This is a genomic window from Halomonas sp. CSM-2 (assembly GCF_002119345.1).
Classification (GTDB): domain Bacteria; phylum Pseudomonadota; class Gammaproteobacteria; order Pseudomonadales; family Halomonadaceae; genus Vreelandella; species Vreelandella janggokensis.
Genome location: NZ_NBYR01000002.1, coordinates 1 through 57494, shown reverse-complemented (window position 1 = coordinate 57494; position 57494 = coordinate 1). Strand labels below are relative to the sequence as shown.

The window sequence follows — 57494 nt, the reverse complement described above, 5'->3', positions numbered from 1 at the left end:
ACCGTCGTGGTACCACCACAGGCGGCCGAGCGAGTGCCCGTCAGAAAATCATCGGCCATGCGAGAGCCGTCCGATGTCGGCTGATCCAAATGACAATGGCCATCGATGCCACCGGGCAAGACCCACCGGCCGGCGGCATCGATCTCCTCCCGACCGGCCGCCAACCCCTTGCCCAACGCCACGATAATGCCGTCACGAATACCGATGTCGGCTTCAAAGACATCCGCCGCCGTGGCGCAGCGAGCATGACGAATCACCTTATCAAAATCATTCATTGGTCCAGTTCTCCTTGCATCAGTCGGCCCCAGCCAGACACGGGAACGCTGCCCTGCCCCGTCATTTGCAGCATTTTCCACACCACGGTGGCGGTGGTATCGAGCACCGGCACCCCAAATTCAGCCTCCCACTGAGGGACCAGATGCGCGGAATACAAATTGGTACACGCGACCACAATGGCTGGCGCGCCAGCCTCGGCCACTCGCCTGACCTGTGCCGTGAGGGTCTCCGGCGAGACCTCGGCATAAGCAAAGTTCTCACTGATGCCGAGATGGTCCTCGGCGACCACCTCGAAACCAGCATCGCGGTAATTGGAGCGAATTCGGGTCTGTACGTCGCCGGTATAGGGCGTCACCAGCCCGAAGCGCTGCAGTTCATAGGTCTCGAGAATCTCGTTGAGGGCCAGCATCGACGTGGTTGCCGGAATGCCGGTTTCTTCCTTGATGCGTCGACAGAGCGTGACGTCATGGTCAAACCCCAGCCAGCCGGCAGAGGTTCCACTCCAGCCGACCACGTTGACGCGTGCGTCGGCGAGCATGCTCGCCGCCACGAGCACGTTTTGGTTATCAAACTGACCAAGCGCCTGCTCACTCAGGGCGATTTGGGTGACGGTAAACCGGGAAAAGTGGGCACTTACGTCGGGCAGCTGGCTCAACATGGCAGAAGTAAGCGGCTCCAACGCAGTATTCGACGAAGGCGTCAGCACCCCGAAGCGGATACGGGTCATGGTGTGGTTTCCTGATGGACAGAGGATTCGAGAAGCGTCACCGTCAACGGCTGCGCCCCTTCCCAGAGGCAGCGACGACCGAGTTCCGGCAAATGTTCGATGCCCTTGATGATCGTCATGACATGGTTGCCAGCAATCGGTCCAAGCTTGCTGGCAAACGCACAAGGGCCATAAGCCAGTAGAATCTCGGTCTCGCTGTAGCCACCGGGGTAAAACAGCACATCGCCGACGGCCGGATAGCGGGTGGGCGTTTCCCAGGGGAGTTGAAAGTCATTATCGCCAAGCGGCACCCAAACCCCTTCCCCACTCCACCGCACATGCACCATCTGCGTTTGCCAGGGCAATAGGCGTAACAGGGCATCGACACTGCATGGCGCGTCAGGGTGCGTCTCGGCGATAAAGCTCAGTTCTCGGCTGCTCATGCGAAGTTGATAAATGGAATGGCTCATGACATCGACTCGCGCCCCACCAGCGCCGCCAAAGCGCTCGAGAGGCCCTGACAAGGCTTGGTCGGCGGTGCCGCATAGCTGCCTGCCTCTGCGGGGCGCGGATTCAGCCGCGTGAGTAATTCGGCCTGGCGAACCGCGCAGCTCACCCCATCAACGATCGGCACAGGAATATGGCTTTCTACCTGGCGCGCCAGACCGGCCAGCGGCGCGCCGGCAATGATCAGCACATCTGCGCCATCTTCATGCACGGCTGCCTGGCATAGCGCCACCAGCTGCTCACTTTTCTCCTGTTGCACGGCGCCAATGTCATGCAGGGGCTCGTCCAGGCAACGGATACCCGCCAGTCGTGACGCCATGCCGTAACGATCGACGGTTTCGCTGTACCAGGTGCGAATACGGCGGGAGATGGCCACAATCCCGATGCGGCCACCGAGCATCGCGGCACTCATGAGAGCACTCTCCGTCAGCCCGACGACCGGGATCGGCAGCATTTCCCGGGCAGCCTCCAGGCCGGGATCCCCAAATGCCGCGACCAGGGCAGCATCGTGACCCTGATAATGCTCGGCCAGCTCGTTCATGACGGCGTAGGCACCGATCGCCGATTCCGCCCGCGTCTCGATATAAGCCACGCCGAACGTCGCGGTGCGCAATGTCAGCTCGGTGTCAGGCGATGCGCTGCGCCTGGCTTCATTACCAATCAGTTCGGTAACACTGTGGGAAGTATTGGGATTGACAATCAAAAGCTTCATCAGGCTCTCCTTTACACCTGCGCCCGGGCGCGTTGCCAAAGCGCCTCAGCGGCGCCCTGGGCATCAGAAAGCAAGACTGATGTATTGGCACGGCTCAGCTCACCGCCTTCAACGACAACCTCGCCATTGCAAACCACATACTCGACATCTCGCCCCTGGGCCGTGTGAACCAGGTTGCCCATCGCATTGATTAGCGGCACAAGGTGTGGCCGACGGAAGTCAAACACCACCAGGTCGGCGCGCTTGCCAGGCGTGAGTGACCCGAGCTCAGCGTCGAGCCCGAGTGCCTTGGCACCTCCCAGGGTTGCCATCTCGACGACATGATGCGGCTGCCACGTCTCATTGACTTCGCCCTCCTGTACGCGCCCCATGATCAGCGCCCAGCGCATCACCTCCACCATATCGGCGTGCATGTTGTCAGTGGCCAGCGCCAGGTTCGCACCGGCCTGACGCAGACGCGTCGTCGGGGCAATACGACCACCGGTCGCATTGCCTCGCGGTACATGGGCAATATTGGTCGCCGTGGCGCCAATTCTTGCGATATCGCTATCGCTGACATACATGCAGTGCGCCGCGGTGAACCGAGAGCCCAGCAAACCGACGTCATCGAGCAGCTCGGTCGGGCTCATGCCGTCGCGCTCCTGAACACGACGATTCTCTTTGAGGCTTTGGGAGAGGTGGCCATTGACCTGGACGCCCAATGCCTCGCTTGTCTTTGCCACTTTCGTCAGCAGTTCCTTGGAGCAGGTATCCGGCGCATGCGCAGCCAGCTCAACCCCCAGCCGACCGTCCATGCCGCCCTGCCAGCGATCATGCAACGCGACGGCGTCGGCCAATGTCGTCTCGCCGATCTCGGCTCGGTGCTCCCAGATACCTTCATGCACCCGGCTGAAGTCCACATCGTGTATCCGACCGCATGTAATCACCCGCATACCGAGCTCGCCCATTGCATGCAGGGTCTTGTTGGCGTGGACATAGCTATCGTTGATCAGTGTGGAGCCGAACAACAGGGCTTCTGCCGCGCCCAATCGGGCCAGAGCCACCGCTTCTTCTTCACTGACCTCATGGCCATGGGGTACCCCCGGGGTATACGCCGGGGCAAATCCCATATCCTCGGCGACGCCGCGCACCATGCTGAGAATGGTATGGGTGTGCACATTGACGAACCCCGGGGTGACAACCCGACCTTGCATGTCAAGCGTTCGACGGGCGGGAGGTAGCGGCTTGGCAGGATCGTCGGGGCCGATTTCGACCAACCGACCCGCATGGATGACGATACGACCACGCTCGATTTCCCCGAGAACCGGATCGACCGTGATGACGCGGGCACCATGGATCACCAGGTCGGCGGGATAGGTCGCATTAAATAAAGGCGGTGTTTCCATTTATTACTCCTGGAGCCATCAGTAGCCAAGTAAACGAGGAAGACCGGTAACGATCGGGGGAAAGGCGATGCACAGACCAAGGATCGCAAACTGAAACGCAACGAAAGGCAGCGACTCCTTGACGAGTGTCATCATCGGCACTTTGGTAATGCCGCTCATCACGAAATACAGCACCCCAACAGGCGGCGTCATCATGCCGACCACTAGGTTGTACATGAACAAAAAGCCGAAATAGAGAGGATCGATACCGTAGACAAGCGCCACGGGCGCAAACAGGGGCACCAGCATGATGTAGGCCGCGTTGGATTCGACCAGCATGCCGATCCCCACCAGCAACACCATGGTCAGCAGAATGAACGTCAAGGGATCGCTAGTTAATGACTGGATGAATGACGACAGCATCACCGGCACCATCTCGATGGTGAAAACGAAGGTGAGTACGGAGGCGAACGCTATCAACGCCCCCACCATGGCTGACGTCACCGCGGCCCGGTAAAGACACCCGGGAAGATCGGCAAAATGAAGACGGCGAGTCACGACAAAGCCGATGAATGCCGAATAAACAACCGCAATGGCCGCCCCTTCAGTCGCCGTGAAGACTCCGCCGACAATGCCACCTACCACGATGACCGGCATCATGATAATGACTAGGGCACGCCGGGCTTGATGGGCCACATTACACAGATTGAAAGACTCACCCGTGAGTTCGTAGCCACGTCTCCAGGAAATCCAGCTCGCGATGGCCATGAAGCCCACGGCCAGCATGAGGCCAGGGACGATGCCGGCCATGAAGAGACCACCCACTGACACGGATGAGCCGGCCATCAGGGCATAAACAATCATGGCATTACTGGGTGGGATGACAGGCCCCAGGTTAGCCGCCGACGCGATAACCGCACCCGAATACGCATCAGGATAATATTTGCGCAGTGACGGGACCAATGTGCTGCCCATCGCACTGGCGCTGGCAACGGCTGCCCCGCTTACCGAAGCAAAAATGGTGCCTGATGTGATGGTCACGTGGGCGAGCCCTCCATGCATGCGGCCCACCAGGCTATTGGCAAAAGCAATAAGACGATCCATGATGCCCGCTTTTACCATCAGCTCACCGGCCAGCATGAACAGGGGTATCGCCATCAAGGGAAAACTGTTGACGGCATGCATCATGCGCTGTGGCATCACGACCAATTCAAAATCAAGCAGGAAAAGTGATGCCAAAGCCCCTACCCCAATGGCAAAGGCCAGCGGCATACCCAATACCGCCAATCCGAGAAACAGGCTGATAGCTAACCAAGTCATGGTCTATTGACCTCCCAGGTGGCCGAACCGCCCCAAGCGAGCAATGTCAGATGGAGGAAAGCGTGGGCGCCGCAAACCATAACGGCGATAAAGTAAACAGAAGAAGTGACGGGCAACGTCGGCATCAACTGATTCCAGCCATCAACAGTTGCCGTGTAACTGCCTACCATCACCATCAACATCAGCAATGCTGACAGGCCTGCGGTAAGTCGAAACAACTGCTCTCGCCGTCTTTCCGGCATCATCATGACAAACAGATCAATGCCGACATGAACGCCGTGTTTCACCCCGTGGGGAATGGCCAAAAAAATTGCCCAAACAAAGAACAGCCTTGATAGTTCATTGGCTGAATCTATTGATGAACCCAAGACATAGCGCCAAAAAACTTGCAAAGAGATGAAGACAGTCATCAACGCCATTACCACCACAACAGCCCAGTAAGTGGCGACATCCAATTGCTCGATCAGCTTTTTAAAGTAACTAAAGCGTTTAGATACCGGCGGGGGCATTGGCCCCCACCCGCGTTTTTCATCATGGCGATTTTCAGAGGAAGAAGGCGTCATAGCTCGTCTCACTTAGCGCTTTCAGCTTCTTGCATCACCAGCTCGAGGAACTCAGGATCGACCCGCTCGGCAAGCGTATCCGCCACCCCTGAGGTCGCCTCGCGAAGTTCGGCGCGCAACTCATCAGGGATCGATGTAAACTCCATGCCCTCGTCGATAAGCATCTGACGCCACTCTTCTTCTTCCGCCGCAGCCGCTTCACGCTGCCACTCCATTGCCGCTTGCATACCCTCGTCCACTAGCATGCGATGTTCATCAGAGAGGGCGTCATAGCTATTCTTGTTCGCCACCGCGTTGATAAAGTCATAAAAGTGACCACTGTCCGAGAGATAATCCTGGACCTCGTGGAAGCGACGACTTGCAATAATGTTGTAGGGGTTCTCCTGTGCATCAAGCACATCCTGCTGAAGGGCCGAGTAGAGTTCTGACACATCCATCGATTGCGGATTAGCCCCCAGAGCTCGGAACGTCTGAAGGTGGACCTCATTGGGCTGCAGACGAATACGCATGCCCTCGAAGTCTTCAACCGACGTAATCGGGCGCAAATTATTCGTCACGTGGCGGAACCCGAGCTCGCCGTAACCCAGGTTGACAAAGCCGAGCTCTGCCATCTCCTGGTCCAGATGCTCACCGACGGGACCGTCCATAACTTCAAAGGCCTGCTCACGACTGTCGAACAGGAAAGGCAAACTGACGGCTTCGTAGTCCGGCACGGTCCTACTGAAGTAAGCAATCGACGTAAAGACCGCAAAAATACTACCGGAGCGCACCTGATCAACGTTTTCGGTTGCACCGCCCAACTGCATAGCGGGAAAAAGATCGACCTCGATCTCGCCCTCGGACTCCGTTTCGACATACTCTTTAAATATTTCCATGGCGCGAGAGACCGAATGATCCGTCGGAAAGTTACCTGCCACTCGCAGTTGTTCCGCCGCCAGGAGCGAGGGTGACAGCAGCATACCCGCCGCCAAAAAAGGAACCGCCTTCAAAAATTTGCTATGGGACATGATGAAATCTCCAGCCGTTTTAGTAAGGACAGCCTGGGCACTCAGAGCTCGGCCACCTGAGATTAAGTCAGCAACTAGCATGCCAAGCCCATTTTCATCACACCGACATCAGCCATTTATTGTCGTAAATAAATGAATATAAAGGATAATAATATTGTTCTTTATATTATTTAAAATAGTTAATACAATATTGCATACAATATTTTTGAAAATATATCGCACTCATTTTGTGCGATAAAAATGCAAACGCCCATTAACAGTGCAGTCGTACCAGACGCACTTTTGATTGAAAGCCGACCCCATTCATACGTATCTTACGGCTAGTGAAAATACAGGAACCTTTATGGACACATCCCTTGCAAAACTTGCCATTGATGAGATAGCCGAGCGGATAACGGATGCGGTAATGGAGCACCGGCTACCCCCAGGCATCAAATTAGTGGAAGAAAAACTAGCCAGTGCTTTCGGCGTGAGCAGAACGAAGATTCGTCAGGCACTGACATTGCTGGCACAAGACGGGCTTGTGACCCTGCACCCCAACAAGGGGGCCTACGTGACGCGCCCCACGGCCGACGAGGCGAGAGACCTTTTTGTCACCCGTCGATTGGTAGAGCCGGAGATCGTACGTAATGTCATCAAGCGCGCCTGCGCCGACGACCTGGCACAGTTGCGGGCTCATTTAGAAGAGGAAACCGAGGCACGCCGGCTTGGAGATCGGCGGCGCATCATTCGGCTGTCAGGCCAGTTTCATATGTTGATGGCTCGCCTTAGCGGTAACAGCTTCATTGAAAAACTGATGGCGGAACTCTGTCCTCTGACCTGCTTGATTATTGCTCTTTTCGACGAGCCTCAGACGCCCGCTTGTCCAGAAGATGAGCATGCCATGATTGTGGACGCGATAGCTGAACGTGATGAAGAACGAGCCATCGACTTGATGCTGCATCACTTACATCACATTGAGAAGGCACTTCATTTGGATCAGCAAGTTGAAAGTGGCATTCACTGGGAAGCACTTTATGGATAGAGAAGCAGCGCTGTATGCCCTCATAGATCATACACCCTTCCATCTATCCCAAAAGGCACCGTACGGAAGCAATTAAGGCGTCCGTCATGACACTTCGCCAAGCTGTTTTCGAGACAGATTGGTCGGACCGGATACATCATCGTCTCCCTCATGCATCGGGATAGGCCGTGCCGCGCTTGACGCGCACCAGTAGCTCCTCCCCGCCGATCTGGCCGCCCTTGAGTACTACCTCCAGCCCGTCGACCGGCGAGTCGGTGGCTACCAGCCGGCACAGATGGCCTCCCTGAGCCTCATCGAAGGCCACCAGTTCCAGGGCATCTGCCCCGAGTTGCCGCATGGCATGGCTCGAGGTATCACCACCCGCAAAAACAACACGATGAAGATCGCCTGCCTCTCTCAGCTCGCGGGTCAGTCGAGCGAAAACCTCGCCAACGACCGTCGCCAGTCGCTCGGTTGAAAGGTCAGCAATGACATCCGTGTCGCTGCGCGTGGTCGCCACAGCGACATCACGACCCTCTCGGAACATAGCCATCACCTGGCGGGACAGCCGTCGGGCCACGCCAGGCGCATCGCGCATCGCCTCTTCGGGCTGCAGTGGTAGAACGCAACCGCCCTGCGACTCGAAATGCGCCAACTGCATGCGGGTCTGGGGGGAACAACTGCCGGATAGCACCAGCAACCGCGCCACGCCTTGATAGGTGGTCGGCAACGGGTGGCGCTCCACCGTATCGCGGGTCAAGGAACGGCCCACGGCATCTGCCAGCCCCTGGGCAGCAACCGCGAGCGTAGGACGGTGCTCGGCCAGGCGCAGGATCAACTCGGCAGCGTGTTGCAGCTCGGACTGATTGGTGGCATCAAGGACCACGAAACGCTCTGACTCAACGGCCGACCACAATGTCTCCCAGCCGCCGCCCGCCTGACGATAGTCGAGCAGTGTGACCGCCGCCGACGCAATTGTCGTCTGCGAAGCCAGATGACGACGCAAGTCCGCCTCGTTCATCGGGGTCGAGGGGTGATGAGCCATGCCTGGATGCTGATCCAACCGACAGATCTCGCCGTGGTAGCGGGTGAACAGGTGGGAAAATGCGGTGTATCGCCCGAAGTCCGGGGTAGCGGGCATCACCGGCAGAGCACAGCCCGGCCAGCGCCGACGGGCCAGCTCCATTACATGCCCGATGCTGCCCACCGTCGGTGATGAATCGAATGTCGAGCAGATCTTGAACTGCATTAGCCTGGGGGCGATCGACTCGATGACTGCAAGGGCCGGCTCGACCTCGGCGGTGATTGCCGACGGCGTCAACCCACGAGCCGTCCCCGCCAGCCCTACCACATCCAGTTCCGTTGCCATGTCAAAGATCGTCTCGGGCGCTGCAGTGGAGAAAAACAGTCGCCCACGAAATCCATGGCGGCAGAACTGCGCCAAATTTTCCGTCGAACCGGTGAAATCGTCGCCATAAAAGGCAACCAGTGGTCTTGTCATTGTTAGCCCCCCTTTCCTGGTTGCTCAGGTGCTCTCTCGCACCTTAAGCTCGTAGCCTATATCAACTCTCGATGAAGCGGGCGATCCGCCCTCCAACTTCGCCAATAGCATTTTCGCGGCCTCTACGCCCATCTCGTAGCGGGGCACGGTCACGGTTGTCAGGCGTGGCGTCAGGTGCTCACCCAACGACAACCCCAGATATCCACCGATGGCGATATCCTGGGGCACCCGTACGCCAATCCGATTGGCTTCCAGAATGGCCCCGGCCGCCAGATTATCGTTGGCGAAATGTAACGCCTGCAGTTCAGGACGTGCGTCCAACGCCTCGAGAAACAGTTTCCGCCCTACCTCATACGACGAAGGCTGGTCATCCTGAAATAGCACGTCACTTTCTATCCCAGCTGCCTTCAATGCCTGACGATGCCCTTCATACCGCAGGCGGGCACGATAATCGTGCGCCATGCCAGTTCCCAGAAAGGCAATACGTTGATAGCCCTGCTCGACCAGATGCCTGGCCATGCAGGCCCCCGCCTCGGTGTTTTCAACCCCAATGTTCATATCGATGCAGGTCTCGCCCAACTCCATGATCTCGACCACAGGTCGTCCCCAGGCCTTCAGCCGACGTTCAGCGCTCTCGCGATGCCGGAGACCGGTCATGATCATCCCTGAAGGCGAATAGCCGAGCACCGTATCGACCAGGGAGGCCTCGCGTTCCAGGTCAAAATCGGTGGAGCCCAACAGCACCTGATAACCAGCGGGTTCAAGGGTCTGCTGGATGCCATGGATTACCTCGATATAGGTCAATATCGACAGTGACGGCACCACCACCGGAATCACTCGGGTGCCTGCCGAGGCCAGACCGCCGGCGATCAGATTGGGAACATAGCCCAGTGCGGACACGGCATTGTCGATACGCTCACGCAAACCGGCAGAGACATTCTCGGGCGTATTCAGGGCGCGCGACACAGTGATCGGCGCGACCCCTGCCTCCCTCGCTACGTCCTTGAGCGTGACACGGTTATCACCTTGATGACGTCGACGTTCTCGCACGCCCGTCTTGTTGGTTGACATACCCTTCTCCTATCTATCCCAGTTTGCGTTCCTGGAAGTTTATCCTATGATGAAAAAAATGGTAGCGCTACCAAATCACCAGTGCTAGCTTTCTGAATAGCCATTCGAACCAGTTGGTGAGGAGTACGCAAATGGCGAGCCAGCCATCTTCAGTTGACATGCCGCGCATCAGCGCCAGCTACCGCATCGAAACGCCGCTTGATCCAGAGCGGGCGGCCCTGGCGATGGCTGGCGAGCAGTCCTCCGGCACGTTTCTCAAGCTGGCCGGAGAAACCGATGCCCTGCGCGAACGCCATGCCGCCAGGGTAGACGCGGTCACCGCGCTGACGGCATGTGATACGCCCTCACTGCCTGGCTGTTTATCCGGTGACACTTACCAGCAGGCGGATGTCACCTTGTCATGGCCGCTCGAGAATATCGGGGCCAGCCTTTCCAACCTGATGGCGACGATTCTTGGCAACCTCACTGAGCTACGGGAACTTTCCGGCTTCCGGTTGACGGATATCGCACTGCCCGATGCGTTCATCAAGGCAATGCCCGGCCCCCAGTTTTCGGTTTCCGGCACGCGGCATTTGGCAGGCGTCGACCGGGGCCCGCTGGTGGGTACCATCATCAAGCCCAGTGTAGGCCTATCCCCCGAGGAAACCGCCGCACTGGTCAAGCAACTGGTGGAAGCCGGCATCGACTTTATCAAGGATGACGAGCTGATTGCAGATCCCCCCTATTCGCCGTTAGCCGAGCGGGTCCCTGCGGTGATGCGAGTGATCGAGGAACACGCTCAACGTACCGGGCGCAAGCCCATGTATGCCTTCAACATCACTGGCGACCTCGATGAAATGCGCCAGCGCCATGACCTGGTCCGCGACCATGGGGGTACCTGTGTCATGGCCAGCGTCAACTGGATCGGCATGGGGTCGCTGACGGCACTGAGGCGTCATGCCCAGCTACCGATTCATGGTCACCGCAATGGGTGGGGCCTTTTCTACCGCCATCCGCAGTTGGGCATCGATTACCGCGCCTACCAGACATTACTGCGCCTGGCCGGTGCCGATCACTTGCACGTCAACGGTCTCGGCAGCAAGTTTGCCGAGGCCGATGCCTCGGTGATCGACTCCGCCCGCGCCTGCCTGACCCCATTGCTCGAAGCGCCGGACCGCGACGATCGTGCAATGCCGGTTTTTTCGTCGGCACAAACGATCCACCAGGTACCCGCTACGTTCGCGGCACTCAAGTCGACGGATCTCATTTACACCTGCGGCGGCGGCATCATGGGCCACCCCGATGGAGTCGCCTCTGGCTGCCGCGGAATTCGTGCCGCCTGGGACGCCACCTCCCGCGGAATATCGCTGGAGGAATACGCTAAACAGGAACCCGACCTTGCGGTCGCGTTGCGGGCCTTTAGCCGCCCGTTTTCAGGATGAAGCAACACCGATACGCCATAACAACATCAATACGCCACTACGACATCAAAGAGGTAAGTACCATGAAGACAATAACAGCAAGCAGCATCTTCCTCGTTGGCCTCGCGGCCTTTGGCACGACAACAACGGCCTCAGCCGAGGAGTTGGCCATTGCCATCCACGTCGAACCGTCGCATCCCATGTTCAAGGTGGGCGAACGGCTCAAGGAGAGCATCGAAGAAAAGACCGACGGCGAATTCTCGATCACCCTGCTGGGGACCGAAGTGGGCGGCGAACGTGACCACCTCGAGGGCGCCAGTTACGGCGAGTACGCTATCGCCCTGGGTGGCTCAATGCCCATGACCCTATATGCCGAGGAATTTGCCGCCGCCGACCTGCCCTTCGTCTACGGCTCCAGCGAAGAGGCCCGTGAGGTCTACAACGGCGAGACCGGCGAACTGCTCAACGAACAGCTTATCGCCAACGGCAACATGCGTCTGGTCGGACTTTCCGCACGCAATCCGCGCAACCTGACGTCCAACTTCCCAGTCGAAACGCCAGAAGACGTTCAAGGGGTGCGCATGCGGGTACCCGAGATCGCGCCCTGGATCCAGATTTGGGAAGAAATCGGCGCCCTGCCCAGCCCTATCGCCTGGCCCGAAGTTTACACGTCGCTGCAGACCGGGGTGATCGATATGCAGGAAAACCCGGTTGATCTGATCCATGCCGGCAAACTCTACGAGGTACAGAGCCATATCAACCGCACCGAGCATGTCTATTCGTTCTTTCACTGGCTGATGAACGAGGACTTCTACCAAGGGCTTTCCGATGAAAATCGCGACATCATCCTCGGTGCGATCGATGAAGCGACCAGCTGGGGTAACGACATGGTCGCGAATGGCCAGGCCGACCTCTACGCGGAGCTTGAGGAACTCGGCATGACCATCGTCGAGCCGGATGTCGCCGCCTTCCGCAGCGCAGCCGAACCCGCGATTCGCGACATTGCCGAGAGCTATCATCCTGCGGTGCGTGACTACGTCCTGTCACTCGTCGAGTAACCGCAAAGGGCGAACCGTCACTTTCGGCGGTTCGCTCGCTCGTCCATTCCGATGCACATCACCCGGAGGCGCCCGTGAAAATCTCGGAACGCGTTACCCGTGCACTTGATCTGTTCTGGAAGTTGCTGACCGGGGTTGTGATGACAGCTTTCGCGCTGATGCTGATCATCATGGCTGTTCAAGTCATCTCACGCTATGCCTTGGGCATTGCCGTGTCCTGGACCGATGAAGCCTCGCGCTATCTCTTCCTGGCCGAAATTTTCCTGGGGTCAGTGCTCGCGCTGCGCTACCAGGAACATATTCGCATCACCATCGTGACCGACATCTTGAGCCCTTCCGTGCGCAACATCATCGCCAGCGTAGCGGATGTGATCTGCGTGCTGGTGCTGCTGATGCTCGTCGCTGGAGCCTGGAACATGATGGACAGAACGGCCGGCATCATGGCCAGCACCTTTCAGATGAGCTTTTCCTACATCTACCTCATACAGATGATTTCCGCGTTGCTCATGATCGCGCTCCTGCTCGGTGAACTTTACCAGCGTCTCATGGGCACCCCCCAACCCACCATCGAAGATGGCAGGAGTGACTGACCATGGAAGTTTTCGTCATCATGTTCGTTGGCTTGATCGTTCTGCTGATGCTCGGGGTTCCCGTGGCATTCGCCATGATCGCCTCTTCGGCCCTTGTACTGGGCTATACCCGTGGCTTTGACGCCATCCCCATGGAAATGATCTCACAGCGGACACTATACGGGGTCAACAGCTTTACCCTTCTGGCTATCCCCGCCTTTCTGCTCATTGGCCGCCTGATGAACAGCGCCGGCATCTCGGACCGTGTCTTCGATGTCGCCCGCACCATGGTAGGCCACTTCAAGGGTGGGCTGGGTCATGTCAATGTCGTCGCCAGCATGCTGTTCGCAGGCATGTCCGGCTCGGCGGTTGCCGATGCCGGCGGACTCGGGGCGCTGGAAATCAAGGCGATGGAGGACGACGGCTACCCGACTGGCTTCAGTGCCGCCGTTACCGCCAGTTCGGCCACTATTGGACCGATCATCCCACCCAGCATCCCCGCTGTCATCTACGGCGCCCTGGCCAATGCCTCGATTGCCGCCATCTTTCTGGCTTCCATCATTCCCGGGCTATTCATGGGCATAGGATTGATGGTGATGGTCGCCATTATCTCTCATCGGCGCGGTTTCCCGACGCGGGCAAGGGCTCGTTTCAGCGAGTTTACTCTCGCCCTCACGCGGGGCGCACTGCCAATGTTGACCCCCCTGATTATCATCGTGGGGATTCTCTCGGGCGTGTTTACCCCTACCGAGGCGTCGGTGGTAGCGCTGATCTACTGCCTGATCATCTCGTTTCTGGTCTATCGTTCGATCAACATACGCGAGTTCCTGAATATTCTGCGTGCCACCGCCATTGATACCGCCGCGCTGCTCTTTATCATCGCCGGCAGTGCGCTTTATAGCTGGGTGTTGGCACGTTATCAGGTGACCGCGCTGGTGGCGGATTTTCTGCTGGCAACGGTGACCGACCCACTCGGCCTGCTGCTCTTGCTGGCCCTGTTCATCCTCCTGATCGGGCTCTTTATTGATTCAGTTCCGGCGCTGTTCCTGCTGACCCCGCTACTGGTACCGGTGGTGATGCAATACGGTATCGATCCCGTGCATTTTGGCGTGGTCATGATTTTCACCCTGATGATCGGCTTGATCACACCGCCTGTCGGCACTGTGCTGTTCACGATACAGAAGATCACAGGCATGCCGTTCTCGGGTCTGGTGAGGGAAATACTCCCGTTCTACATACCGCTTTTCGCGGTATTGCTGATCATCATCCTGTTCCCAGCAGTCGTCATGTTTCTACCCAACCTGGTACTCAATTAGGGCAGCAACGCCTGTCCACGACAACGAGGAGATTCACATCATGTCTGTTCTCATTACGGGGGGGCTCGGCCACGTCGGCTCCTGGGTGGCCTACCAACTGGCCAAGCAAGGCAAGCAAGTCATCATCTGCGACATGGCGGCCGGCCATTTCGATCGGCTGGGTCTCGACTATCTGGAGGAGGTACGCGACAAGTTAGTGCTGGAAGCCGTCGATGTCCTCGACTATCACAGCATGTTCGAGCTTTTCCTTCGTCATCAGGACGAACTGGAAGGTGTCATCCATGGGGTCTCGGTCATCGCCGGCCCCACGTTCCAGCAACGCCCCTTCAAGAATATCTCGATCAACGCGATGGGTACCCTGAATGTACTCGAAATCTGTCGAATTCTGGGGATTAACAAGGTCGTGAACATGAGTTCCGGTGCCGTTTACGGCGATGCCCCGGGACCCCAAAGCGAAGCGACGCCTTACAAAGCGACCGATCTTTATGGGGCCACCAAGATTGCCGGTGAGCTCTATGGCCTGCAATACAGTGACACCTACGGAATGGACGTACGCAACGCACGGCTGTTCTTCGTCTACGGTCCTGGCAAGCGCCCATCGCACATGCATATGGTCTACCAGGGATTGTTTGGCCCGCTGGAAGGGCTTGACGATATCCAGGCACCCAACGGCGCCGAGCAGGCCCTGGACTGGACTCATGTACACGACACAGCGGCCGGCATCGTCAAATTGTTCCAGAAGGACAGTGTTGTCCAGCGCAATTTCAACATCTCCAGCGGGGTCAGCGTCGACCACCTGCAGATCGTCGAACACGTCGCCGAGATCACGGGCAAGCGGGCCAACGTCAAACTGGGTCCCGGCCCCTTCGTGGTCAGAGGCGCACCGCTGGATATCTCGCTGGCCCAGCAGGAGCTTGGCTTCACGCCCAGATTCACGGACATTCGCGAAGGCATCCGCGACTACTGGCAGTGGCTGAAATCCAACGCCAATTGAAGGGAGCAATGGGAGGCAACTGAACGTATTCGCCGCACGTCCTGCGAAAGAATGCGTCTTATCCGGTGAAAAATGGCTGGCTCCCCCAAGGGGTGACGCTGGCCATCGCTTACGACCCTCATACAGCCACTTTCCTACCTGCCACCAGAACGGATCACCTCGCCTGAACAACGATTAAACATTGGTAACACCGGGAACATAAGTCCGTCTTTCAAGCATCCCCAGCAAGCTCGCCACGGTGGATGTCAGCACCAGGTAAATCACCCCCGCCCAGAGAAAGACCATGAAAAAGTCCAGCGTGCGTGAGCCGATATCTGAAGCAATCGCGGTGATCTCCACCACACCGATCGTATAAGCAATGGAGGTAAACTTGAGCTCGATGATCGCCTCGTTGGACCATTGAGGAATCACTCGGCGCAATGCCTGTGGCAGCATGATATGGCGAATGGCCTGCCACTGACTCATCCCGCAGGCGCGCGCAGCGACCAGCTGCCCTTGCGGCACCGACAGCACCGATCCACGAAAATATTCAGCCTGGTAGGCCGCACTGTTTAGCGTTATGGCGATAACGGCCGCCGTGAATGCATCGAAAACAATCCCGACATGCGGCAGCCCCAAATAGATAAAAAACATCTGCACTAACATCGGCGTCCCGCGGAACAACTCCACATACACGGTGCTGATCCAATAAAAGAGGCGATTGCCATACACCCTGGCCCAACACAGTATGAGACCGAGAAAGAAACCCAACGTGATCGCAATGATCCAGAGCGACAGCGTGATTGGAACCCCCGCAAGAAGCGAGGGCAGCCACTCGATCCCAAATTCAATGAATTCCTGCATGGATCACCCGTGCTCGGCAATAACGTTGAGAAAAGCGCGTGTCCGCTCGTGGGTAGATTGATTGAACATGAAGTCAGGCGCCCCCTGTTCAACGATATACCCATGTTCCATAAAGATAATCTCGTCAGCTGCTTGACGGGCAAAGCTCATTTCATGAGTCACCACCACCATTGTCATGCCTTCCTTGGCGAGCTGTTGCATCACTTTTGTCACTTCCCCCGTTAGCTCAGGGTCAAGCGCCGATGTTGGCTCATCAAACAGCAGAACGTCGGGGTCCATCGCCAAGGCACGCGCAATCGAAACACGTTGCTGCTGGCCACCGGAAAGCTCAGCGGGATACGCCTCCGCTCTATCGGCCAAGCCGACCCGCTCAAGCTCCTGGTGTGCCCGTTCAGTGGCAGAAGCCTTATCTTTACCCTTCACCTTGATCTGGCAAATCCGCACATTGTCGAGCACGGTTAAATGCGAAAACAGGTTGAAATCCTGGAAAACAAAGCCCATTCGCGCCCGCATCGCATCAATATTCGTGTCCAGGACTTCTTCACCGTTTAACTTGATACAACCGGCATCCGGAGTGGTGAGATAGTTGATACACCTCAACAACGTGCTTTTACCCGACCCTGAAGGGCCAATCAGCACCTTGGTTTCACCCTTTTTCAAACTAAAGCCGATGCCTTTTATAACGTCCACACCATCGTAGGCCTTTTTAAGGTCTTGCACGTCCAGAATCAGATCGTTGGCCATTGTCGGTTGAACCCCTTAGGTTATTTTTCGAATCCTGGCACGGCCAACTTACGCTCAAAGGCGTACAGCAAACTGTTACCCGCGCGGTTAAGAATGAAGTACAAGAGCGCGACCACGGCAAACACGGTCAACACATTCCCCTGGGTACTGGTAATGATGTAATGCGCCTGACGTGTCAGCTCAACGACACCAATGACATAGGCCAGAGACGTCTCTTTGATCTCGGAAGAAAACTCGTTCGTCCAGGGGCCAATCGCATGGCGTGCTGCCTGCGGGAACATGATGTGCCGAATGGCACTTAATTTGGACATTCCCATGGCCCGGGCGGCCATCATTTGCCCGGCAGGCACCGACTGGAAGGCACTACGGAAAATCTGTGACTGGTAAGCCGCTGAGCGAAGCCCCATGGCAAGAATAGCGGCACCAAATGCTGAAATATCCCAAACGCCCGAGATGCCGTAATAAAAGATGAACAGCATGATGATGATCGGAATGCCGCGAAAAATACGTTCATAAACTTTCAGCGGCCACTGCACCAGACGTGATTTGGGACCATAGAGCTGGATAAGGCAAATCGCCATCCCCAGAACGAAACCGATCAATAGAAGCGCCGCCAACAGAACGATGGCGACGCCCAACCCTTTAAGCAAGAAAGGGAAATCACGTATCAATACGTCGTAGATATTCATGAAAGCTTCCCTACAACACAGGGAACGACCTGATTGAGATCAGGCCGCACCTGGAAAACGAACGGTTATTCGTTACCTAATTCGGGAAGACCAGCAACAGGCTTCTGATAAGTGTCAACAAAGCCGGGCATATGGCCAGGAATCGCAGGAGGCGTCACGCCGGGAATGTATTCCTCGATAATCTCACCCCAGGTGCCCGCCTCATAAATTGACAGAATACCCTGGTTCAAACTCCCCAGAATTTCCTGCGGGTCACCTTTAGAAACCGCAAGCGCCAGCGGGGCACGTATGTAGATCTTACCTGCCATTTTTACCGGCCTGCCCGCATTAATATATTCCTGAGCGGATGTATCGTCGACAATGACGGAGGAAATACGGCCAATCGCCATATCATCAACGGCAGTGACATAGTTATCGTACTTGGCCAGTTCTACGTCTATATCACTGGAATTGACAATATTCTCCTCCATCCAGGCTTGCTGAGAAGAGCCCCCCTGCACACCCACGCGTGCACCACAGCACACCGCCGTAAAGACGTTTAGATCAGAGTCCTCGGGTACCAGCACCACGTCGTTCGTTTCCCACCAGGGAATCGTAAAGTCGATATTCTGGCTCCGCTCTTCAGTCACCGTCAGCCCAGTGGCGAGAATATCAATTTTTTCTGCGGCTAATGCGGGGATCAATGATGGAAAGGGCATATCCTGAAATTCAATTTCAAAACCTGCCTCATCCGCAATGGCGTCCATGGCATCAATGGCGATCCCTTTGAATTCACCACCTTCAACGTATGCCCAGGGCGGGAAAGACGCTTCCACGCCGACGGTATAAGATTCCTGAGCCTGCGCAGACGTTATAAAAAAGCTTCCGCTAATCGCCGAGCAAAGCACTGCGGTGGATAAAAAAGATAGTTTTTTCATGAAGTTTCCCTTTGATTTGTGCGGTTTTTGTAATTTCGGGTTTATTTTTAGCAGATTTGAAGTTTGGTCAGCCCCGAGCACGCCTGTCAAGTTGATAAGCGATCACAAGCGCACAGATCGCCAATTTTCCGCCAGCAGGACACTTCCGTGAGCACGGGGGATTGCTGCGCAAAAGAGGGCCTCTCGGCCTTTGCGCCAGATTGGGCAACTCCCATCAGTTCGCGCTATCGCGACCATGAGATATCGTGTTGGCCATTCGCTATCACTTACGAGAGAACCGCCAAAAGCCGCAAGACGCTTAGCCTCAAACGCCATCTAAAAGGCCTGAGCCCCTTACATACAGTAAAGGATCCAGCCTTGCCATCCTCAGCGAATTGCCCGCCCACCCTGCTTTGGCAGATACATGACAAGGGTGATCCGGCCTACTGAACACCAGCTCAGTGTCGATATACCCTGTCAAAAGGCCTCGCCAGTCTTAACCGCATACCCTCGCAAGATGGGCGCGTGTTTCCGCGGTTCGCCAGAGCAGCGTGTACAAATCACCATCGGCGAAGTCGTAAAGCAAATTAGCAATTTTCTTTTCTTGCAACACCGAGTCCCCAGCTATCGTTTAGAACTCGATATTGTGGGTATAACGTATATTCATCAATCGACAGCGCTAAGCGTGCTACTTTGAATTACCACGAAAGTTGTATTTCATAAAAAAATAGAGGTATGTCGCTGCTATGAAACATCTCATCATGACACTCCTGACTACCCTGGGACTGGGCCTTTCTGCCACCACCATGACGGCACACGCACAAGATGACCCTATCGTGGTCGGCGGTCTCAACTACACGGAGCATTTGATTCTCACCTCCGCCACCTTCCAGTTGCTGCAAGCCAAAGGCTATGACGTCGACAAGCGCGAGGGGTTGGGCACCTCCGTTTTGCGTCAGGCGCAGGAAAACGGCCAAGTCGACCTCTATTGGGAATACACCGGCAACTCAGTCATCCTCTTCAATGACCAGCCACAACCCGATAATGCCGCCGAGACCTACGCCACTGCCAAGCGTCTGGACGCTGAGAAAGGCCTGGTCTGGCTGAATCCTTCGGACACCAACAACACCTATGCGCTCGCCATGCGCGAGGCCGAGGCCGAAAAACTCGACATCCATACCCTTTCTGATCTAGCCGCGGCGATGAACGATGGTGCCGATCTGACGCTAGCCTCTAATGCCGAGTTCTATGCCCGCGAAGATGGGCTGCGGCCACTCCAAGAAGCTTATGGATTCGAGTTTCCCCGCTCGAGCGTCAAGCGCATGGACTCAGGGCTTACTTACAATGCGCTGCGTGAAGGCGAAGTCGACGTGGCGCTGGTATTCGCTACCGATGGCCGCAATGGCGCCTTCAACTTCGAGGTGCTCGACGACGACCAGCAGTTCTTCCCGGTCTACCAGCTGGCACCGGTGGTTCGCGAAGAAACGCTCGACGCCCACCCTGAACTTCGCACCCTGCTCAACGATATGTCCGCTGCGTTGAACGATCCGACGCTAATCGACCTGAACCGCCGAGTCGACGTCGATGATCAGAGCATTGAAAAGGTCGCGAAGGACTTCCTGACCGAAAACGACCTGCTCTAACCCCTTGCTCCGATCCCATCTTCTTTTCCGGGGGCGATGCTTGCATCGCCCCAAGTGACAGGACACCCCATGTTTCCAAGTGGAAGCCAACCCGATTCCCGGGAAGTGCGTGACTTCCCGCATCCGGTCGTAGAGGAACCAGCACTTTTCATCCCGCTGCCCGATGGTAGCCACCTCGCAGCAAGGATGTGGAGGCCGACAGACGCCGAGTCCCATCCCATGCCCGCGATCATCGAGTGCATCCCCTACCGCAAACGAGACGCCACCAGTGCCGACGACGAACGCATGCATCCCTACTTCGCTGGACACGGCTATGCAGCGCTGCGTATCGACTTGCGCGGCAGCGGCGACTCCGACGGCGTGCTGGAAGATGAATACCTGGTGAGCGAGCAGGACGATATCGTCGCCGCAATCGCCTGGATAGCCGAACAGCCATGGTGCAGTGGCCGCGTCGGCATGATGGGCATTTCCTGGGGCGGCTTCAACTCATTGCAGGTGGCATCGCGCCAGCCGCCAGCGCTCGGCGCCATCATCGCCGTTGGTGCCACCGTCGACCGCTATCACGATGACGTGCACTACAAGGGCGGCTGCGTGCTCAACGAGAACTTCGGCTGGGCGGCCTCGTCGCTATCCTTCATGTCGCGGCCGCCAGACCCCGCCTTACGCGACGACTGGCGTGAACTCTGGCAGCACCGGCTCGCCCATCAACCCTTCGTGGCCGAGAACTGGTTCGATCACCAGACGCGCGATGCCTACTGGCGCCACGGCTCGGTGTGCGAGGATTATGCGCAATTGACGACACCGACCTTGGCCGTCACCGGCTGGGCCGACGCCTATGTCAACTTCGTCGCCGAAATTCTCGAGCATGCGCCCTGCCCAAGGCGTGGGATCGTCGGCCCCTGGCCCCATGCTTATCCGCACCTGGCGATGCCTGGGCCGACCATCGGCTTTCTCCAGGAAGCGCTGCGCTGGTGGGATCACTGGCTGAAGGGGCGTGACACCGGCATCATGGAAGAACCGCTATATCGCGTATTCTGTCCGTCCTTTTCCGAGGCCGATCCGCAACGGCTCGAAGTGCCCGGCGAATGGCTCGCCGAAACACAATGGCCAAGCCCGCACGTCACTTCGCAAGCCCTGGCGCTCGGCAATGGCGCGCTACACACGAACAGCGGGGCTATCCGCCCCAAGATGGCCAAACTGCGTGCGCCCGCCGACAACGGCCTGCAATGCGGTGAGTACATTCCCCACAGCAGCGGCCCCGAGATCGCTGGCGATCAACGTGCCGAAGACGCCCATTCGCTGACCTACGACACCGATCCGCTGGATACCGACATGGTAATTCTGGGGCGCCCCACGCTATCGCTGCGGGTCAGCGTCGACCAGCCGCGCGCCAATTTGATCGTGCGCGTTTGCGACGTCTCGCCCGAAGGCGTGTCGCAACGCGTCTCCTACGGTGTACTCAACCTCTGCCACCGCGATAGCCACGTCACACCCTCCGACGTACCATGCGATACGCCGTTCGACGTGACGGTTCCACTGAATCAAACCTGCTACCGCTTCACCGCCGGGCACCGGCTTCGCGTCTCGGTGACCACTGCCTACTGGCCGTTGGTCTGGCCAAGCCCTTACCCGGTGACACTGACCCTGCATGAGGCCGACTCTCAACTCACGCTACCTCAGCGCGCCTCGCACGACACGCCACCGGTACAGTTCGAACCGGCAGTCTTTTCCGGCCCCCTGCAACATCAGGTTGTACGCGCGGGCGAACAGTCCAGAGACGTCACCCACTCCTTGACCGACGGCTGGACCCGGCACGCCATCATCGACGACTTCGGAGAGATCGCCTACGACCACGGCCTGACCAACATTGCCTCGGCGGACGAGCGCTACACGATCCACCCCGATGCACCCGACACCGCGACCATGAGCAAGAGCTGGCGTCAGGACTTCAGACGCGACGGCTGGCACGTCCACACCGAAACCTGGGCGGAACTGAGCTGCGATGCCGACTGGTTCTACCTGGAAGCACGTCTGCAGGCCTTTGATGAGACCGAACGCTTCATCGACCGACGCTGGAAAACGCGCCGCCGCCGACGCTGGGTGTAAGTCACGCCCTCAACCGTGACGCTCCCCTTCCAGCCGCTGTGCCATCAGCGAAGCCACCAACGGCGTGTCAGCGTCCCGGTGGGTCGGCATTGCGAAACGGGCGGCGTCGATCGCGCCGGTGTCGATGTCGGCGCTGACGAGGGTCTCGCCGTCTTCGGCCCGCACCAGCACCTTGCCATCAACGTCGACGATGCAACTACCGCCCCAGAACCAGGCATCGCCCTCTGCCCCGTAGCGATGGGCCATGACCATGGGCGTAGCGTACATCATGGCGTAGAACTTCAGGCAGATCAGCCAATTGCCTTCGTCATCGAAATCGCCATCGACCATTCCCGTGGCCGCGTTGACCGGGGCCAGCATGACGTCGGGACGCTCCATCATGGCCGCGTGGGCCAAGCCGGGATTCCAGAGATCGGCACAGATCATCACACCGCAGGCGAGACCGTCGGCATCGGCGACGGTAAGCGACTGTCCCTTGCTGAAATGCTTGCCTTCCTCGTGTCCTCCGTAGGTACAGAGATTGACCTTGCGATGCACGGCAACGACCTGCCCAGAACACAGACAGGCCATGGAATTGGCATATTCACCGCGACCGCAGCGCTCGACGAAACCCACTACTGTCAGCATGTTGCCGACGGATTCCGCCAACTGGACAAGACGCGGATCATCGCGATGCATGGCAACCTCGGGAACACGGGTGCCCAGGTCATACCCCGTCAGGGAAAGCTCCGGGAACACCAATACATCGATCTCCCGCTGACGGGCTTCCTCGATGACACGACGGTGGGTCTCGATATTGTGCGCGACATCAGCCAGCGAGCATTGAATCTGGGCGGCGGCGAGCCGGTAATTCGTCCTGCAAATGCTCAAAATGTTGCCTCCCGCAAGAAACAAGAAAACACTGGATAAGCTTCGACGAGGATACGGTGAAACCCATGCATTTCCTATCCAATGCCTATTGGCATCGCAAATAAATGGCATGACATATCCGAATATCATAATCAGAGATATCTCTGTAGAGCGTGTTAAGCTCTTTACCTACACACTTATAAAAAGTGTCTTATACAGAACTTTTTAAGCGCGTTAGTAAAACACTTGTTCACGAATGCGACGTCCATGCCAATGAATTTACTTAAAACTTTTTATAAGTAGTCACGAGTTTTTAGGGTCCTTATCTTCGAACACATTATGTTAAGTACATCTTCATCCTATGTGTATTGGCACATTGATAGGGAATGGGCTTTTTCATCTATCAAGCGATTCTGGGTCAAAAACCAGCACCAAAGGACACTAACATGCACGACCACCCTTCCCTTTCCTGGATGCACGGAGTCGATCTAACGGCTCTGGACGCCGCCCACCTTCATCAGGTCAAGCGGTGCCTGCTTGACCTGCTGGGGGTGGCCGCCGGGGCCACCCGCACGTCCCTCGCCGAAAAAGCCAGACGCTTTGTGACTACCCAGCACGGCGGCGACCGTCCGCTATTATTTGCCAACGGCCAAGCCTCGCCAACCGGCGTCGCCCTACACGGGGCCTGGCTCATCGACGCGCTCGACGCACACGACGGCCAAGTACTCACCAAAGGACACGCCGGCGTCGCCTTGTTACCCGGACTACTGGCGCTGCCCGAGGTCAACAGACTTTCCGGACACGATTTCCTCGCCTTGCTTGCCTACGGCTACGAGATTGCTACCCGCGCGGGGATCGCCCTGCACGCCACCAGTCCGGATTACCACACCTCCGGCGCCTGGAACGCCCTAGGTGTCGCTGCCGTTGCCGCTCGCCTGCGCGGGGTTGATGTCGAGACCATGCATCATGCCCTGGGTATCGCAGAGTTCTATGGCCCGCGCAGCCAGATGATGCGCTGCATCGACCACCCCACGATGCTCAAGGACGGCTCTGGCTGGGGGGCAATGACCGGGATCTCAGCGGCGCTGCTGGCCGAAGACGGCTTCACCGGAGCCCCGGCGCTGACAGTGACCGCGCCGGACGTGACCATGGTCTGGCAAGACCTGGGCGAGCGCTGGTATCTCCACGAGCAGTACTTCAAAGCCTACCCGGTCTGCCGCTGGGCCCAGCCCGCCGTGGAAGCCGTGTTGTCACTGCCTGCAGCGAAACGCGATCCCGCCGCCATCACGCGTATCGAGATTATTACCTTTCACGAAGGCAAACGCCTGCACGTGATGCACCCGACGACCACCGAGCAAGCCCAGTACAGTCTGCCCTGGTCTGTCGCCTGCGCACTGGGGCGGGGTACCGTGGATGTTGCGGGTGTCTGCGACGAGCTCGACGCCCCCGACCTCAAGGCGCTTGCCAGCCAAGTAGAGATTCATGAGGATGACAACTTCAACGCCCGCTTTCCTGCCGAGCGCTGGGCATGTGCCCGATTGCATCTAAGCAACGGTGAGGTCATCGAAAGCGCGAACTTCGAGGCGCGTGGCAATCCGGATCAGCCGCTGTCGGACGCGGAGTTGATTGAGAAATATCAAACGTTGGCCAAGCCTGTCCTGGGCGACCGAGCCACACGAATTCACGAGGTAGTGATGAGTCTCGATACGCGACCCGCGGGCGACCTTCTAGCCCTGCTTGGCGAGCCTTGAAACGAGGACGGGCAAGCGCTGAATGGCCTCATATCGGTTTCTGGTCATCTGACATCTCGCTTATGGTGTTGATACTACCACCTGGGTTGGTGTCCAGAAGCAGTGAACTTCTACCCCTTACCAAAAAGGGGTCAGCCCCCGGGATGTCGCAAGCTATTCACCACGACGTTACTCACCTGACGCTAAGTGGCTGAAGGTGAGCGCTTCTTCACTGTCATAGATCTTCGTGGCACATAACGGCACGCCCGCAAAATCGTGGTCGATCAGGGCATCAGCGCTGATGAAATGGTCCCGCTTCGGCTGTTGGGTGCGCAACTCACCCTCAATGTTCTCCTGGAAAACCATGGGCACCGTCGTGATACCGTCGGTTCGAGATACACGATTCACACGCCTTGCGACATCGAGATAGGCAGTGGGGTCCGTCAATACCAGCGTGCGCCCCAGCCTTTTGACCGGGATATCGATGGGCCGTCCATCCCAGAGCGCTTCGTCAAGGGACGCATCATGCAAACCGATGGGCTGCACTCGCACGATGCCTTGATCCGGAATGCCGACCTGCTCCTCCGTCGCCAGCAGCGCCACTCTCAGGTTCTTGCCCACCCCACCCTGCTTCGGCAGATACATGACAAGGGGATGATCCTGCCGCCTGAACACCAGCTCGGTGTCGGTATACCCTGTATAAAGGCTTCGCCAGTCTTCGCCGCATACCCTCGAAAGGTAGGCACGCGTTTCCGCTGTTCGCCAGAGCAGCGCACGCTCGGCGCTCTCGGTGTAGTCGCCAACAGGCGTTGTGTGGGCCAGCGACACCGCATAGCCCATCCCCGTGAGGTAGTCGTCAAGAAGCGCAAAAGCCGTCACTTCCTGATGAGGCGTGAGCGGCTTGGGCAGGCCCTCAATGAAAGCGTCGACGGGTGTGTCTTTCCAATCAAGCGACAGCACCCATCCAAGCAGTGTTTCGTAAAGGTTGGAATCCTCCAGCGCGATCATCGCGTCGCTTTCCTTCAGCACCGGGGTGGTATCGGGATCGGCGCTTTCTCGCACATCAACCGTGATGCCCAAACGCATCATGTTCGTTGTGGCCGCTTGCAGGGCGTGGCGTTGTTGAAGGGTTAAAAACGGCGCCGCTATAGCGATATCAAGCTCGACCGGCACTCCATCTTCCGTGAGCAGCCGCGCACCGTTCCCCAGCGTGTAACCGGCCTCGGTGAGTCGCTGAAAACTTTGCCGCAACACCGCTCGCCCGTTTCCGACACCGACCAAGGCCTCAGGGTCAAGGCTGCTCAGAACCGGTATGCCGTTTCCGGGGGTCATGCCAGAGGCATCCGCCAAGGCTGCAATCGAGGCGTCAGGACCGTCGAAATCGGCGAGCGCCTTACGGTACTCAGTAATCGGCCCCGTGAAGGCCGGTGCAGAGAGTTCGAGGTTCGATGACCCAGCGGTGCGCGGAAAAATCGCCTCGTCCGCGATACCCAACAACATGACGGCTGCGACGACATCCCGAATCGCCGGGTCGGCAACCGCCTCAGACCCCGGATTGAAGCGAAGGACAAGTTCGGCTTCACTCTCCTCGAAGAAAGGGATGTCCAGGTTGGCCTGAATGGCGGGAGGCGGCAGGCTAAAACCGATGCCGAAAAAGAAGGCGGCAGCGGGGATTGGGGCCATGGCCAGGCCGATGGCAAGGAGAAGTGGCAGCGACCGAGCAGCGAGCATGGCAGACCTCCCCGTCTAGCGCCGGCTTGTGCAGCGCAAGGTATTGTCGTCGATCCGGCAATTTTCCCATGTTTCCACCAGTTGCCAGGTCTGCCCGTCTTGACGAAACGAGGCCCAGGTCCACTGATTGAAAGCGCTTGCCGCATTCACGAGCGACGCGACCTGACCCATCATGCCTGACCCTGTCATCGACATATCGGCGCGATACCGACAATAGGCCGATACGTCAGGGTCCTTCATACGCAGGCAGTGATCCAGACTGACAGATGTGATGCGCATATTACCGGTGCTTGAGTTCATCGCACCGCCTCCGGAGAACAGGCACATCATTGCTGCCACAGGATTGTTGTCCCGGCGATAGGTGTTGCATTGGTCGCCCATCGCATCCAGCCGCTGGAAAGCGACATCGACCCTTGTCTGAATCGCGTTCTGGATGTCCTGTGCATTCGGTGTGAAACGACTTGCCAGCGACGGCACGCCAGGATCGACCACCGATGCAGGCCGTTCAGGCGTAAGCGCGGGCTCGGGCGTAGGCGCACCATCGGGGTTTCGAGCCAGCGCGATATCGATCGGTTGCGACAGCTGCAGGTCGAACTGCCGCCCTCCGAAATCGACCACGACATCACGGCGCCCATCGGTGTAATCGTACCAAGGAAGGTCTTCGCGAATATTCTGCCGGAGCCTATCGAACACCTCTCCCGAGCAGCCGTGATGGGTGAACACATCGATAAAGCCTTCCTGCTGCCTCTGACGCAGTTCATCGAACCGCTGAGATAAAACGCTGAACGAGAAATCGTTTCGCAGCTCGCTGTCATATATTTCTCTACTGACGTCCTCATAGGTAGAGGCCGTGAGGACAAACGGCGCAAAATCGTCATCAAGGAGGCTCACCGTCTGAACCTCGGCAAGAGGAGTCGTCGTATAGGAAGACATCGGCTCGTCAGTGGCCGTGGCACAGCCCTCCCAGTAAGCAAGGTGGAACGCCATATAGTTGAGCATCCGAGCCCGCAGCGACGACTCCGAAGAGGCCCGCCGACCCTCATAAATCCGCTGGAAGGTTCGCGCCTGGCTCTGGTCCAGGAATGACAAATCAAGCTCGGCGGGCGCCTCCGCCGATCCTGGGTCATTCTCAGCAATCACGGTCGCGTCGAGATCGATGCGTTCCAGTGGATTCGGCTTACCAGCGCGGCAATACGCCAAGAGTGGCTCCACATCCGCGCGAAACGTGCTGAAATCAAGGCCGCCGGTCATGGGCAAGAACGCGCCATTTCTTTTCAGCTGATAGGAAAAATTGGTGGTGCCCTTCAAGTGAGTAAAGAAGGGGGCATCAGCGCGTGCCGACCCCGTCACGCGAACCACATGGCGATGACTGGGAAAGCGCTCCCCCAGCGCTACCGGCATCGTCAATTCGTGGTCTTGACCGTAAGGACGAATGTGGAGTGAATACTCGTCGTCAGCGCTCAGTTCCAGAGGGTCGTCCATCAACTGTGAAACGATGCTGGTCATATCGATGATGCCATCGCCGCGGCAACGCATCACAAATTCCGGCTCTCCCTCAGGCACATCGTAGTTAGCGCCACGCGTGTAGACAAAAGCGGGGTCACCTTGGATGGATACGAGAACTGGCGGAGTGGCGTTCGTGCGATTCTCGTCACGGCCACTTTTATCGACACTACTCGCCGTTATTCGCGGGTCGCTTCCCGCTCGCGCCATGTCGGCAATGCGTTCGATTTCCTGGATATCCATTACGTCATCTGCGCTAACCGCATCCTGAGCAAACACCGTGGTGGCAGTGCAGAGCCAAAGAGGTAAGGAGATAAGCCGACAGGTAGCATTGAGTGTCCGATACATGGTTTTCCTACCCTCGAAAGCTCGGATCGCTAGAGCCGTGGTCACCCGTTAGATGTAAAAAAACTAGGTGCCTTTAGTGAGGGGGTCAACGCTCAATTGTCTAATACTTGTAATGACGACAATCTCCTTGATTTCATTCAAAACCCCAAGATTGCATACAACAATAGACAAAAGTTTAATTTCTGAGCGCTAATTACTCACCTAGATTCAAAACTGCATACAATTTCAGGAATCCAGATGGCAAACACCGCTCGCATAGCACCTGCTTCCGTGGTCCAGACAGCGACGACCAAGGTGCATGAGGTCATCAAACAGCGGATTTTAGATGGGCACTACCAGGCTCATGAGTACATTCGGGAAGCGAATATTGCCCGTGAACTCGACGTGAGCAGAACGCCTGTCCGTGAGGCCCTCCGCGAACTGGTGTCGGAAGGTTGGCTCGAGATGATTCCCCATCACGGGTCTCGTGTGACGGCCTGGACCGAAAAGGATGCCCGTGAGGTCTTTGAATTACGCCTTGTACTGGAACCCATGGCGGTTCGCATGGCAAGCGAGCGCATGACCAGGGAATGCCTTACCAAACTCGAAGCGATGGCTTCCCACATGGAACAGCTCACCGAGATGGCCGATACGACGCCATCCATACGTAATGAAATCGCCTCCATCAATCATGAGTTTCACCGCGAACTGATCCACGCGAGCGGAAACCAGCGCCTGGGTGCCGTGTTGGAAAGTGTGGTTCGCACCTCGGTCATCAGACGTAATTTTAGTCACTACGACCTGGCCAGCCTGCGCCGGAGTATGCGCCATCACCGAGAGATTCTGGAGGCCATTAAGGTGGGTAGCCCTCTATGGGCCGAACAAATCATGAGCGCTCACCTACTCGCTGCCAAATCGTTAAATGGCCGCTTTTCCGATTCTGCCGAGTCTTAGCGAGCATCCATCCAATCATTCAATAGAGGCATCACAACAACAATGATTAAAAACGAAGCCCAACCCTCAACGCCCCTGAACGACATCAAGGTACTGGAACTCGGTCAGCTGATTGCCGGGCCCTACTGCGGCCAGGTACTGGCTGACTTCGGCGCCCAGGTCATTAAGGTCGAGCCGCCTGGCAAAGGTGACGCCATGCGCCAGTGGGGGGCAGCGGATAATGAGACGGGCGAGCCCCTCTGGTGGAATGTCATTGGCCGCAACAAACAGTCACTTACCCTGGATCTTCGCCAAGCACGTGGACAAGAAGTATTGCGTGAATTGGCCAAAAACGCCGACGTCATTATTGAAAATTTCCGCCCCGGCACGATGGAACGATGGGGGCTCTCTTACGACGTGCTCTCCCAGGACAACCCAGGCTTGGTGATGGTCCGGGTTACCGGCTTCGGCCAGGATGGGCCCTATTCCACAAGAGCCGGTTTCGCCTCAGTCTGCGAGGCCATGGGCGGGTTACGCTATTTGAGCGGCTATCCGGATCGACCTCCGGTCCGCGTCGGCATTTCAATCGGTGACACACTGGCAGGTTTGCATGCCGCCCTCGGCACCATGATGGCCCTCCACCAGCGTGAACGCACTGGGCACGGCCAAGTGGTCGACAGCAGCATTTTCGAATCCGTATTGGCGATGATGGAAAGCCTCATTCCTGAATTCGCACGTGCCGGCAAGGTTCGCGAGCGCAGCGGCAGCTTTCTGGCGGGAATCGCGCCCTCCAATGCCTACCCGGCGCGGGACGGGCGGGACGTCATCATTGGCGCCAACCAAGACACCGTCTTCGCTCGCCTTTGCCAAGCGATGGGCCAGCCAAGCTTGGCAGATCATCCTGATTACGCCACGCACCGGGCGCGCGGCGAGCATCAGCAGGCCATCGATGACCTTGTGGCAGCCTGGACACGCCAGCACGACGCTCAGCACGTCGTTGATATTCTCGCTGACGCGGGCGTCCCCGCTGGCTTGGTCTACAACGCGCCCGACATGCTCGATGACCCGCATTTCAAGGCGCGTGAAGCCATTGTCGAAGTCTCCGATCACCACGGTAAACCTCTGCCAATGCAGAACGTTTTTCCGCGACTATCCAGAACCCCGGGAAGTGTACGTCACGTTGGCCCCGTCTTAGGCGAGCACACCGAGACCATCCTGTCCGACTGGCTTGATCTCGATACCAATGCACTCGCCGCCCTACGCGACGACCAGGTGATCTGACGGAGGCCTACCATGGATCCAGTTCTTGTTCTAATTGCCTTGATCGGGCTTATCGCTTTTGGCGTACCGATCTTCCTGGCCCTTGGCCTCTCTGGATTACTCGGCCTTTACATGGCCCGCGGTCCACTGGCGTTCTTTTTCGCACCCTCCTCGCTGTTTGGCCAGCTCAACGCCTTCGAGTTGATCGCCTTGCCACTATTCATCCTGATGGGCAACTTCCTTGGCGCAACCCCTGTCGGCTCAAGCCTGTTTACCGCCGCTGTGCGCTGGCTCAACTGGCTTCGTGGCAGCCTGGCAATTTCGTCGGTGGGCGCCTCCGCCATGTTTGGCGCGGTATCCGGGGTCAGCCTTGCCGGTGTCGCCGCAGTGGGCTCCATTGCGGTACCTCAGATGCTGGCCCGGGGCTATAGCCGCTCGCTGGCCGCGGGCTCGGTCGTCAGCGCCGGCGCCCTGGCCATGCTGATTCCGCCCAGTGTGCCCTTCATCATCTACGGGGCAGTTTCCAGCGTTTCGGTGGCCGACCTGTTCATCGGCGGCATCGTCCCCGGCATCGTATTGGCGCTTGCCCTGTCGCTGTTCATCTACATCCGCGTGCGCCTGAACCCGGCTGAAGCACCGGCCAGCGAGGAGCGCTTCACTTGGCGCGAGCGTTGGGCGAGTTTGGCCAATATCTGGCATGCCGCCCTACTGGTGGTGGCCGTACTGGGCTCCATCTACTCGGGCCTGGCCACTCCCAGCGAAGCGGCCGGCATCGGCGCCGCCGGCGCCTTCCTGATCGCGACCCTGGTATTTCGTAGCCTCAGTTGGCGGAAGTTCCTGGAGATACTGGCAACCACCGCGCGGATCAGCGGCGCAATCCTGCTGATCATCGGTTGCGCCAAGATCTTTGGCGACTATCTCAACATGGTGCGGGTCCCGCAGCTTCTCACCGAGGCCTTAACGGCCACCGGCCTGCCCGCCTGGGCCATTCTATTGGCGGTCATGCTGCTGCTGATCCTGCTCGGCATGATCGTCGACGCCGTGTCCCTGATCGTCGTGACCACCCCGGTACTGCTGCCATTGGTCACCGCACTGGGCTATGACCCGCTTTGGTTCGGCATTGTCATGGTACTCAACCTTGAAATTGCCGTCGTGACACCGCCGGTGGGACTTAACCTATATGCACTGCGCGGGGTCTGCCCAGAGCTTTCGGTAGAGGAAATCATCAAAAGCTCTCTACCCTTCGTCGCCGTCCAGTTCCTCGTGCTGATGCTGTTCGTGTTCTTCCCCAGCCTCAGCCTGTGGTTGCCGGGGCTCATGTAGTCCCGGTGTTTCAACGTCAGTGAAGTGAGCTATCACCTCCGACCTTTCCAGGGTCTATCACAACAACAAGCAGGAGATTCACCATGACCTTATCCCGCCGCCAAGTCCTGAAATACGGTACATTCGCCACTGCCGGGGCCACGATGTTCGGCTCTCATACCCTGCTGGCACCACGTAGTCACGCCGCCACCACGCTGACCGGTGTCACCTACCTGCCCGACTCCTACAAAGCGTTAACCTACGGCTCCAATCGCTTCGTGGAGATGCTAAAAGAGCAGGGTGGCGACGCGTTGACAGTGGACTTCTACGACTCAGGCCAACTCCTGAAGGTAGACGAGCAGCTGCCAGCCTTACGCTCGCGGAGCATCGACTTCATGTTCCATACCTTCTCCTACGTTACCCGATCGATTCCTATCCTTGGTGTCACGGGCCTGCCGGGCGTGGTCGGCGAGCTCTACCGCCACCCCGAACGTCTGCGCCAAGGCAGCCCGTTGATGACGTTGATCAACGACGTGTTGGCCGAAGATAACCTCTACATGCTGACTTCCGGGGGCGGTATTCTCGAGCCGGAATACCTTTGGAGTACCGAGGAAAGCCCGATCCGCCGTCTTGAAGAGGTACGCGGCAAGAAGGTACGTATTGTCGGCTTTGAGGCTACCCAGGCCTTCGAGCCCTACAACGTGGGCGCGACACGGATTCCCTCCTCCGAGACCTACATGGCCCTTCAGCGGGGCACCGTGGATGCGGGTATCTTCAACATCTCGACGGTTATCGGCCGCAGTCTCCAGGAGCAGTTGAAGGTCTGCTACAAACTCCCGATCACTGGCTTCTCGGTGGCTCCCTTCATGCTGCGCGACACCTGGGACAGTCTGGACGATGACGTCCGCGCCGTGCTGCAGAATGCCGCCGACTGGTATGACGCCAACTTCATCGAGCACTGCAACAACGATATCTATCCCAACGAATATTGGCCCCAGGTCGAGCAGGCTGGCGTCGAGATCGTCGAGCCCAGCGAAGAGGATCTCGAGACATTCAACAACGGCGTTCAGGACGTCTGGGATCAATGGAAAGAAGAGGTCGGCGAAGAAGTCGGCAGTCGCGCCATTGCCCTGGCCCTGGGCGAGGAATGAGGGAGAGCACCATGACGATGACTGCCATGCGCAGCTGGGATGCGGTACTCGCCGTCCCACGCTGGACGTCGATGGCGGTGCTGATGTTCATGATGGCGTCAATCTGCTATGACGCCATCATGCGCTACGCCTTCGCGGCGCCGACCAGTTGGAGTCTGGAGATCAACTCCTTTCTGCTGGTCTATCTTGCCGTGATCGGCGCCGCGGAAGCCCAGCGCCACGACGCTCATATCCGCATCACTTATTTTAAAGACAAACTGCCGTTGCGTCTGCGCGCCACCATCGACTTGGCCACCGGGCTTTTGGGGGTCGTGTTCTGCACGATCCTGGTGTGGCGCGGTGGCATTATGGCGCTACAGGCACTCGAACACGGCGAACGGGTTTCCAGTTCGTTGGGCACTCCCATGGTATATCCCTATGCCCTGATGCCGATCGGATTCGCCGCTCTAGGCCTGCAGTTTCTTATCGATGCGTTGACCACCCTTCCTCGCCTGATGGGCTCTGACAACGATGAGGCCCCCTCTCATGACTAACACCCTTGGCCACAAGCTGATTGCCACCCACCTGGAAGACGAACTGCCCGAACGCCTTGACGCGCCCGTTCTGCTCAAAACCGGCGCCAACCAGGGACACGGGTCGAGCCGAGAGAACGCAGCCTTGATACCTAAACGACGGGGCCTTCAGGTGGTCGTCGCCAACAACTTTGCTTGCAAACAGGAGGCTTCGTCATGACGTTGCTTGCGCCACCCGCACAGGTGGACATTGTCGAGGTTGCTCCCCGCGATGGCTTTCAGTCGATCAGCGACCCACTACCTACCATCGATAAACAGCGCTGCATTTCAGCACTTATCGATGCCGGCATCACCCGCCTCGAAATCGGCTCTTTCGTGAGCCCCAAGGCCATCCCACAGATGGCCGACATTGACAAACTCATCGAGGCTTTCGTCGACCGGCCCGCGCTGCGCCTTTCGGCGCTCGTGCCCAATCTAAAGGGAGCCGAGCTGGCCCTGGCGCACGGCATCCGCGAAGTCGTCTACGTGGTTTCGGTGTCAGAGTCCCATAACCGCAGCAATGTAAGACGAAGCGTCGATGAGTCCCTGGAGGATCTCGGACGAGTGGCAGAGCGCCTGCGTCAGACCGAGGGGACCCGGTTACGTCTCGACCTAGGCACCTGCTTTGACTGCCCCTTTGAAGGCACAATCGACTGGCGGCAGGTTGACCGCGTCCTCGACCAGGCGACCCGCTTGACCGACGGTTTGCCGATAGAAGTGGCGTTATGCGATACCACCGGCCGAGCCAGCCCCTATCAGATTGCCGAGCATTTCACCCAGTTGCGCGAGCGTCATGGCGGTAAAGGACTGGCCTGGGCCTTCCACGGCCACGATACTTACGGCATGGGCGTAGCCAATGCGCTTTTTGCGATACATCACGGTGCCACGGCGGTGGACAGCGCCTGTGCTGGCCTGGGAGGCTGCCCCTTCGCCCCCGGCGCTACCGGCAACACCGCCACCGAAGATCTGCTCTATGCCCTTCAGGGTGGCAACGTCACAACGGGGGTCGATATGTCAAAACTGCTCGTGGCGGCCGACCTGATCGCTGCCCTGCCCGGTGGCCAGACCGCCAGCCACTTGCGCCAGGTGCCACGAGAACGGATGCGCTAAACCGTGCCGGTCATCGTGCTCCTGTCGACCACCCTGGTGCTGGCCTTCTCAGCGCTGGTGGCGCTGTTTCCTGCCGCCATCGCGCCAGAATTATCCGGTGTACTGGGCGTTTCCTCGGCCACCATCGGCTTGCAGGTGAGCCTCATCTTTCTCGGCGCCATGCTGACGTCGCTGGTGGGTGGCCCGCTTACACGACGGCTGGGACCCTGCCGCACCAGCCAACTTTCCCTGGCGATGCTCGGCGGTGGCGCCGCCATGATGGCGATCCCGGCCTTGCCAACCTTTGCCTTAGCCTCTCTCATCGCGGGCTTGGGTTACGGAATGACCAACCCCTCCGCGTCAGTCCTGCTGGTGCGCTTTACCCCGCCCGAGCGACGCGGCCTAATCTTCTCATTGAAACAGTCGGGCGTGCCCCTGGGCGGTGTGATCGCCGGGGCCAGCGCCCCCTTTTTAGCCCTGGCGGTGGGCTGGCAGGCCGGGCTGCTCCTGCTCAGCGCCATTGCCCTGCTCGGCATCGTCGCCCTGCAATGGCAACGGGCGGGTTGGGATGACCAGCGCGACCCAAACACAGCGTGGCTGTCGACGCCCTTCTCAGGGCTCGACGTGGTATGGCGGCAGCGGTCGCTGCGCTACGTCGCGCTGCTGAGCCTGTGCTTCTCGGCGATTCAGCTATCGGTCTCGGCCTTTACGGTGGCACTGCTGGTGGAAGATCTGGATTTCGGCCTGGTCGAGGCAGGATTGGTCATGTCCGGGGTGCAGGTAACCGGTGTCGCGGGACGCATCGGCTGGGGCGTGATCGGCGACCGGCTGGGCGACCGACTGACGACGCTGACCATCATCGCATTCACCACCGCGGTGGGTGCTCTGTTAGTAGCCACCATGACACCGGCCTGGCCCCAGTGGCTGGTCATTGTATTACTTGTCCTGCTGAGCTTTTCCTCGTTGGGCTGGAACGGCGTCTTCCTGGCCGAAATTACCCACCTGGCCCCGCCACGTCGTATCGCGGATGCCGCTGGCGGTTGCCTGGTTTTCACCTATGGCGGTGTGTTGCTCGGCTTGCCTATGGTGACTTTGCTCCACAGCTTGCTGGGTGATTATACAACTGTCTTCGCTGTCCTCGCGGGTATCGCGGTCCTGGGGCTCTGGCTCATCCATCAAGCGAGACGGTCCGCCACCATCCCGACACCACACGTCACTCATACACCGAAGGCAAAACAACGTTGATCGGCCGACAGGGTTTTCTGCGCCATGGCTTCAATGGATACTTTAAACGCCTGGCGGGCGTGGTCTGCCGTGTACCAAACGCACCTCGCGCGGCCAACGGTGCATCCGTTTGATGAAATTAAGCAAGTCGCGCCCGCCCTTATATAGCGCCCACTAAATAAAAACGTATCACATTACATAAAAAAAGCGCCTGGCAAAGCCAAGCGCTTATAGCTAACCCAATCAGCTGTTCCCCACAACGTTATTACTGACGCTGACTTATAACCGGGGCGATATCAGGCAGCCATGGTCATCTTCTGTTTCGGTAATAGCCACTTATATATAGTCATTTAAATTATGTGCCACTATCCCGCATCGCCAGCAGCCAACCATTCATCAATCAAGTCACGATTTTCATCGATCCAGGTCTGGGCACCTTCCACCGGATCGCCGGTTTGCTCGATTTCGGCCATCAAGCCACCCAATGTATCGTCGTTCATGTGCCAATCATTGAGTACGGACGTTAGCCAGGGATCGTCGTCTCCAAAATCTTTGCGCGACATCCAATGAATATCATCACTTTCGCCGTAAACGCCTTCAGGATCTTCCAGATACTTGAGGTCGTACTCAGCAAAGGCCCAATGTGGGCTCCACAGTGTCACGACGATTGGCTCTTCGCGCTGGTAAGCATCATCAAGTGCCGCCATCATCGCCGGTCCAGAGCTGTTAATTTGATTAAGTGGCAGTTCGTACGCTTCTATCGCTTCCTCGGTAGAGCCTGCAATCGCCGAACCTGAATCAATGCCAAGAATAGTCGGATTACCCTGGTACACATAAGCCTCAGCGTTTTCGCCAAGCTCGGGGATGGTGTCGATGTCGACGTAGCTCGGCACCACCAAGCCCAACCCAGTGCCTTCGTACCAGACATCGTGCACGTCGATCTCATCCTTGTGGGGCTCAAGGAAAGAAGCATCCGTAGTGGGTAGCCAGATCTCCATGGAAAGATCGATATCTTCGTTGGCCAGACCACTGTAAAGCACGCTCTTGCTGACATCGGAGAGTTCGATGTCATACCCATACTCTTCTTCCAGAATGATCTTCCACATGTTGGCGACGGCAATGTTCTCGGCCCAGTTGTTGGTGCCGATCACCAATGACTTGTGATCGTCTGCCTGAACGCCAGTTGCCGCTGCCAAAAGCCCTACCATCAAGAACGATGATGACATTTTATTCATACCAAGTTCCTTCCTTTTGTTTTAGCCATTCTAAAAAGTCAATCGTAGCAGGTTATTATCGAATGACGATCGACATTACCGAATAGCAATCATGAGAAAAAAGAATGAAGCACCGTTTCACTAGGTGTATCCCAGCAACCTGGAATCGAAGGGGTAATCGGACAGTAGCTCCACTTTTCCGTCATCGCGTACGTAGAGCTGTTCTTCAAGCTTGACGCCCTCACCACCCTCTTCGTGGCCGATAAAGCTCTCCACGCAAAGCGTCATTCCGGGCTCTATAATTCCGTCGTAGCCCTTGTCGTCGATATCCTCACGATGAACGATGTAGGGATACTCGCCATTCATGCCAACGCCATGCGCCAAGGCAAAGTAACGGCGCGCCTTGTAGGCTTCTGGCAGTCGCCAGGCACGCTCGGCGTATTCCTTGAAACTGATGCCGGGCCGGATGTTTTCCATATTGGTACGTATCTGTTCATATGCCATGGCGTAGAGATCCTTCTGCGCCTGGCTTGCCTGGCCATCGCCACACAGGAAAGTGCGAGAGAAGTCGGCATAATAGCCGTAGCGCCCAACCACGTCGGTATCCAGCGCCACCAGTTCGCCATCCTGGATGATGCGATCTGAACACTCCTGGAACCATGGGTTGGTGCGCGGTCCCGAGTTCATCAGTCGCGTCTCGACAAAATCAGCGTCGGTTTCGATGATGTGCTGGTGCAACCGTGACCACACAGCGTTCTCACTCACTCCCGGCTTGATCGCCCTTTCAAGATGACGAACACCATCTTCTACCGCGCGAAGCGACGAACGCACCATCTTGATCTCATTGGGTACCTTGATGGCACGCGCCAACTCCAGTGGCGCCTGTGCATCCAATACCTCTAAGCCACTCCTCTGCAGCATGAAGGCCGCTTCCGGTGTGGCGCTTTCGATGCCGATACGTTTACCACCCCCACATTGCCGAACGAGGTCGATGATCTCGTCCGCCCAGGCACGGGTCACCGCCTCGGTATTTTTCTCATTGAAGTAATAAGAAATCGCTTTCGCAGGGCGAATATCATCCACCGTAGGCAGGTGCCTGGCCAAGTGCTCGCAGCCGGAAAACTCAAACAACACCACAGGCCCTTCAGCGGGCACGAACGCATAGCGTGCCGGGTTGCGCGAACTATAGACCTGCATGTTGCGCGACCCTGTCGCATAACGTACGTGTGCCGGATCAAAAAGCACGACCGCGGTCATGTCGCGTTTGACGAGTTCACGTCGAACCCGGCCAAGGCGGTCAAGTAATACCTGTTCAATCTCGGCTTGCGTCGGCTCGCAATCGCTGGGCTCGTGGGTCGGCGGAAGAATGCCGAGGGTATCGAGATCCATCTTCATGGTCTCTCCTCTTCATTGAAAATATAGGGAGGCGTGCTTAGTCGATCAGTCCGTCAGTACGCTCGGCATAGCAGGCTTCTGCCTGGATATGCTGCTCAGCGACACGCCCGTACAACTGGCGTGTTCGTTCCAGCTTGCCGACCACGCCAGGTTGCTGCGAATAGGCGAAAATGGCCGTCAGTCTTGGCGTATCACCTTGCACCTCTGAGACGCGGTGCAGACTGAAGCGCCCTTTGAAAAGCTGTAGATCCCCCGGACGCAGATCCAAACGCTTGACAGGTGTTGGGTCATCCTCACGAATCACCGCCCTGACACCGGTATAGTTTTCGTCCTGCGGTGTACGAATTCCCGGGCAATACTCGAAAACGCCGCCCGCTTCCGGCTGCTGCGTCATCATGGTGACGATGAATTCGTTGGTGTCGTAGTGCCACGGCTGCTGAGTACCATCGGGCAATACGTTGAGCACCAGGCCAGCAAAGGGGTCGGCATACTCGTAAATCTGCTCTTCGCCAAGACAGCGTGCCACCAGCGATTTCATTGCCTTGGAGACATAGAGCCTATGAATCAGGCTATCTGCCGTGATCATGTCCCGTGTAACGAAACCGCTGGTACGCGTCATGAATATCCGGCGGGGGTCATCTTCCGGCAGCGAGGGGTCATCAGCCGTAAAATAGGCGTTGACCTGGCGCGTGTTGAAGAAACTTTTCTCGGCCATGCGCGCGCTCTCTAACCGTGCCTGTTCGAGTACGCTCGGGTGCAAAAAGCCACGAAGCACCGCACAGCCCTCACGATCAAGATCACGCCGGGCAGACTCAATGACCTCAACCAGCGACGAACTATTGGGGTCATCGAGTGGATAGCGTTCGGTATTGACGAAGGCAGACAGATCCAGGCGTTCGGCATCCGCCAACTGGTCAGCGTTCAGCATTGCATTATCCTCCAGCAGTAAAACAGGCACCGGGCTTGGCACCCGGGCTTATCTGGAGGCATAGTGAATAAACACTCTCTATTGAGGAAACAATTCCTTGTGATGGATTCCATCGACTTTACCGATAGTTCATCCCGCACCCCGTCACTCGACAATGAGCTGCTGAGTGCTTTCGTTGCCGTCGTGGACAACAATGGGTTTACTGCTGCCGCTAACCAGCTGCATAAGACGCAGTCGACCATTAGTCTGCGCATACGCACCCTGGAAGAACGGCTCGGCACCCGTTTATTACAGCGTACAAGCCGTCAACTGACACTCACTCAAGATGGTGAAACGTTTCTGGTCTACGCCCGACGCCTGTTGCAATTGCAACGCGAGGCGTTGAGCGTGCTTGGTCACGGCGACCACGACGGCATCATTCGTTTCGGCCTACCAGAAAATTATGCCGAAGCCTGGCTACCGGCACTGTTGGGCCGCTTTGCCGAACGCCATCCGCGCATTCGGCCACATATTCACTGCCGCATGTCGAGTGAACTCATCGAGTCATTGGAAGCGGGGGAACTGGATCTCGTACTGACCATTCAGCACAAAAGCCAACGGCATGGGGTATCAATGGGCTACGAGGAAGTGGTTTGGGCAGCGCATCGAGATTATTGTGTCGACCCCAGTACGCCGCTCGCACTGGCGCTCTTTCCCGACCACTGCCCTTATCGAGAACGCGCCCTGGAAGCCCTTGCTCGCATGGGCAGGCAATGGTCGCTGGAATATACTACCCAAAGCCCCACCGGGCTGCGTGTTGCCGTCAACCAGGGTAAGGCCGTCACGGTTACTGATCAACGCGCCATGCCAGAGAACTGGCGCATCCTTGATGAAGCAGACGGGTTCCCGGCACTGCCACCTGCCGAGCTGACGGTTCGACAATCGCCGAGTTTCCAGCATCCAGCGGGGGATACGCTCATCGACTTACTGCGAGAACAACTTCTCTCCGATAACAGCCTCCACGACGCCTCATAGCCCTCCGACAACCTTTCCACGACTGCGCCCCAAAATGGCTATAGGCCGGTGGGGGGATCTTCGATCTCCTGCGCCAGCCATTGGCGAAAAAGCTTGAGGTTGGCCGACTCTACCTGGTGTGGCCGGGTTGCCAACCAGTAGGAACGATGCCCGGTGACCTCGACATCAAGCCAAGATACAAGCTCCCCTCTATCCAGCTCACGGGCAACCATGTGCCGGTCAGCGATGGTCACCCCGACAGCGTTGACGGCGGCATGAATCGCCAATTCCAGCAGGTCAAACGCGATACCCCCGCTGGTCTTCACCCCTTCGATACCCGCCGCTGACAACCAGTGATCCCAGGTATGAAAGCGATCCTCACCCCAAAGGACATGGAGCAGTACCTGGTGATTGAGGTCGAGCGCATCACGACGCATAGACCCCCTGAGCTTGGGTGCGCAGACGGCGATATGACTTTCTTGCATCAAGTGGACTATCTCGGCATCCGACCACTCACCGGTTCCAAAACGAATCGCTGCATCCAGGTTTTCGTCTCCTGCAAGGTCGTCATCGGCGCGCGTAGTCAGGGACAGCTCCAGATCCGGGTGCAAGGATTTCAAGCGACCCAGCCGCGGGATCAACCATCGGTTGGCAAAGGTCGGGGGCGCATTCAGGCGCAGGTGGGGAACAGCATCTGGCTCTTGCAAGCCTCTTACGGTCCAGGCAATGCGATCAAAGGACTGACGCAGTACAGGTTGCAACCGGCGCCCCGCGTCGGTCAGTCGAAGATGGCCTGAACCGCGCTGGAAAAGCGACACCCCCAACTGCTCCTCCAGCAGCTTGACTTGACGGCTGACTGCGCTCTGAGTCACGCAGAGGCGCTGTGCCGCCAGGGTAAAACTCGCACACTCGGCGGCGGCCTCGAAGGCCTTGAGAGAATTGAGTGGGGGTAAAGTGCGTGACATTTGCCGGAGCCTCATTGGGTGATTTTTTCGCAGCAACTTACCAGATAATGTCAGTAATCACCTGCCCATTACCAGCCTTGCATGAGTTATAGGAATACCTGGGGTTCGCTTTCGTCGTTTGTGGGACCACAGCTGAGCGCCTAGTATCACGCCGACATGCCAACTCACCGCCGAGGTTATTAGATGACGGACCGCTCCCACGCCGACTGGCAGAACCGCGCAAGCACTCTCCCTCTACCGCAACTGGCCTATATCGACGGACAATTCGTCCACGCTCTCAACGGCGCCACTTTTTCAGCCGAGAACCCGGCCACCGGTCAGGTACTAACGGATGTGGCGGCTTGTGACAACGCCGACGTCGACCTCGCCGTCGCCAGTGCTCGCCGCAGTTTCGAGAGTGGTGAATGGCGAGACCTGCCGCCCACCGAACGCAAATCGCGCATGTTGGCATGGGCGGATGCCATTGAGGCACAGCTAGACGACATTGCGTTACTTGAGACCCTGGAAACCGGCAAGCCGATCGGCCAGACCACAACCGTGGATGTGCCCGGCCTGGTCGGAGGGCTGCGCTGGTATGCCGAATCACTCGACAAGCTTTACGGTGAGACGGCACCTAACGGCTCAACGAGCGTCTGTCTGATAGACCGTGAGCCGATGGGCGTGGTGGCCGCCGTGGTGCCATGGAACTACCCCTTGATTATCGCGAGCTGGAAGATCGGCCCGGCACTGGGCGCGGGCAACTCGGTGATCCTCAAGCCCGCAGAGCAGTCTAGCCTGGCAACGCTCAAGGTGGCCGAGCTTGCCCAAGGGGCTGGTATTCCCGCGGGCGCCTTCCAGGTGGTCACAGGGCTTGGCCACATCGCTGGCAAGGCATTGGGCCTGCATGACGGCGTCGATGCTGTTGGTTTCACCGGTTCCACTGAGGTCGGGAAAGCCTTTCTTGAGTATTCCGCGCACTCCAATATGAAGCGCATCGGTCTGGAGTGCGGCGGCAAGAGCCCGCACATCGTCACGCGCGATGTGGAAGACCTGGACACCATCGCCATGTCGGTCGCCTATGGCGTCTGGTACAACCAGGGCGAGACCTGCCACGCGGGTACCCGCCTGATTGTCGATCGAACCGTCAAGGAAGCGCTGCTTGCCAAACTCCGCGACTGGGCCGAGGCACTACAGCCCGGTGACCCCCTCGACCCCGCCGTACAGATGGGGGCGATGATTGAACAGGCGCATATGGAAAAGGTGCAGGGGTATCTCGATCAGGGCCAGCGCGAAGGGGCGCAACGGCTGTTCGGCGGCGAGCAGGTTCGCAGCGAGAGCGGCGGTTACTACCTGACCCCGGCCGTACTCGACGATGTCACCAACGATATGCGGGTGGCCCGCGAAGAGATATTCGGCCCTGTGCTGGTGGTGATTACCGTGGACGACCTGGATGAGGCATTGGCCATCGCCAATGACACCGACTACGGCCTGGGAGCAGCGATCTGGACAGATCGGCTACGCGACGGCCACCGCGCCGCTCGTGCCTTGCGCGCGGGCACCGTTTGGGTCAACTGTTACGACCACACATCGATCAATGCGCCGTTTGGTGGCTACAAGCAATCCGGCCAGGGCCGCGACAAATCTCTCCATGCCTTTGATAAGTACACAGAACTCAAGACCACCTGGATCGAGATTTGAGCCCTATGCCTCTGAATCATTTTCACACCGGACGTCAGACACCGATCATCGCGGGACCTGGCAGCCTTGAGCAGCTACCCGAGCTTCGCCGCCGCCTGGGGGCCAGCCGTTACATGGTCATCAGTGACCAGGGGCTTGCCGCGACCGGCCTGGTCGATGCCCTGGTCGACAACCTGACGGCTGAAGCCGAGGTAGATACCTTCTTGGCACCGACGGGCGAACCCAGCGTCGCTACCGCCGATGCGGCCGCAGCCAAGGTACGTGCCCTGCCCGGCCGCCCATTGGTGATAGGGCTGGGCGGCGGCACCGCATTAGACATCGCCAAGCTGGTCGCCGCACTCGCAGAAAGCCAGGGCGATATGGAAAATTACCTGCTGGCCAGAACCCCCTGGTCAGGGCGCGTACCCGCCGTGATGGTGCCAACGACCTCGGGTACCGGTTCCGAGGTCACCCGCACGTCGATCCTCACCGACGCAGGGGGACGCAAGCTTTGGGCCTGGGGCGACGAATTGCTACCCGACGCGGTCCTGCTCGACCCGGTGTTAACCCGTGGCCTGCCCGCCCCGCTCACCGCCACCACCGGCCTGGATGCCTTCGTCCACGCGCTGGAGGCCACTACCGGCCAAGGGCGACACACTTTTATTGAAGCGCCAGCGCTGCAGGCCATCCGCCAGGTAGGCGAGACGCTGCCCATGGCGGTGACCAACCCTCATGACCTGGTGGCCCGCCAACGCATGCAGGAAGCCGCTTGCCTGGCGGGCCAGGCCATTGATAATGGCGGTACCGGCATCGCACACAATATCGGCCATGCCCTGGGTAGCTGTTACCACTTACCCCATGGTGTCGCCGTAACGCTGGCGCTGGAAGCGTCACTGGCGTGGTCGGTGGCAGACAATGAGGCATGTTTCGCGCCAGCGGCCCATGCACTGAAAGCCGGGAGCAAGGCACAAGAGCTGCCCAGGCTATTCCGCGAGCTTGCTGATCAGACCCACTTCAACCAAGCCCTTGCCCCCTTCGCCACGCTGACACTAGACGCTGAGGCGCTAGCCTTGACCATGCAAAAAGACGAGAACGCGCCCATGGCCCACAACGCAGCCCGCCGTCCAACTGCCGAGGACTGGCAATGGCTCGCTGACGCCACTGTATCTGTGTTCGAGCGCCGTGTTGCCGAGCTTGCCACCCAGAACCGGGAGATCAGCGCATGAACGTGATCGAGCGTATCGAGATCAGCCAGCACCAGTGCGAGCTCGACCCACCCTTCCCCGCGGCCTGGGATAGCCAACCCAGGCAAAAGTTTCCTGCCGCTATCGTTCGCGTGATCGATAGCGAAGGCCGTGAAGGCATCGGCTCGGGCGATGCCATGTATGGCTTCGACGACTTCCGGTCGCTATTCATTGGACAAGACCCGTTAGCCATCGAACGCCACAGTGCCGTGATAGACAACATCTGCTTTCATGCCGGGCGTTGCTGGCCACTGGAAGTCGCTCTATGGGACTTGATCGGCAAGATCAAGGCACAACCGTTATGGCAATTGTTGGGCGGCACCTCGTCGCGCCTGAAGGCGTACGCCTCCAGCGGCACTCATCGCCCTACGGAGCAGGTCGTCGCCCTCGCCGAGCAGATTCGCGACGCGGGCATCCCCGCCATGAAACTACGCTTTGGCCGTCACCGTCTCGACGATGATCTAGCGGTGCTCGCGGCGGTACGTAATGCCGTGGGAAAAGAGCTGGACCTGATGGTCGACTGCAACCAGGGTTGGCGGATGCCCTGGGATACCCAGGCCCCCTGGGACCTGGCCAAGGCAAGCGAGGTGGCTGAGGAGTTAATTCACCATAATGTGCTGTGGATGGAGGAGCCGCTCTATCGCGGCGATTATCCTGGGATGCGCGCCCTCAACGACCTGACCGGCGAGCGGCTGAAAATCGCCGGTGGCGAGATGACCCGTGAACCCTACGAATTCCGCGAAATGCTGCGACAGCAGTGTCTCGACGTCTACCAACCGGACGCCGTCTGCTCAATCGGGCTTCTAGGCTTATCCAGACTGGCGAAAGAGGTCACCACGGCAGGCAAGTGGTTCACCCCGCACACCTGGGGCAATGGCATCGGCCTTGCCGCCAACCTGCATCTCACCGCAGGAGCGGTTGGCCCAGCAGGCTGTCCTTATCTGGAATACCCCTTCGACCCACCGGAATGGACACCCGAGGTGCGCGACTTTCCGCTGACGACCGCCATCAAGCCCGATGCCGAAGGCTGGCTGACGCTCTCTGATGAGCCTGGCCTCGGCATTACACTTGACGAAGCACGCCTCGCGGCCACCCGCGCCAACCGGGCAACTTGGCAGTAGCACTATCAATAAAGGCTTTTTGCGGCAATACGTGCCAAGCTTTGTTTCTGGTATCGCGAAGGGTTCAATGTCCACCGACGAGCATAGCTACCGACGAGCTTGGCGTCAGACGAGTATTCACTGCCGCTTTGGAGAGCGCTGAACGACGCCCCCTGAATCGCTTGGCAGCTAGCTATTCACGCTTACCGTCCACCAAGCGTGAAACCCGCCACGGGTTGCCGTCCTTGAGGGGCTCGGGCAGAAGCGCTTCCGGCAATGCCTGGTAGCACACCGGACGCAGGAAGCGGAAGATCGCCGCGCTGCCCACCGAGGTGGTGCGGCTGTCGGACGTTGCCGGGTAAGGCCCGGTGTGCACCATGGCATGGCATACCTCGACCCCGGTCGGCCAGCCGTTGGCGAGCACCCGCCCTGCCTTGCGTTCCACGATCGGCATCAGCGCCCTGGCCGCTGGCAGGTCGCCGTCATCCAGTTGTAGGGTAATCGTCAATTGGCCCTCGAGCTGGGACGCCACACGCCTCAAATCGTTATGGTCAGCACACTCGATGACCAGCGAGGTCGCGCCGAAGACTTCCTCCTGCAGTTCAGGCTCATTGAGGAAGTCCTCCGCCGTCGTCACGAACAGCCCCGCCCGGCACTGGTTGGGCGACGCCCCCACCTGGCCGCGCGCCGCTTCGCGGACCTTGTGACTGCTGGACAGCCTGGCGACGCCCTGTTCATAGGCGTCGTGGATGCCAGGGGTCAGCATCGTCTGGGACGCACTGCCCTTGACGCCTTCCGCCGCCGCTGCGATGAAGTCATCGAGCTCGGGACTCTTGATGGCGATCACCAGGCCGGGGTTGGTACAGAACTGGCCCGCGCCCATATTGAGCGACCCGACGAAGCCGTCGGCGATCTGCTCACCACGCGCCTTGAGCGCCTCGGGCATCAGGAACACCGGATTGATCGAACTCATCTCCGCATAGACCGGGATCGGCTGCGGGCGCGCCTGCGCCGTTTTCATCAGCGCGTTGCCACCGCCCCGCGACCCGGTGAAGCCCACCGCCTGGATACGCGGATCGGCGACCAGGGCCTGACCGATCTCACTGCCTGAGCCGAACAGCAGCGAAAAGGTGCCCTCCGGCAGTCCGCTGGCTGTCACCGCCCGCTGCACCGCACGCCCCACCAGCTCAGAGGTGCCGGGGTGGGCGGAGTGGCCCTTGACGATCACCGGACACCCGGCTGCTAACGCCGAGGCGGTATCACCCCCGGCGACCGAGAAAGCCAGCGGGAAGTTGCTGGCACCGAACACCGCCACCGGCCCCAGGCCGATATGGCGCTGTCGCAGGTCGGCGCGCGGCATCGGTTGACGGTCCGGCATGGCCGGGTCGATGCGCACGTCGAGCCACTCGCCAGCGCGTACCACATTCGCGAACAGACGCAGCTGGCCACAGGTTCGGCCACGCTCGCCTTCCAGGCGCGCCCTCGGCAGGCCGGTTTCGGCCATGGCACGTTCGATCAGCGTATCGCCGATGCCCTCGATCTCGCTGGCGACGGTGTCGAGAAACGCCGCTCGCGTTTCGGGAGACGTCTCGCGAAAGGTGGCGAAGGCCGTCTCGGCAAGCTCACAGGCACGCTCCACCTCGGTTCGGGTGCCGCCCATATAGGTGGGCGCGAGACGCTCGTTGGTGGCCGGATTGATGGCGTCGATAGGTCTGGAACTGCCACTGACGGCCGCCTGGCCGATAAGTAACTTGCCTTCCAGGGTCATGGATAAACTCCTTGTGTCATGCAGTCCTTAGAGTGATTTCACGTCGACAGGCGTACCGTCCGCTTCAAAGCGAAGCGGGTTGCGCAACGGTCGACCGAACTCGGCGAGACTGATCTCGAAGCGATCACCCTCGCGGGTGCGAATATTGTCGGCAAAGCTCAGGGTGGCGGTGCCGAAGAAATGCACGTGAACATCGCCCGGGCGTCGAAAGCCTGCGTACTTGAAATGATGGTGCTCGAGGTTGGCCAGGCTGTGCGCCATATTGGCCTCGCCGGTCAGGAAGGGCTTCTCCCAGAGCGTCTCATTGCCGCGCACGATACGGCTGACGCCCTCCAGGTGAGCTGGAAGCGCTCCCACCCAAAGTTCCGGGCCGAAGCTGCAGGCACGCAGCTTGGAATGCGCCAGCCACAGGTAATTGAAACGCTCGGTGACATGGTCCGAAAACTCATTGCCGATCGCGTACCCCACCCGCCATGGGCTACCGTCATCGCCAATCACATAAAGACCGGCCAGCTCGGGCTCCTCCCCTGCATCCTGGGCGAAGTGCGGCACGGGCATGTTGGCCTCCGGGGCGACCACGCAATCACCGTCGCCCTTGTAGAACCATTCGGGTTGAGCCCCCTCTTCACCGGGCGCTGGCTTACCGCCCTCGACCCCCAACTTGAACATGCGCATCGAGTCCGTGAGCTCTTCCTCGCTCACTTGCGTCTTGGCATGCATGGCCGAGCGCGTATCGGCGCTCCCCAGATGGGTCAAGCCGGTGCCGGTCACCAGACAATGGGCCGGGTCCGGATGTGTCAGCGGGGGCAACAGCCGCTTGTCGTCGATCAGCTGTGCATAATCGAGCCGCGTCGGCTTCAGCGCGTTTTCAACCGCTTCCGCCAACGACTGCCCCGCCGCCATCGCGCGGCGGGCCAGAGTGTAGGTATCGGCATCGAGCAGGCGCACCTCTTCTGCACTCTCGACCAGCGCAGCGCACGGCGCGCCCTCATGGAGACACTGGATCAATCGCATGATGAGCCTCACTCGATGATATGAAATTGATCAAAATGATCATGGTTAAGCGACAGACCAAGGCCCGGCACGTCATCATCCAGATCGATGAAGCCATTCACCGGTTCAGGATCTCCCTTGAACAGGTAGTAGAAGAGCTCATTGCCGATCTCGACGTCATGAACGGGGAAGAATTCCGACATGGGCGAGGCCAGCGTCGACATGGTCAGGTGGTAGTTATGCATCTGGCCGGCGTGGGGAATGACCGGAACGCTGAACGATTCCGCCAGTGCATTGATTTTGCGGGCCGCGGTGATACCACCGACACGGTTGGTATCGTACTGGATGACCGAAATGGCACGCTTCTCCAGCAGCTGACGGAAGCCATAATGGGTGAATTCGTGCTCACCGCCGGAAATCGGAATGCTGGTGAGCTGGTTCAACTCGGCATAGCCATCGATATCGTCCGCCAGCACGGGTTCCTCGAGCCAGCGGGGTTCGAACCGCTCCAGCTTGGGCAGCATGCGCTTGGCGTATTCCAGGTTCCAGCCCATATAGCACTCGAGCATCAGGTCGACATCGTCGCCAATCACTTCGCGCACCGCGGCCACACTGTTCAGATTTTCGCGCATGCCGGACGGACCGTCTTTGGGACCATAGCCAAAGCGCATCTTCATGGCGGTGAAGCCCTGGTCGAGGTACGACTGGGCCTCGTCCTGCATGCTTTTAAGATCGGTACGGTAGAGCTTTGACGCATAGCAGGGAATTTTTTCCTTGGTACGGCCACCCAGCAGCTTGAAGACCGGCTTATTGACCGCCTTGCCCATGATGTCCCAGATGGCGATATCGACACCCGAGATCGCCGCCATGCCGATCCCCTTGCGCCCCCAGGCATGGGTCGCGCGATACATGCGCTGCCAGAGATACTCATAATCAAACGGGTCCTGACCGATTACCAACGGCGCCAGGTACTGGTCGATAATGGCCTTGGCAATGGGCGGCGCCAGCGCCACGTTACCCAGCCCTACCAGGCCGGTATCGGTTTCGATCTCGACCGTGGTCCAGCCGTGGAAGCGGAAGGTCCCCATGGAATCGCTCTTGTCCCAGAGTTCATCCATGGCGTTCGAGCAGAAATGCGCCTGAGCGGGGACGGTGTGGCCTTTCCACTCAAAAACACGTGCTTTGACCTGTGTAATTTTCATGTGCGGTGTTTCCTTGTAAACGAACGATTATCCAGCGACGGCTTCCAGGCGCTGACGTCTCAGATTCCCACCCATCTGGCAGGCAATGGTGAAGGCATTGCGGGTCGGGTTGACGTCGGCGTTGCCGGTGCCCGCGATATCAAAAGCCGTACCGTGAGCAGGCGTGGTGATGGGAATGGGCAGGCCACCCTGCACCGTGACGCCCTGCTTGAAGCCCATCAGCTTGATCGCGATCTGACCCTGGTCGTGGTACATGGTGACGATGGCGTCATACTCGCCATCCCGGGCCTTGATGAAGATGGTGTCCGCGGGAAACGGCCCGGCGACGGGGTAACCCTGCGCCTTGCACGCCTCCACAGCAGGCGCGATGACCTCGATTTCCTCACGCCCGCAGGTACCACCCTCGCCCGCATGGGGGTTGAAGGCCGCCACAGCAATTCGGGGTGCGTCGTTGCCCGCCAGCTTCAGGGAGTCATAAATCAGGCGACTGGCCGCGACGATACGGTCCTGGGTCACGTAGCTGGCGGCGTCCTTGAGCGGAATGTGTGACGAAATGCGGGACGTCCAGAGATCACCCAGGGTATTGAACTCGCAGAAATAACCGGTGACCCCCAGCTTCTCGGCAAAGAAGTGCAGTTCGTCCTCATGCGCCAAGCCCCCTTTCTTCATCGAGAACTTGTTGAGCGGGGCGAAACAGATGGCATCCACCTCGCCTGCCTGCGCAGCCTCCAGGCAGCGTGACAATACCGCCAGCACCGAGGCACCGCCTTCTGCCGTTTCTTCCGCGTAACCGACAGCACCCTGGGCAACGCTATCCACAGGCATGAAAACCGGCCCATCATGCTGGCGCGCCTCGGCAAAGCGCTCGACTTCCGGCAAGTCATGGGCCTGGCCACCAACGCGCTGGCCCTCCTGCCACAGCCAGCGGTCGCCCACCAGCACGGTATGCACATTGTTGAAAAGCGCTGCCTCGGCGAACAGTTTTGCAATCAGCTCAGGGCCAATGCCAGCGGGGTCGCCGAGCGTCACGGCGATGACAGGGCGTATATCGGACATAGTGAGCTCCATATCAATAGAAGAAGTTAACGAGCGTCATGGGAATCGCTGGTACATAAGTGACGAGCATCAGCACCACGAACAGCACCAGAATCATTGGGAAATTGACCTTAGTGGTTTCCCACATGTCGGTCTTGGCAATCGAGCAGGACGTCGCCAACACGGACGCCACCGGCGGCGTCTGCTGGCCGATGGCCAGGTTGAGCGTCAGAATCAAGCCGAAATGGATGGGATCGATACCGATCTGGTGAACCAACGGCATGACGATGGGCACGACCAGAATGATCGCTGCCGCCCCGTGCAGGAACATGCCCAGCAGCAGGAGCAATACGTTGAGCAGCGCCAGCACCAGCACAGGATCTTCAGTAATGGCGGTAATTTCGCTGGCCAGCTGTTGAGGGAGCTGCATTTCGGTCAAGAACAGGCCGAGCACGGCCGAGGTCGCCACCAGCAGCATCACCACCGCGGTCTGGGTAACCCCCTCAATCACGGCGCGATAAAGGATCTTGAAGTTCAGTTCCCGGTAGACGAGCCCACCGATCAGCAGGGCCGCCAGCACGGCGATACCGGCGCCTTCCGTCGCGGTGACAAACCCACCGAAGATGCCACCGAGGATGATCACCGGCAGCAGGAGTGCCCAGAAAGCCTCCTTGAACGCCTTGCCCAGAGTGCTGAGCGAAAACGACTCTTCGCGGGGCAAGTCATACTTGACCGCATAGTAATAGCAGGCACCCGCCAGGCCCGCAGCGCCGATCAGCCCGGGCACGATACCGGCCACGAACAGCTTGACGATGGAGGTATCGGCGATCGCGCCATACAGAATCATCGACAGCGACGGCGGAATGATGATGGCCAGAGACGCCGACGAGGACGTGATCGCGGCAGAAAAGTTGGGGTTGTATTTGCGCCGTTTCATTTCCGGGATCAATACCGACCCGGTAGCGGCCACATCGGCAACGGCGGACCCGGATATCTCGGCAAAAAACAGCGAGACCCCGACATTGACCATCGCCAGGCCACCCCGAACGAAGCCGACAATCGCGGTGACCAGGTTGATGAGCCGCAACGAAATGCCGGATGTGTTCATCAACGCCCCGGCGAAAATGAACAGCGGGATAGCAATCAGAGGAAACTTGGTCGCCCCGTTGAACAGCGTGAGCGGAACGTTCACCAGGGCGTCAGCCCCCATGTTCAGATAGACGCCCACGACGCCCACCACCCCGATGGCCACGGCGATCGGCACGTTGACCAGGACCAGGGCAAAGAGCGCGGCGATAATGATCAACAGTGTCATGCGCGATACTCCTTCAGGTCTTCCTCGGCTTGGCGGATGGCCGCTTCGATCTCTTCCGCGTCACCGTCCACGCCGCTGCGCATCTTGCGCCATGCCATGGGCATACTGAGCAGCTCACAGACAATGAACAGTACGGCGCTGATCGGAATGACCGACTGGGTCACATCCAGACCGATCCAGGGCAGGGACACCAGGTTATCCCAGGCGAGGATGTCGAGAACGACATAACCGTAGTAAGCGATCACCAGGAAGAAGCCGATGACGACGACTTCCGAGAAAATGAACAGGCTGGCACGAATGGCTGCTGGCGCGCGGCTGACCAACCCCGGAAAGCCCATGTGGGTTCGCTTGAGGGCTGCCAGATTGGCACCGTAAAAGCTCAGCCATGCCAGGCCGATAGAGGCCACCTCGTCGTACCAGGAGAACGAGTTGCCAACCATACGAAACCCCACAGCGGCAATGACGATCGAGGTTAGCGCCAGCAACAGAAACACGGTCAGCGCTTCAAGCAACCGTTCCAGCAGTCGATTGACACGACCCAGTAAACTCATGGCGTAGCCCTCCTGCGCTTGAGTGAGAGAGGGCGCCGTGACGGCGCCCGTTGGGGATGACATCCGGCGCTACTCCTCGGCCAACGCCATGGCCCGGTCCACCAGTTCCTGACCGCCATCTACTTTCTCGGCAAATTCCGCGTAGACCGGGTTGCTGGCCTCGACAAAGGCATCGCGATCCACCCGGTTGACCTCCATACCGTCGTTACGCATGGCCTCCAGCAGTGAGTTATCGAGTTCGGCCCCTTTTGCAAGTGCCCAGTCCTGCGTCTCGATAGCAACCGCCGTAATGGCAGCACGAACGTCCTCAGAGAGCTGCTCCCAGCCGCCCTTGCCCGCGGTCAACCAGATCGGCGAATAAACGTGATTGGAAAGCGAGAGGTAATCCTGCACTTCCTGGAACTTGGCCCCGTTGATGTTGCTGAGCGGGTTCTCCTGCCCATCGACCACGCCGGTCTGCAGGCCGACAAAGACTTCGGAAAACGCCATCGGGGTGGGGTTGGCACCCCAGGTATCGAACATCAGCGTGCGCCACTCACTCTGAGGCGTGCGGATCTTCAACCCCTCCAGGTCGCCGGGTTCGTTGATGGGGCGTTCATTGTTGGTGATGTGACGGAAGCCATTTTCCCAGGTAGAGATGATATTGAGCCCCTGTTCTCCAGCGCTCTCGGCCAGATCCTGCATCACGATCTCGCTATCGATACGCTTTAGGTGGTCCCGGTCCTTGACCAGAAAGGGCATATCGAACAGGGCGAATTCGGGGGAAACCGATGACATGATGGAAGAGATCCCCGCGAGGTCGACCGTACCGAGCCGCAGCTTCTGGACGAGCTGCCTCTCGTCGCCCAACTGGCCGCTGTGGTAATACTCCACCTGATGATTGTCGCCAAGGCGGTCCTGCAGGCGGTCGGCGAATTCCTGCGCCGTTTGGCCCTGCAGGCTGTTGGGGGTACCACCGATCGCGAAGACGATTTTGTCAGCCTGGGCATGCGTACTGGCGATGGCCAGAGTGAGAGCGGAAACGCCGAGTAGCTTCTTGAGCATGATGCACTCCTGGATTGTAATTGGTTTTGCTTCACTGGACTGCTGGTTGGTTAACCAGACCAGTAGTACAGAAACTTAAACCGCCCATCAGGTACCGTCAAGCACTGAATTAAGACGTTATACCTTTGTCGAAAGGACCAGAAAGGGTATGTAGTATTTGATCAGCTTATGGTCTATTATCCAGACCAGCTGAGACAGGAGGGATCATGAGCAACCCGGCATTCGCTTTCGAAAAAACACTCAAGAATCGGACCAAGAAAGAAATTCTGGCCGACAAGCTGACCGACATGATCCTGACCGGGCTGCTAAGAGACGGCGATGAATTGCCCAGCGAGCGTGAGCTGGCACAGTTATTTGGCGTGAGCCGCGAAACCGTCCGCGGGGCACTCGCCCAGCTAACGGCTCACGGCCTGATCAGCGTCTCACATGGCAGCAAGACACGCATTCGCGCGGATGAAGAAACGTTGGCACGTTGCCGCCCCGCCACTGCTGACGCCACATCCCGCGAAATGAATCGCTTTGACGTGGACAGCGTGTTCGAAAGCCGAATTGTGGTGGAAGCTGCCATAGCCCGGCGTGCCGCCATCAATATCGACGACAAGGGCATCGAAGGTCTGGAACATCTACTCGACGCCCAAAGCCGACTGTTCGACGCCCCCGTGCATTTCCAGCTTTCCGACCAGAACTTCCACAAGCTGATATCGGAATACGCCAACAACGAGATCCTGTTGCGCTACGCCGAAGAACTTTATGCCTTTGGCCTGCATATCCGCCGCCAGGTAATGCGCGAGCCCGGTGCCATCGAACGCAGCTACCACGAGCACCGGCATATCGTGGATGGCCTGAAACGCGGCGACCCGGACGCCGCCGAACGCGCCATGCTCGCCCACCTGGATAGCGTCTATCGCACCACCAAGACCAAGTTGAAAACCAGCCAAACATAGCCTTAATGATCGAGCCACCGTAGGCTATCGCCCGACGAAGTCTGGCTCCTAAAAGGGCTGAGTACCAACCACCAACGCATGTGCATGGGGGTTTGTAGATACCGTCTCTCGATACCAACTGCAAGGGGCTTTATGTCCCTTGCGGCCGATATTCACTTTGTGACTTCAACACGCCAAAAGCGATGTGTACCAATTTGCGCATAGCCGCCCCCAGCGCCGACAACGTTGGCTTGCCACGCGCTTTGAGTCGTGCAAATTGCTCGCTGACGTCAGGATTGCATCGGGTCGACACGACGGCGGCCATATAAAGCTTCCGGCGGATACCGGGCGCCCCTGCCTTGGAAAGATGGGATCGTAATTTCACCGATGTACCTGACTCTTTTAGTATCGGTACGAGGCCCAGGAACGCGGCTGCCTGTCGAGCACTGCGAAAATCTCGACTGCGTAGTGTGGCGACCAAGCGAGCTGACAGGACGTTTCCGATACCGGGAATACTCTCGAGTAGTTTGCGATCCTGTTTAAGAGGCGGATGCGCCTCGAAATGGTCAGCGATCGCCTGCTGCAGCCGCTGTACTTCTCGCTCAAGGGCGACCAGCATATAGCTAATGGATTCGCTCGCTTGAGTGTCGGTGTTGAATTCGGCCTTCTCCAGGCGGTTACGCTCGCGTTGCAGGTCGTCTTCTACGGCCTCTAACCGGTTGATAAGGCGCTTGAGCTCTCTCACCTCCGTTGGCTCTGGTTGCCACGGTTGAGGGTTCCGTTCGATCCCATAGCGGGCGAGCATCATGCTGTCCTTGCGGTCAGTCTTGCTGCGGACGCCCATCCCCTTGGCGTGATGGCGCACCTGGGCAGGGTTCAGTACGTACACGGTGACACCAACGTCATGCAGCCAGTAAGCTAAAGGCTCATGGTAAATGCTGGTGGCTTCCAGGTAGACATGCAGGTTGCTGATATCTTCGCCGGTCTGCCTGACAAGCCAGTCGAGCAAACCTGGGTAGTCCTGATGGCGGTTGGGGAATACTTTCGTTTTCACCTTCCCCTTGCTCAAATCGCGCACCCACAGGCAATCAAGTTTCTGTTTGCTAACATCAATGCCGATATATGCCATCTCGTTGTCTCGCCTTGTTCGTACAGCCTCTTTCGTCGTGCGAAGGGCTTTGGATACCGTCCAAATTTACGAGATAAGAAACCAGAAAGGGCCCATCTACGAAGCAGGGTCAATGCCCATCAGGAGCCCAACGGGTTACCCTTCTGGCCAGAGAGAATGGTAGCTAATCATTCCCTCTTGAGAGACACAAGGAGCCCAACGGGTTACCCTTCTGGCCAGAGAGAATGGTAGCTAATCATTCCCTCTTGAGAGACACAAGGAGCCCAATTCATTGGGCGATCAGCGCTTAATCAGCCACCAAAAACGATCGCCCGACGAAGTCGGGTTCTTACAGAAGCCCATTGCAATGGGGTTGCAAGGGCCTAATCCATTGCCACTCTAGAAATCATCACGCCAGCAATGCCTGTGTCGAGGGGGGGAGGAGCCCAATTTATTGGGCGACCAGCATTAAATCAGCCAACGAAAACAATCACTTGTACAGAGTTTCCTTCCTCACTTTTCCAACCCTGAACACACCACCTACAAAATTTACCTTCCCGACACGTGACCTAAGCCGATTTTGTGAATAGAGTATGATTGAACTGAGCAAAACGAGCTGGCACGCGAATTTTGTATATGCTGCAAAGTGATCAAGTTAATGCGTTGTAAAACAATAAGTTATGAGAATGCTGTTGGCTAGGTAATGTCAATAAACGCGTCTGCACATTCATTGAGGATATGCAGCCGGGTGTAGATTCACTGTTATGCGTTCAAGGAAAGTTGATGCTCAACAATTACGGCTTTGAGGGCGCGCAGTGGGATGCCGCGAAGGAACAAGCAACGAGTATTCTCATTGATGTAGCCACTCGCAAAGGCAGAATTGCTTACTCCGAGCTTGTCGGGAAGATCAGTGCTCTAAGCCTCGAGCCACACGACTCGCGCCTGTTTCATCTTCTTGGTGAGATCAGCAGCGAGGAAGACGAGGCAGGAAGAGGCATGCTTACGGCTATCGTCGTACACAAGTCAGGTGATATGCAGCCGGGGCCGGGCTTTTTTGAGCTGGCGAAATCGCTGGGAAAGAACACTAAAGATCCGTTGGCTTGTTGGATATCTGAATTCAACAAAGTCCATGACTACTGGGCCAACAAGCATGGTCGCGCATAACAATTCATTCGAGGCGGACGGCTCCGCCGCCGCTCAACTCCAGCGTTAGGCGATTCATCGGTCAAGGAGTATAGATGAGCATTGAAAATGAATTAGTAGAATTCCTAGAAAGCAGCATCAAGGATGGAGCCAATAAGGCAAGAGATATTGAAATTGTAAAATTTTACTATGGCCTAAATGAATCGCCTTGGCCTACATTAGAGGAAACTGCAAGCCAATTTGGTGTTGGCACCAAAGAAAGAATCAGGCAACTGCTTAATTCCAAGTTCAGAGATTATGTCACCAAACATTCTATTCCTTCTTTAAATGATTTTGTTCAAACTTTGCAGTCCAAAGACTTTTGGCTGTTCTCAGAGCTTGAAAAGGAAATTTATGAGGCTGGACTAATCGATAGGGGGCGTCATTTAAAGGGAATATTCAATCTAATTGATGATGTAAACCTTGATTGTGATTTTGAATCTTACACTCCAGAATTAAAGCGAGCCACGAGAAACTCGATTTCAACCAGCAAGAATATATTCTTAATCAGGAATTCCATTGTTAAAGATATTGGAAAGCTGCTCAAAAAAGCACAAGGCTTACCTGGTCGTTGTGGTATTGCGAACTTAAATTATTTGAGAGAGGAGCTTGGTCAATACTATTCGCTCGTTGCATTATTAATTGAAAGCTCGCCTACGTCTTGGGTTCGTGTGATTGGCGATGACTACTGGTATATTTTTGAGAACAGAGATAACACCATTATCAACTATAGCGAAAAAGTTTTTGGTGTTGTTGAATATTGCAACCTTACTAGGCTCGCAGCAACGTATAGAAATGCCCTAGCCCGGATTTCTCATAGTACCTCAGCCAGTACCGCACTCAGGCTGTAACATCACTAAACACCTACTGGCTCGACTTACATCGGCTACTTTTTAACCACTTTCCGTCGTTCAGACACACTTCCCCCTTCCCCCCATTG

53 protein-coding genes (1 of these 53 running past the window's edge) are annotated in these 57494 nt (G+C 58.0%); 24 read left to right on the top strand and 29 right to left on the bottom strand.

Features of this window, described 5'->3' with window-relative positions:
* The 8 genes in view from hydA to B7L15_RS01725 are tightly spaced (at most 18 nt apart) and all read right to left on the bottom strand, a layout consistent with a single transcriptional unit that may run on beyond the window.
* Nucleotides 1-275, bottom strand: the 5' end (the start) of a protein-coding gene (gene hydA / locus B7L15_RS01760) for a dihydropyrimidinase (protein ID WP_085917343.1). It extends 1177 nt beyond the left edge of the window; only the first 275 of its 1452 coding nucleotides appear in the window; the start codon lies at nt 273-275; its stop codon lies off the left edge, out of view.
* The gene (locus B7L15_RS01755) at nt 272-1003 is read right to left on the bottom strand and encodes a maleate cis-trans isomerase family protein (RefSeq protein WP_085917342.1); all 732 of its coding nucleotides are present in this window, start codon (nt 1001-1003) and stop codon (nt 272-274) included. The genes hydA and B7L15_RS01755 overlap by 4 nt, the downstream gene beginning before the upstream one ends.
* Nucleotides 1000-1452 carry a DUF3830 family protein gene (locus B7L15_RS01750; RefSeq protein ID WP_217807967.1) on the bottom strand — a complete coding sequence of 151 codons (453 nt, stop codon included), beginning with the start codon at nt 1450-1452 and terminating at the stop codon, nt 1000-1002. Before B7L15_RS01750 ends, B7L15_RS01755 begins: the two co-directional genes overlap by 4 nt.
* Nucleotides 1449-2201, bottom strand: a complete 753-nt coding sequence (locus tag B7L15_RS01745; RefSeq protein WP_085917341.1) for an aspartate/glutamate racemase family protein — start codon at nt 2199-2201, stop codon at nt 1449-1451. Before B7L15_RS01745 ends, B7L15_RS01750 begins: the two co-directional genes overlap by 4 nt.
* Before the next feature lie 11 nt (nt 2202-2212).
* Complete coding sequence (locus B7L15_RS01740) at nt 2213-3586, bottom strand: amidohydrolase family protein (protein WP_085917340.1); 1374 nt, start codon at nt 3584-3586, stop codon at nt 2213-2215.
* 18 nt (nt 3587-3604) lie between these two features.
* Nucleotides 3605-4885, bottom strand: coding sequence for a TRAP transporter large permease (locus tag B7L15_RS01735; RefSeq protein ID WP_085917339.1), 1281 nt, complete (start codon nt 4883-4885; stop codon nt 3605-3607).
* Nucleotides 4882-5448 carry a TRAP transporter small permease gene (locus B7L15_RS01730; RefSeq protein WP_085917338.1) on the bottom strand — a complete coding sequence of 189 codons (567 nt, stop codon included), beginning with the start codon at nt 5446-5448 and terminating at the stop codon, nt 4882-4884. The genes B7L15_RS01735 and B7L15_RS01730 overlap by 4 nt, the downstream gene beginning before the upstream one ends.
* An 8-nt stretch (nt 5449-5456) precedes the next feature.
* Nucleotides 5457-6455, bottom strand: a complete 999-nt coding sequence (locus B7L15_RS01725; protein ID WP_085917337.1) for a TRAP transporter substrate-binding protein — start codon at nt 6453-6455, stop codon at nt 5457-5459.
* 343 nt (nt 6456-6798) lie between these two features.
* Between B7L15_RS01725 and B7L15_RS01720 the strand changes: the two genes are divergently transcribed.
* Nucleotides 6799-7479 (top strand): GntR family transcriptional regulator, encoded by a 681-nt coding sequence (locus B7L15_RS01720; protein WP_085917336.1) that lies wholly within the window; start codon nt 6799-6801, stop codon nt 7477-7479.
* A 148-nt stretch (nt 7480-7627) separates the two neighbouring features.
* Here B7L15_RS01720 and B7L15_RS01715 read toward each other — a convergent pair whose 3' ends face one another.
* Both B7L15_RS01715 and B7L15_RS01710 read right to left on the bottom strand, forming a co-directional pair.
* Nucleotides 7628-8959: a four-carbon acid sugar kinase family protein gene (locus tag B7L15_RS01715; RefSeq protein WP_085917335.1), complete on the bottom strand. Its 1332-nt coding sequence runs from the start codon at nt 8957-8959 to the stop codon at nt 7628-7630.
* A gap of 24 nt (nt 8960-8983) precedes the next feature.
* Nucleotides 8984-10030, bottom strand: coding sequence for a LacI family DNA-binding transcriptional regulator (locus tag B7L15_RS01710; protein ID WP_085917334.1), 1047 nt, complete (start codon nt 10028-10030; stop codon nt 8984-8986).
* A 131-nt stretch (nt 10031-10161) separates the two neighbouring features.
* Here B7L15_RS01710 and B7L15_RS01705 point away from each other — a divergent pair, with 131 nt between their 5' ends.
* From B7L15_RS01705 to B7L15_RS01685, 5 genes are all read left to right on the top strand, one after another.
* Nucleotides 10162-11451 (top strand): ribulose-bisphosphate carboxylase large subunit family protein, encoded by a 1290-nt coding sequence (locus tag B7L15_RS01705; RefSeq protein WP_254902828.1) that lies wholly within the window; start codon nt 10162-10164, stop codon nt 11449-11451.
* A gap of 62 nt (nt 11452-11513) precedes the next feature.
* Nucleotides 11514-12488, top strand: a complete 975-nt coding sequence (locus B7L15_RS01700; protein ID WP_085917333.1) for a TRAP transporter substrate-binding protein — start codon at nt 11514-11516, stop codon at nt 12486-12488.
* Between the two features lie 74 nt (nt 12489-12562).
* Nucleotides 12563-13078 (top strand): TRAP transporter small permease, encoded by a 516-nt coding sequence (locus tag B7L15_RS01695; RefSeq protein ID WP_066318125.1) that lies wholly within the window; start codon nt 12563-12565, stop codon nt 13076-13078.
* A 2-nt stretch (nt 13079-13080) separates the two neighbouring features.
* Entirely contained in the window at nt 13081-14373 is a 1293-nt protein-coding gene (locus B7L15_RS01690; RefSeq protein WP_085917332.1) for a TRAP transporter large permease, read from the top strand.
* A gap of 40 nt (nt 14374-14413) precedes the next feature.
* On the top strand, nt 14414-15367 hold the full coding sequence (locus B7L15_RS01685) for an NAD-dependent epimerase/dehydratase family protein (RefSeq protein WP_085917331.1): 954 nt from the start codon (nt 14414-14416) through the stop codon (nt 15365-15367).
* A gap of 174 nt (nt 15368-15541) precedes the next feature.
* Here B7L15_RS01685 and B7L15_RS01680 read toward each other — a convergent pair whose 3' ends face one another.
* The 4 genes from B7L15_RS01680 to B7L15_RS01665 all read right to left on the bottom strand — a co-directional run bounded on the left by B7L15_RS01680 (nt 15542) and on the right by B7L15_RS01665 (nt 18560).
* Complete coding sequence (locus tag B7L15_RS01680; RefSeq protein ID WP_085917330.1) at nt 15542-16210, bottom strand: amino acid ABC transporter permease; 669 nt, start codon at nt 16208-16210, stop codon at nt 15542-15544.
* A gap of 3 nt (nt 16211-16213) precedes the next feature.
* The gene (locus tag B7L15_RS01675; RefSeq protein ID WP_085917329.1) at nt 16214-16954 is read right to left on the bottom strand and encodes an amino acid ABC transporter ATP-binding protein; all 741 of its coding nucleotides are present in this window, start codon (nt 16952-16954) and stop codon (nt 16214-16216) included.
* Nucleotides 16955-16974: 20 nt separating this feature from the next.
* Nucleotides 16975-17643, bottom strand: a complete 669-nt coding sequence (locus B7L15_RS01670; RefSeq protein WP_085917328.1) for an amino acid ABC transporter permease — start codon at nt 17641-17643, stop codon at nt 16975-16977.
* 65 nt (nt 17644-17708) lie between these two features.
* Nucleotides 17709-18560: an ABC transporter substrate-binding protein gene (locus tag B7L15_RS01665; RefSeq protein ID WP_085917327.1), complete on the bottom strand. Its 852-nt coding sequence runs from the start codon at nt 18558-18560 to the stop codon at nt 17709-17711.
* A 725-nt stretch (nt 18561-19285) separates the two neighbouring features.
* On the opposite strand from B7L15_RS01665, the gene B7L15_RS01660 reads away from it, so the two are divergent.
* The gene (locus B7L15_RS01660; protein ID WP_085917326.1) at nt 19286-20182 is read left to right on the top strand and encodes a glycine betaine ABC transporter substrate-binding protein; all 897 of its coding nucleotides are present in this window, start codon (nt 19286-19288) and stop codon (nt 20180-20182) included.
* A gap of 36 nt (nt 20183-20218) precedes the next feature.
* A complete protein-coding gene (locus tag B7L15_RS01655) occupies nt 20219-22288 on the top strand; it encodes a CocE/NonD family hydrolase (RefSeq protein WP_369596835.1) in 2070 nt (689 codons plus the stop codon).
* A gap of 9 nt (nt 22289-22297) precedes the next feature.
* Here the strand turns inward: B7L15_RS01655 and B7L15_RS01650 are convergent, their stop codons facing one another.
* Entirely contained in the window at nt 22298-23158 is an 861-nt protein-coding gene (locus tag B7L15_RS01650; RefSeq protein WP_085917324.1) for a nitrilase-related carbon-nitrogen hydrolase, read from the bottom strand.
* A 425-nt stretch (nt 23159-23583) separates the two neighbouring features.
* Here B7L15_RS01650 and B7L15_RS01645 point away from each other — a divergent pair, with 425 nt between their 5' ends.
* Complete coding sequence (locus tag B7L15_RS01645) at nt 23584-24888, top strand: MmgE/PrpD family protein (protein WP_085917323.1); 1305 nt, start codon at nt 23584-23586, stop codon at nt 24886-24888.
* Between the two features lie 168 nt (nt 24889-25056).
* Here the strand turns inward: B7L15_RS01645 and B7L15_RS01640 are convergent, their stop codons facing one another.
* Together B7L15_RS01640 and B7L15_RS01635 are read right to left on the bottom strand one after the other, a co-directional pair.
* Nucleotides 25057-26598, bottom strand: coding sequence for a hypothetical protein (locus B7L15_RS01640; RefSeq protein WP_085917322.1), 1542 nt, complete (start codon nt 26596-26598; stop codon nt 25057-25059).
* A gap of 15 nt (nt 26599-26613) precedes the next feature.
* A complete protein-coding gene (locus B7L15_RS01635; RefSeq protein WP_139839337.1) occupies nt 26614-28449 on the bottom strand; it encodes a hypothetical protein in 1836 nt (611 codons plus the stop codon).
* 237 nt (nt 28450-28686) lie between these two features.
* Here B7L15_RS01635 and B7L15_RS01630 point away from each other — a divergent pair, with 237 nt between their 5' ends.
* The 8 genes from B7L15_RS01630 (at nt 28687) to B7L15_RS01595 (ending at nt 35959) form a co-directional block, all read left to right on the top strand.
* Entirely contained in the window at nt 28687-29382 is a 696-nt protein-coding gene (locus B7L15_RS01630; protein WP_176243611.1) for a GntR family transcriptional regulator, read from the top strand.
* A 42-nt stretch (nt 29383-29424) separates the two neighbouring features.
* Complete coding sequence (locus B7L15_RS01625; RefSeq protein WP_085917320.1) at nt 29425-30642, top strand: CaiB/BaiF CoA transferase family protein; 1218 nt, start codon at nt 29425-29427, stop codon at nt 30640-30642.
* A 12-nt stretch (nt 30643-30654) separates the two neighbouring features.
* The gene (locus B7L15_RS01620; RefSeq protein WP_085917319.1) at nt 30655-31944 is read left to right on the top strand and encodes a TRAP transporter large permease; all 1290 of its coding nucleotides are present in this window, start codon (nt 30655-30657) and stop codon (nt 31942-31944) included.
* Nucleotides 31945-32027: 83 nt separating this feature from the next.
* Nucleotides 32028-33074, top strand: a complete 1047-nt coding sequence (locus B7L15_RS01615; RefSeq protein WP_085917318.1) for a TRAP transporter substrate-binding protein — start codon at nt 32028-32030, stop codon at nt 33072-33074.
* Between the two features lie 11 nt (nt 33075-33085).
* The gene (locus B7L15_RS01610; RefSeq protein WP_085917317.1) at nt 33086-33607 is read left to right on the top strand and encodes a TRAP transporter small permease subunit; all 522 of its coding nucleotides are present in this window, start codon (nt 33086-33088) and stop codon (nt 33605-33607) included.
* Entirely contained in the window at nt 33600-33806 is a 207-nt protein-coding gene (locus B7L15_RS01605; protein WP_176243610.1) for a hypothetical protein, read from the top strand. Before B7L15_RS01610 ends, B7L15_RS01605 begins: the two co-directional genes overlap by 8 nt.
* Complete coding sequence (locus B7L15_RS01600; RefSeq protein ID WP_085917315.1) at nt 33803-34735, top strand: hydroxymethylglutaryl-CoA lyase; 933 nt, start codon at nt 33803-33805, stop codon at nt 34733-34735. Before B7L15_RS01605 ends, B7L15_RS01600 begins: the two co-directional genes overlap by 4 nt.
* 3 nt (nt 34736-34738) lie before the next feature.
* Nucleotides 34739-35959 carry an MFS transporter gene (locus B7L15_RS01595; protein ID WP_085917314.1) on the top strand — a complete coding sequence of 407 codons (1221 nt, stop codon included), beginning with the start codon at nt 34739-34741 and terminating at the stop codon, nt 35957-35959.
* 344 nt (nt 35960-36303) lie between these two features.
* Here the strand turns inward: B7L15_RS01595 and B7L15_RS01590 are convergent, their stop codons facing one another.
* The 3 genes from B7L15_RS01590 to B7L15_RS01580 all read right to left on the bottom strand — a co-directional run bounded on the left by B7L15_RS01590 (nt 36304) and on the right by B7L15_RS01580 (nt 39475).
* Nucleotides 36304-37173, bottom strand: coding sequence for a glycine betaine ABC transporter substrate-binding protein (locus B7L15_RS01590; protein WP_085917313.1), 870 nt, complete (start codon nt 37171-37173; stop codon nt 36304-36306).
* A gap of 120 nt (nt 37174-37293) precedes the next feature.
* Nucleotides 37294-38547: a M24 family metallopeptidase gene (locus tag B7L15_RS01585; RefSeq protein WP_085917312.1), complete on the bottom strand. Its 1254-nt coding sequence runs from the start codon at nt 38545-38547 to the stop codon at nt 37294-37296.
* A 37-nt stretch (nt 38548-38584) separates the two neighbouring features.
* Entirely contained in the window at nt 38585-39475 is an 891-nt protein-coding gene (locus B7L15_RS01580; protein WP_085917311.1) for a HalD/BesD family halogenase, read from the bottom strand.
* Between the two features lie 102 nt (nt 39476-39577).
* Here B7L15_RS01580 and B7L15_RS01575 point away from each other — a divergent pair, with 102 nt between their 5' ends.
* Nucleotides 39578-40489 carry a LysR substrate-binding domain-containing protein gene (locus B7L15_RS01575; RefSeq protein WP_085917310.1) on the top strand — a complete coding sequence of 304 codons (912 nt, stop codon included), beginning with the start codon at nt 39578-39580 and terminating at the stop codon, nt 40487-40489.
* 38 nt (nt 40490-40527) lie between these two features.
* On the opposite strand, the gene B7L15_RS01570 is transcribed toward B7L15_RS01575, so the two are convergent.
* A complete protein-coding gene (locus B7L15_RS01570; protein ID WP_085917309.1) occupies nt 40528-41433 on the bottom strand; it encodes a LysR substrate-binding domain-containing protein in 906 nt (301 codons plus the stop codon).
* A gap of 183 nt (nt 41434-41616) precedes the next feature.
* On the opposite strand from B7L15_RS01570, the gene B7L15_RS01565 reads away from it, so the two are divergent.
* The 3 genes from B7L15_RS01565 to B7L15_RS01555 are packed head-to-tail and all read left to right on the top strand — an operon-like array spanning nt 41617 to nt 45454.
* On the top strand, nt 41617-43110 hold the full coding sequence (locus B7L15_RS01565; protein ID WP_085917308.1) for an aldehyde dehydrogenase: 1494 nt from the start codon (nt 41617-41619) through the stop codon (nt 43108-43110).
* Between the two features lie 5 nt (nt 43111-43115).
* On the top strand, nt 43116-44315 hold the full coding sequence (locus B7L15_RS01560) for an iron-containing alcohol dehydrogenase (RefSeq protein WP_085917307.1): 1200 nt from the start codon (nt 43116-43118) through the stop codon (nt 44313-44315).
* Complete coding sequence (locus B7L15_RS01555; RefSeq protein WP_085917306.1) at nt 44312-45454, top strand: mandelate racemase/muconate lactonizing enzyme family protein; 1143 nt, start codon at nt 44312-44314, stop codon at nt 45452-45454. Before B7L15_RS01560 ends, B7L15_RS01555 begins: the two co-directional genes overlap by 4 nt.
* 172 nt (nt 45455-45626) lie before the next feature.
* On the opposite strand, the gene B7L15_RS01550 is transcribed toward B7L15_RS01555, so the two are convergent.
* The 7 genes from B7L15_RS01550 to B7L15_RS01520 are packed head-to-tail and all read right to left on the bottom strand — an operon-like array spanning nt 45627 to nt 53341.
* On the bottom strand, nt 45627-47201 hold the full coding sequence (locus tag B7L15_RS01550; RefSeq protein ID WP_085917305.1) for an aldehyde dehydrogenase (NADP(+)): 1575 nt from the start codon (nt 47199-47201) through the stop codon (nt 45627-45629).
* 27 nt (nt 47202-47228) lie between these two features.
* On the bottom strand, nt 47229-48215 hold the full coding sequence (gene araD1, locus B7L15_RS01545) for an AraD1 family protein (RefSeq protein ID WP_085917304.1): 987 nt from the start codon (nt 48213-48215) through the stop codon (nt 47229-47231).
* Between the two features lie 8 nt (nt 48216-48223).
* Nucleotides 48224-49396, bottom strand: coding sequence for an L-rhamnonate dehydratase (locus tag B7L15_RS01540; protein ID WP_085917303.1), 1173 nt, complete (start codon nt 49394-49396; stop codon nt 48224-48226).
* Nucleotides 49397-49423: 27 nt separating this feature from the next.
* Complete coding sequence (locus tag B7L15_RS01535; protein ID WP_085917302.1) at nt 49424-50452, bottom strand: 4-hydroxythreonine-4-phosphate dehydrogenase PdxA; 1029 nt, start codon at nt 50450-50452, stop codon at nt 49424-49426.
* A 13-nt stretch (nt 50453-50465) separates the two neighbouring features.
* On the bottom strand, nt 50466-51746 hold the full coding sequence (locus tag B7L15_RS01530) for a TRAP transporter large permease (RefSeq protein WP_085917301.1): 1281 nt from the start codon (nt 51744-51746) through the stop codon (nt 50466-50468).
* A complete protein-coding gene (locus B7L15_RS01525; protein WP_085917300.1) occupies nt 51743-52360 on the bottom strand; it encodes a TRAP transporter small permease in 618 nt (205 codons plus the stop codon). The genes B7L15_RS01530 and B7L15_RS01525 overlap by 4 nt, the downstream gene beginning before the upstream one ends.
* A gap of 6 nt (nt 52361-52366) precedes the next feature.
* Nucleotides 52367-53341: a TRAP transporter substrate-binding protein gene (locus B7L15_RS01520; protein WP_085917299.1), complete on the bottom strand. Its 975-nt coding sequence runs from the start codon at nt 53339-53341 to the stop codon at nt 52367-52369.
* 206 nt (nt 53342-53547) lie between these two features.
* Between B7L15_RS01520 and B7L15_RS01515 the strand changes: the two genes are divergently transcribed.
* A complete protein-coding gene (locus B7L15_RS01515) occupies nt 53548-54285 on the top strand; it encodes a FadR/GntR family transcriptional regulator (RefSeq protein ID WP_085917298.1) in 738 nt (245 codons plus the stop codon).
* Nucleotides 54286-54415: 130 nt separating this feature from the next.
* Here the strand turns inward: B7L15_RS01515 and B7L15_RS01510 are convergent, their stop codons facing one another.
* Nucleotides 54416-55393 carry an IS110 family transposase gene (locus tag B7L15_RS01510; RefSeq protein WP_085917297.1) on the bottom strand — a complete coding sequence of 326 codons (978 nt, stop codon included), beginning with the start codon at nt 55391-55393 and terminating at the stop codon, nt 54416-54418.
* Between the two features lie 762 nt (nt 55394-56155).
* On the opposite strand from B7L15_RS01510, the gene B7L15_RS01505 reads away from it, so the two are divergent.
* Nucleotides 56156-56536: a hypothetical protein gene (locus tag B7L15_RS01505; protein ID WP_085917296.1), complete on the top strand. Its 381-nt coding sequence runs from the start codon at nt 56156-56158 to the stop codon at nt 56534-56536.
* 74 nt (nt 56537-56610) lie between these two features.
* Nucleotides 56611-57405: a hypothetical protein gene (locus tag B7L15_RS01500; RefSeq protein WP_176243609.1), complete on the top strand. Its 795-nt coding sequence runs from the start codon at nt 56611-56613 to the stop codon at nt 57403-57405.
* The last annotated feature ends 89 nt before the right edge of the window (nt 57406-57494 follow it).

What these genes read in the sequence shown, in the direction of transcription:
- B7L15_RS01755 (WP_085917342.1), bottom strand. Translation starts at nt 1,003, where the DNA reads ATGACCCGTATCCGCTTCGGGGTGCTGACGCCTTCGTCGAATACTGCG.
- B7L15_RS01750 (WP_217807967.1), bottom strand. Translation starts at nt 1,452, where the DNA reads ATGAGCCATTCCATTTATCAACTTCGCATGAGCAGCCGAGAACTGAGC.
- B7L15_RS01745 (WP_085917341.1), bottom strand. Translation starts at nt 2,201, where the DNA reads ATGAAGCTTTTGATTGTCAATCCCAATACTTCCCACAGTGTTACCGAA.
- B7L15_RS01740 (WP_085917340.1), bottom strand. Translation starts at nt 3,586, where the DNA reads ATGGAAACACCGCCTTTATTTAATGCGACCTATCCCGCCGACCTGGTG.
- B7L15_RS01735 (WP_085917339.1), bottom strand. Translation starts at nt 4,885, where the DNA reads ATGACTTGGTTAGCTATCAGCCTGTTTCTCGGATTGGCGGTATTGGGT.
- B7L15_RS01730 (WP_085917338.1), bottom strand. Translation starts at nt 5,448, where the DNA reads ATGACGCCTTCTTCCTCTGAAAATCGCCATGATGAAAAACGCGGGTGG.
- B7L15_RS01725 (WP_085917337.1), bottom strand. Translation starts at nt 6,455, where the DNA reads ATGTCCCATAGCAAATTTTTGAAGGCGGTTCCTTTTTTGGCGGCGGGT.
- B7L15_RS01720 (WP_085917336.1), top strand. Translation starts at nt 6,799, where the DNA reads ATGGACACATCCCTTGCAAAACTTGCCATTGATGAGATAGCCGAGCGG.
- B7L15_RS01715 (WP_085917335.1), bottom strand. Translation starts at nt 8,959, where the DNA reads ATGACAAGACCACTGGTTGCCTTTTATGGCGACGATTTCACCGGTTCG.
- B7L15_RS01710 (WP_085917334.1), bottom strand. Translation starts at nt 10,030, where the DNA reads ATGTCAACCAACAAGACGGGCGTGCGAGAACGTCGACGTCATCAAGGT.
- B7L15_RS01705 (WP_254902828.1), top strand. Translation starts at nt 10,162, where the DNA reads ATGGCGAGCCAGCCATCTTCAGTTGACATGCCGCGCATCAGCGCCAGC.
- B7L15_RS01700 (WP_085917333.1), top strand. Translation starts at nt 11,514, where the DNA reads ATGAAGACAATAACAGCAAGCAGCATCTTCCTCGTTGGCCTCGCGGCC.
- B7L15_RS01690 (WP_085917332.1), top strand. Translation starts at nt 13,081, where the DNA reads ATGGAAGTTTTCGTCATCATGTTCGTTGGCTTGATCGTTCTGCTGATG.
- B7L15_RS01685 (WP_085917331.1), top strand. Translation starts at nt 14,414, where the DNA reads ATGTCTGTTCTCATTACGGGGGGGCTCGGCCACGTCGGCTCCTGGGTG.
- B7L15_RS01680 (WP_085917330.1), bottom strand. Translation starts at nt 16,210, where the DNA reads ATGCAGGAATTCATTGAATTTGGGATCGAGTGGCTGCCCTCGCTTCTT.
- B7L15_RS01675 (WP_085917329.1), bottom strand. Translation starts at nt 16,954, where the DNA reads ATGGCCAACGATCTGATTCTGGACGTGCAAGACCTTAAAAAGGCCTAC.
- B7L15_RS01670 (WP_085917328.1), bottom strand. Translation starts at nt 17,643, where the DNA reads ATGAATATCTACGACGTATTGATACGTGATTTCCCTTTCTTGCTTAAA.
- B7L15_RS01665 (WP_085917327.1), bottom strand. Translation starts at nt 18,560, where the DNA reads ATGAAAAAACTATCTTTTTTATCCACCGCAGTGCTTTGCTCGGCGATT.
- B7L15_RS01660 (WP_085917326.1), top strand. Translation starts at nt 19,286, where the DNA reads ATGAAACATCTCATCATGACACTCCTGACTACCCTGGGACTGGGCCTT.
- B7L15_RS01655 (WP_369596835.1), top strand. Translation starts at nt 20,219, where the DNA reads ATGCTTGCATCGCCCCAAGTGACAGGACACCCCATGTTTCCAAGTGGA.
- B7L15_RS01645 (WP_085917323.1), top strand. Translation starts at nt 23,584, where the DNA reads ATGCACGACCACCCTTCCCTTTCCTGGATGCACGGAGTCGATCTAACG.
- B7L15_RS01640 (WP_085917322.1), bottom strand. Translation starts at nt 26,598, where the DNA reads ATGCTCGCTGCTCGGTCGCTGCCACTTCTCCTTGCCATCGGCCTGGCC.
- B7L15_RS01635 (WP_139839337.1), bottom strand. Translation starts at nt 28,449, where the DNA reads ATGTATCGGACACTCAATGCTACCTGTCGGCTTATCTCCTTACCTCTT.
- B7L15_RS01630 (WP_176243611.1), top strand. Translation starts at nt 28,687, where the DNA reads ATGGCAAACACCGCTCGCATAGCACCTGCTTCCGTGGTCCAGACAGCG.
- B7L15_RS01625 (WP_085917320.1), top strand. Translation starts at nt 29,425, where the DNA reads ATGATTAAAAACGAAGCCCAACCCTCAACGCCCCTGAACGACATCAAG.
- B7L15_RS01620 (WP_085917319.1), top strand. Translation starts at nt 30,655, where the DNA reads ATGGATCCAGTTCTTGTTCTAATTGCCTTGATCGGGCTTATCGCTTTT.
- B7L15_RS01615 (WP_085917318.1), top strand. Translation starts at nt 32,028, where the DNA reads ATGACCTTATCCCGCCGCCAAGTCCTGAAATACGGTACATTCGCCACT.
- B7L15_RS01610 (WP_085917317.1), top strand. Translation starts at nt 33,086, where the DNA reads ATGACGATGACTGCCATGCGCAGCTGGGATGCGGTACTCGCCGTCCCA.
- B7L15_RS01605 (WP_176243610.1), top strand. Translation starts at nt 33,600, where the DNA reads ATGACTAACACCCTTGGCCACAAGCTGATTGCCACCCACCTGGAAGAC.
- B7L15_RS01600 (WP_085917315.1), top strand. Translation starts at nt 33,803, where the DNA reads ATGACGTTGCTTGCGCCACCCGCACAGGTGGACATTGTCGAGGTTGCT.
- B7L15_RS01590 (WP_085917313.1), bottom strand. Translation starts at nt 37,173, where the DNA reads ATGAATAAAATGTCATCATCGTTCTTGATGGTAGGGCTTTTGGCAGCG.
- B7L15_RS01585 (WP_085917312.1), bottom strand. Translation starts at nt 38,547, where the DNA reads ATGAAGATGGATCTCGATACCCTCGGCATTCTTCCGCCGACCCACGAG.
- B7L15_RS01580 (WP_085917311.1), bottom strand. Translation starts at nt 39,475, where the DNA reads ATGCTGAACGCTGACCAGTTGGCGGATGCCGAACGCCTGGATCTGTCT.
- B7L15_RS01575 (WP_085917310.1), top strand. Translation starts at nt 39,578, where the DNA reads ATGGATTCCATCGACTTTACCGATAGTTCATCCCGCACCCCGTCACTC.
- B7L15_RS01570 (WP_085917309.1), bottom strand. Translation starts at nt 41,433, where the DNA reads ATGTCACGCACTTTACCCCCACTCAATTCTCTCAAGGCCTTCGAGGCC.
- B7L15_RS01565 (WP_085917308.1), top strand. Translation starts at nt 41,617, where the DNA reads ATGACGGACCGCTCCCACGCCGACTGGCAGAACCGCGCAAGCACTCTC.
- B7L15_RS01560 (WP_085917307.1), top strand. Translation starts at nt 43,116, where the DNA reads ATGCCTCTGAATCATTTTCACACCGGACGTCAGACACCGATCATCGCG.
- B7L15_RS01555 (WP_085917306.1), top strand. Translation starts at nt 44,312, where the DNA reads ATGAACGTGATCGAGCGTATCGAGATCAGCCAGCACCAGTGCGAGCTC.
- B7L15_RS01550 (WP_085917305.1), bottom strand. Translation starts at nt 47,201, where the DNA reads ATGACCCTGGAAGGCAAGTTACTTATCGGCCAGGCGGCCGTCAGTGGC.
- araD1 (WP_085917304.1), bottom strand. Translation starts at nt 48,215, where the DNA reads ATGCGATTGATCCAGTGTCTCCATGAGGGCGCGCCGTGCGCTGCGCTG.
- B7L15_RS01540 (WP_085917303.1), bottom strand. Translation starts at nt 49,396, where the DNA reads ATGAAAATTACACAGGTCAAAGCACGTGTTTTTGAGTGGAAAGGCCAC.
- B7L15_RS01535 (WP_085917302.1), bottom strand. Translation starts at nt 50,452, where the DNA reads ATGTCCGATATACGCCCTGTCATCGCCGTGACGCTCGGCGACCCCGCT.
- B7L15_RS01530 (WP_085917301.1), bottom strand. Translation starts at nt 51,746, where the DNA reads ATGACACTGTTGATCATTATCGCCGCGCTCTTTGCCCTGGTCCTGGTC.
- B7L15_RS01525 (WP_085917300.1), bottom strand. Translation starts at nt 52,360, where the DNA reads ATGTCATCCCCAACGGGCGCCGTCACGGCGCCCTCTCTCACTCAAGCG.
- B7L15_RS01520 (WP_085917299.1), bottom strand. Translation starts at nt 53,341, where the DNA reads ATGCTCAAGAAGCTACTCGGCGTTTCCGCTCTCACTCTGGCCATCGCC.
- B7L15_RS01515 (WP_085917298.1), top strand. Translation starts at nt 53,548, where the DNA reads ATGAGCAACCCGGCATTCGCTTTCGAAAAAACACTCAAGAATCGGACC.
- B7L15_RS01510 (WP_085917297.1), bottom strand. Translation starts at nt 55,393, where the DNA reads ATGGCATATATCGGCATTGATGTTAGCAAACAGAAACTTGATTGCCTG.
- B7L15_RS01505 (WP_085917296.1), top strand. Translation starts at nt 56,156, where the DNA reads ATGCTCAACAATTACGGCTTTGAGGGCGCGCAGTGGGATGCCGCGAAG.
- B7L15_RS01500 (WP_176243609.1), top strand. Translation starts at nt 56,611, where the DNA reads ATGAGCATTGAAAATGAATTAGTAGAATTCCTAGAAAGCAGCATCAAG.